The 57,671-nt window shown below is 60.8% G+C and carries 43 protein-coding genes, 1 other RNA gene and 1 pseudogene (2 of these 45 cut by a window edge); 22 read left to right on the top strand and 23 right to left on the bottom strand.

Annotated features, from left to right (window positions below):
* From FHL16_RS10785 to FHL16_RS10760, 6 genes are all read left to right on the top strand, one after another.
* Positions 1 to 2,225 carry the 3' portion of a heavy metal translocating P-type ATPase gene (locus FHL16_RS10785; RefSeq protein WP_077748212.1) on the top strand. Its footprint begins 226 nt before the window's first position, so only the last 2,225 of its 2,451 coding nucleotides appear in the window; its start codon lies beyond the left edge, outside the window; the stop codon is at positions 2,223 to 2,225.
* Positions 2,226 to 2,247: 22 nt separating this feature from the next.
* Positions 2,248 to 2,466, top strand: a complete 219-nt coding sequence (ccoS, locus tag FHL16_RS10780) for a cbb3-type cytochrome oxidase assembly protein CcoS (protein WP_042932684.1) — start codon at positions 2,248 to 2,250, stop codon at positions 2,464 to 2,466.
* Entirely contained in the window at positions 2,459 to 3,142 is a 684-nt protein-coding gene (locus tag FHL16_RS10775) for a sulfite exporter TauE/SafE family protein (RefSeq protein WP_042932683.1), read from the top strand. The genes ccoS and FHL16_RS10775 overlap by 8 nt, the downstream gene beginning before the upstream one ends.
* 179 nt (positions 3,143 to 3,321) lie before the next feature.
* Entirely contained in the window at positions 3,322 to 4,704 is a 1,383-nt protein-coding gene (gene hemN, locus FHL16_RS10770; RefSeq protein ID WP_010456429.1) for an oxygen-independent coproporphyrinogen III oxidase, read from the top strand.
* 129 nt (positions 4,705 to 4,833) lie between these two features.
* Positions 4,834 to 5,568 (top strand): fumarate/nitrate reduction transcriptional regulator Fnr, encoded by a 735-nt coding sequence (fnr, locus tag FHL16_RS10765; RefSeq protein ID WP_010456431.1) that lies wholly within the window; start codon positions 4,834 to 4,836, stop codon positions 5,566 to 5,568.
* A 79-nt stretch (positions 5,569 to 5,647) separates the two neighbouring features.
* Positions 5,648 to 6,196 (top strand): adenine phosphoribosyltransferase, encoded by a 549-nt coding sequence (locus tag FHL16_RS10760; protein ID WP_077748211.1) that lies wholly within the window; start codon positions 5,648 to 5,650, stop codon positions 6,194 to 6,196.
* A gap of 136 nt (positions 6,197 to 6,332) precedes the next feature.
* Here the strand turns inward: FHL16_RS10760 and FHL16_RS10755 are convergent, their stop codons facing one another.
* From FHL16_RS10755 to dnaX, 5 genes are all read right to left on the bottom strand, one after another.
* Complete coding sequence (locus FHL16_RS10755) at positions 6,333 to 7,481, bottom strand: acyl-CoA dehydrogenase family protein (protein ID WP_010456435.1); 1,149 nt, start codon at positions 7,479 to 7,481, stop codon at positions 6,333 to 6,335.
* A 121-nt stretch (positions 7,482 to 7,602) separates the two neighbouring features.
* Positions 7,603 to 8,205 carry a recombination mediator RecR gene (gene recR, locus FHL16_RS10750; protein ID WP_010456436.1) on the bottom strand — a complete coding sequence of 201 codons (603 nt, stop codon included), beginning with the start codon at positions 8,203 to 8,205 and terminating at the stop codon, positions 7,603 to 7,605.
* 65 nt (positions 8,206 to 8,270) lie between these two features.
* Entirely contained in the window at positions 8,271 to 9,305 is a 1,035-nt protein-coding gene (locus FHL16_RS10745) for an NADP-dependent oxidoreductase (protein WP_077748210.1), read from the bottom strand.
* Between the two features lie 255 nt (positions 9,306 to 9,560).
* The gene (locus FHL16_RS10740; RefSeq protein ID WP_007933349.1) at positions 9,561 to 9,899 is read right to left on the bottom strand and encodes a YbaB/EbfC family nucleoid-associated protein; all 339 of its coding nucleotides are present in this window, start codon (positions 9,897 to 9,899) and stop codon (positions 9,561 to 9,563) included.
* A 67-nt stretch (positions 9,900 to 9,966) separates the two neighbouring features.
* Positions 9,967 to 12,048 carry a DNA polymerase III subunit gamma/tau gene (gene dnaX / locus FHL16_RS10735; protein ID WP_077748209.1) on the bottom strand — a complete coding sequence of 694 codons (2,082 nt, stop codon included), beginning with the start codon at positions 12,046 to 12,048 and terminating at the stop codon, positions 9,967 to 9,969.
* A gap of 144 nt (positions 12,049 to 12,192) precedes the next feature.
* Between dnaX and FHL16_RS10730 the strand changes: the two genes are divergently transcribed.
* Positions 12,193 to 12,942: a substrate-binding periplasmic protein gene (locus tag FHL16_RS10730; RefSeq protein WP_077748208.1), complete on the top strand. Its 750-nt coding sequence runs from the start codon at positions 12,193 to 12,195 to the stop codon at positions 12,940 to 12,942.
* A 141-nt stretch (positions 12,943 to 13,083) separates the two neighbouring features.
* On the opposite strand, the gene FHL16_RS10720 is transcribed toward FHL16_RS10730, so the two are convergent.
* The gene (locus FHL16_RS10720; RefSeq protein ID WP_077748207.1) at positions 13,084 to 14,784 is read right to left on the bottom strand and encodes a putative bifunctional diguanylate cyclase/phosphodiesterase; all 1,701 of its coding nucleotides are present in this window, start codon (positions 14,782 to 14,784) and stop codon (positions 13,084 to 13,086) included.
* A 303-nt stretch (positions 14,785 to 15,087) separates the two neighbouring features.
* Between FHL16_RS10720 and FHL16_RS10715 the strand changes: the two genes are divergently transcribed.
* Positions 15,088 to 15,402: a helix-turn-helix domain-containing protein gene (locus FHL16_RS10715; RefSeq protein WP_010456454.1), complete on the top strand. Its 315-nt coding sequence runs from the start codon at positions 15,088 to 15,090 to the stop codon at positions 15,400 to 15,402.
* Between the two features lie 182 nt (positions 15,403 to 15,584).
* Here the strand turns inward: FHL16_RS10715 and ffs are convergent.
* From ffs to FHL16_RS10685, 6 genes are all read right to left on the bottom strand, one after another.
* Positions 15,585 to 15,681, bottom strand: an RNA gene (ffs, locus tag FHL16_RS10710) — signal recognition particle sRNA small type.
* A 184-nt stretch (positions 15,682 to 15,865) separates the two neighbouring features.
* The gene (locus FHL16_RS10705; RefSeq protein WP_077748206.1) at positions 15,866 to 17,032 is read right to left on the bottom strand and encodes a zinc-binding metallopeptidase family protein; all 1,167 of its coding nucleotides are present in this window, start codon (positions 17,030 to 17,032) and stop codon (positions 15,866 to 15,868) included.
* 168 nt (positions 17,033 to 17,200) lie between these two features.
* On the bottom strand, positions 17,201 to 19,558 hold the full coding sequence (gene ligA, locus FHL16_RS10700; RefSeq protein WP_077748205.1) for an NAD-dependent DNA ligase LigA: 2,358 nt from the start codon (positions 19,556 to 19,558) through the stop codon (positions 17,201 to 17,203).
* Between the two features lie 91 nt (positions 19,559 to 19,649).
* Positions 19,650 to 20,504, bottom strand: coding sequence for a cell division protein ZipA (gene zipA, locus FHL16_RS10695; protein WP_010456461.1), 855 nt, complete (start codon positions 20,502 to 20,504; stop codon positions 19,650 to 19,652).
* Between the two features lie 258 nt (positions 20,505 to 20,762).
* Entirely contained in the window at positions 20,763 to 24,251 is a 3,489-nt protein-coding gene (gene smc / locus FHL16_RS10690) for a chromosome segregation protein SMC (RefSeq protein ID WP_010456463.1), read from the bottom strand.
* Positions 24,252 to 24,253: 2 nt separating this feature from the next.
* Positions 24,254 to 24,913: a GntR family transcriptional regulator gene (locus tag FHL16_RS10685; protein WP_010456464.1), complete on the bottom strand. Its 660-nt coding sequence runs from the start codon at positions 24,911 to 24,913 to the stop codon at positions 24,254 to 24,256.
* Between the two features lie 266 nt (positions 24,914 to 25,179).
* On the opposite strand from FHL16_RS10685, the gene xdhA reads away from it, so the two are divergent.
* From xdhA to guaD, 4 genes are all read left to right on the top strand, one after another.
* Positions 25,180 to 26,634, top strand: coding sequence for a xanthine dehydrogenase small subunit (gene xdhA, locus FHL16_RS10680; protein WP_010456467.1), 1,455 nt, complete (start codon positions 25,180 to 25,182; stop codon positions 26,632 to 26,634).
* Positions 26,627 to 29,026, top strand: a complete 2,400-nt coding sequence (gene xdhB, locus FHL16_RS10675) for a xanthine dehydrogenase molybdopterin binding subunit (protein ID WP_077748204.1) — start codon at positions 26,627 to 26,629, stop codon at positions 29,024 to 29,026. The genes xdhA and xdhB overlap by 8 nt, the downstream gene beginning before the upstream one ends.
* 115 nt (positions 29,027 to 29,141) lie before the next feature.
* A complete protein-coding gene (gene xdhC / locus FHL16_RS10670; protein ID WP_077748203.1) occupies positions 29,142 to 29,987 on the top strand; it encodes a xanthine dehydrogenase accessory protein XdhC in 846 nt (281 codons plus the stop codon).
* Positions 29,988 to 29,995: 8 nt separating this feature from the next.
* Positions 29,996 to 31,300 (top strand): guanine deaminase, encoded by a 1,305-nt coding sequence (gene guaD, locus FHL16_RS10665; protein WP_010456473.1) that lies wholly within the window; start codon positions 29,996 to 29,998, stop codon positions 31,298 to 31,300.
* Positions 31,301 to 31,457: 157 nt separating this feature from the next.
* Here guaD and FHL16_RS10660 read toward each other — a convergent pair whose 3' ends face one another.
* Entirely contained in the window at positions 31,458 to 32,222 is a 765-nt protein-coding gene (locus FHL16_RS10660; RefSeq protein ID WP_010456474.1) for a GntR family transcriptional regulator, read from the bottom strand.
* Between the two features lie 392 nt (positions 32,223 to 32,614).
* On the opposite strand from FHL16_RS10660, the gene FHL16_RS10655 reads away from it, so the two are divergent.
* Positions 32,615 to 33,805: a benzoate/H(+) symporter BenE family transporter gene (locus FHL16_RS10655; protein WP_077748202.1), complete on the top strand. Its 1,191-nt coding sequence runs from the start codon at positions 32,615 to 32,617 to the stop codon at positions 33,803 to 33,805.
* A gap of 93 nt (positions 33,806 to 33,898) precedes the next feature.
* Here the strand turns inward: FHL16_RS10655 and FHL16_RS10650 are convergent, their stop codons facing one another.
* The gene (locus tag FHL16_RS10650) at positions 33,899 to 34,243 is read right to left on the bottom strand and encodes a YggL family protein (protein ID WP_007896965.1); all 345 of its coding nucleotides are present in this window, start codon (positions 34,241 to 34,243) and stop codon (positions 33,899 to 33,901) included.
* A 234-nt stretch (positions 34,244 to 34,477) separates the two neighbouring features.
* Between FHL16_RS10650 and dacB the strand changes: the two genes are divergently transcribed.
* A complete protein-coding gene (gene dacB, locus FHL16_RS10645; RefSeq protein WP_010456483.1) occupies positions 34,478 to 35,938 on the top strand; it encodes a D-alanyl-D-alanine carboxypeptidase/D-alanyl-D-alanine endopeptidase in 1,461 nt (486 codons plus the stop codon).
* A gap of 134 nt (positions 35,939 to 36,072) precedes the next feature.
* On the opposite strand, the gene FHL16_RS10640 is transcribed toward dacB, so the two are convergent.
* A complete protein-coding gene (locus FHL16_RS10640; protein WP_077748201.1) occupies positions 36,073 to 38,475 on the bottom strand; it encodes a sensor domain-containing diguanylate cyclase in 2,403 nt (800 codons plus the stop codon).
* 141 nt (positions 38,476 to 38,616) lie between these two features.
* Positions 38,617 to 40,893, bottom strand: coding sequence for a bifunctional 23S rRNA (guanine(2069)-N(7))-methyltransferase RlmK/23S rRNA (guanine(2445)-N(2))-methyltransferase RlmL (gene rlmKL / locus FHL16_RS10635; RefSeq protein WP_010456487.1), 2,277 nt, complete (start codon positions 40,891 to 40,893; stop codon positions 38,617 to 38,619).
* A 531-nt stretch (positions 40,894 to 41,424) separates the two neighbouring features.
* Here rlmKL and rmf point away from each other — a divergent pair.
* Positions 41,425 to 41,640: a ribosome modulation factor gene (gene rmf / locus FHL16_RS10630; RefSeq protein ID WP_003223300.1), complete on the top strand. Its 216-nt coding sequence runs from the start codon at positions 41,425 to 41,427 to the stop codon at positions 41,638 to 41,640.
* Between the two features lie 313 nt (positions 41,641 to 41,953).
* Here rmf and FHL16_RS10620 read toward each other — a convergent pair whose 3' ends face one another.
* Positions 41,954 to 42,973, bottom strand: a complete 1,020-nt coding sequence (locus FHL16_RS10620) for a quinone-dependent dihydroorotate dehydrogenase (protein WP_010456498.1) — start codon at positions 42,971 to 42,973, stop codon at positions 41,954 to 41,956.
* Positions 42,974 to 43,204: 231 nt separating this feature from the next.
* Between FHL16_RS10620 and FHL16_RS10615 the strand changes: the two genes are divergently transcribed.
* The 7 genes and pseudogenes from FHL16_RS10615 (at position 43,205) to cobA (ending at position 53,444) form a co-directional block, all read left to right on the top strand.
* Positions 43,205 to 44,416: a CmpA/NrtA family ABC transporter substrate-binding protein gene (locus FHL16_RS10615; protein WP_010456499.1), complete on the top strand. Its 1,212-nt coding sequence runs from the start codon at positions 43,205 to 43,207 to the stop codon at positions 44,414 to 44,416.
* Positions 44,417 to 44,431: 15 nt separating this feature from the next.
* The gene (locus FHL16_RS10610; protein WP_008146285.1) at positions 44,432 to 45,007 is read left to right on the top strand and encodes an ANTAR domain-containing response regulator; all 576 of its coding nucleotides are present in this window, start codon (positions 44,432 to 44,434) and stop codon (positions 45,005 to 45,007) included.
* 349 nt (positions 45,008 to 45,356) lie between these two features.
* Positions 45,357 to 46,568 carry a nitrate/nitrite transporter gene (locus FHL16_RS10600; protein ID WP_077748200.1) on the top strand — a complete coding sequence of 404 codons (1,212 nt, stop codon included), beginning with the start codon at positions 45,357 to 45,359 and terminating at the stop codon, positions 46,566 to 46,568.
* A gap of 7 nt (positions 46,569 to 46,575) precedes the next feature.
* Positions 46,576 to 48,246, top strand: a complete 1,671-nt coding sequence (locus FHL16_RS10595; RefSeq protein WP_077748199.1) for a bifunctional protein-serine/threonine kinase/phosphatase — start codon at positions 46,576 to 46,578, stop codon at positions 48,244 to 48,246.
* Positions 48,247 to 48,674: 428 nt separating this feature from the next.
* Positions 48,675 to 49,928 (top strand): annotated as a pseudogene (locus tag FHL16_RS10590) (NAD(P)/FAD-dependent oxidoreductase); the annotation flags it as partial.
* A gap of 2 nt (positions 49,929 to 49,930) precedes the next feature.
* Positions 49,931 to 52,648 (top strand): nitrate reductase, encoded by a 2,718-nt coding sequence (locus FHL16_RS10585; RefSeq protein ID WP_138739029.1) that lies wholly within the window; start codon positions 49,931 to 49,933, stop codon positions 52,646 to 52,648.
* Between the two features lie 10 nt (positions 52,649 to 52,658).
* Positions 52,659 to 53,444 carry a uroporphyrinogen-III C-methyltransferase gene (gene cobA / locus FHL16_RS10580; protein WP_077748197.1) on the top strand — a complete coding sequence of 262 codons (786 nt, stop codon included), beginning with the start codon at positions 52,659 to 52,661 and terminating at the stop codon, positions 53,442 to 53,444.
* Positions 53,445 to 53,519: 75 nt separating this feature from the next.
* On the opposite strand, the gene FHL16_RS10575 is transcribed toward cobA, so the two are convergent.
* The 6 genes from FHL16_RS10575 to rraA form a co-directional block, all read right to left on the bottom strand.
* A complete protein-coding gene (locus FHL16_RS10575) occupies positions 53,520 to 54,554 on the bottom strand; it encodes an OmpA family protein (protein ID WP_010456516.1) in 1,035 nt (344 codons plus the stop codon).
* Positions 54,555 to 54,661: 107 nt separating this feature from the next.
* Positions 54,662 to 55,252 (bottom strand): RNA polymerase sigma factor SigX, encoded by a 591-nt coding sequence (sigX, locus tag FHL16_RS10570; protein ID WP_010456518.1) that lies wholly within the window; start codon positions 55,250 to 55,252, stop codon positions 54,662 to 54,664.
* Between the two features lie 87 nt (positions 55,253 to 55,339).
* Positions 55,340 to 56,164 (bottom strand): mechanosensitive ion channel family protein, encoded by an 825-nt coding sequence (locus tag FHL16_RS10565; protein WP_008027407.1) that lies wholly within the window; start codon positions 56,162 to 56,164, stop codon positions 55,340 to 55,342.
* A gap of 2 nt (positions 56,165 to 56,166) precedes the next feature.
* On the bottom strand, positions 56,167 to 56,415 hold the full coding sequence (locus FHL16_RS10560; RefSeq protein WP_077748196.1) for a CrfX protein: 249 nt from the start codon (positions 56,413 to 56,415) through the stop codon (positions 56,167 to 56,169).
* A 63-nt stretch (positions 56,416 to 56,478) separates the two neighbouring features.
* The gene (locus FHL16_RS10555; RefSeq protein ID WP_010456526.1) at positions 56,479 to 57,474 is read right to left on the bottom strand and encodes a zinc transporter ZntB; all 996 of its coding nucleotides are present in this window, start codon (positions 57,472 to 57,474) and stop codon (positions 56,479 to 56,481) included.
* A 26-nt stretch (positions 57,475 to 57,500) separates the two neighbouring features.
* On the bottom strand, positions 57,501 to 57,671 hold the final stretch of the coding sequence (gene rraA, locus FHL16_RS10550; RefSeq protein WP_077748195.1) for a ribonuclease E activity regulator RraA. 321 nt of this gene lie beyond the right edge of the window; only the last 171 of its 492 coding nucleotides appear in the window; its start codon lies off the right edge, out of view; its stop codon occupies positions 57,501 to 57,503.

Below are 57,671 nucleotides of genomic sequence, written 5' to 3'. Positions count from 1 at the left end.
ACGACCGCGCCGATGTGCAGAAGCCTTTCGTGCGCCACGACGGCGAACTCGCCGAAACCACCCTGTTGATGGAAGGCATCAGCTGCGCCGCCTGCGGCTGGCTGATCGAAAAACACCTGCGCGCCTTGCCGGCGGTGGCAGAGGCGCGACTGAACCTGTCCAACCATCGTCTTCACGTGCGCTGGGCCGACGCGCAATTGCCATTGAGTCAGGTGCTCAGCGAACTGCGCCACATCGGCTACGCCGCGCACCCGTACCAAGCCGACCGCGCCAGCGAACAACTGGCCAGCGAAAACCGCCTGGCCTTGCGCCAACTGGGCGTCGCCGGGTTGCTGTGGTTCCAGGCGATGATGGCGACCATGGCCACTTGGCCGGAATTCAACATCGACTTGAGTCCCGAGCTGCACACCATCCTGCGCTGGGTCGCACTGTTCCTCACCACGCCGATTGTGTTCTACAGCTGTGCGCCGTTCTTCAAAGGGGCGATGCGCGATTTGCGCACCCGACATCTGACCATGGACGTTTCGGTATCGCTGGCCATCGGCAGTGCCTACATCGCCGGAATCTGGACCTCGATCACCGGCGTCGGCGAGTTGTATTTCGACGCGGTGGGAATGTTCGCGCTGTTCCTGCTGGCCGGTCGATACCTGGAACGCCGCGCCCGGGAGCGCACCGCCGCCGCCACCGCACAGCTCGTCAACCTGTTGCCGGCCTCGTGCCTGCGCCTGAGTGCCGACGGCCAGAGCGAACGAATCCTGCTTAGCGAACTGCGTGTCGGCGATCAGGTGCTGGTGCATCCGGGCGCCATTCTGCCGGCCGACGGCAAGATCCTCGATGGCCAGTCGAGCATCGACGAATCGCTGCTGACCGGCGAGTACCTGCCGCAACCGCGCACCCAAGGCGACGCGGTCACCGCCGGCACCCTGAACGTCGAAGGCGCGTTGACCGTGCAAGTGCTGGCGCTGGGTCAGGACACGCGGCTGTCGGCCATCGTCCGCCTGCTGGACCGCGCCCAGGCCGAAAAGCCGCGACTGGCGGAAATCGCTGACCGCGCTGCGCAATGGTTCCTGTTGCTGTCATTGATCGCAGCAGCGGCAATCGGCCTGTTGTGGTGGGAGCTGGATGCGTCGCGAGCCTTCTGGATTGTCCTGGCGATGCTGGTTGCGACGTGCCCGTGCGCCTTGTCGCTGGCCACGCCCACCGCCCTCACGGCCGCCACCGGCACGTTGCACAAACTCGGTTTACTGCTGACCCGTGGCCATGTGCTGGAAGGCCTGAACCAGATCGACACGGTGATTTTCGACAAGACCGGCACGTTGACCGAGGGTCGATTGGCCTTGCGTTCGATCCGCCCGCTCGGCGCGCTCGACAGCGATCAATGCCTGAGTCTCGCCGCCGCCCTGGAAAACCGTTCCGAACACCCGATTGCCCGGGCATTTGGCCGAGCGCCGCTGGCGGCCGAAGAAGTCCTCAGCACGCCGGGGCTTGGCCTCGAGGGCCTGGTCGGCACGCAACGCCTGCGCATCGGCCAGCCGGGTTTCGTCTGCGAACTCAGTGGCGCGGCGACACCGGTCATGCCCGATGAAGCCGGGCAGTGGCTGCTACTCGGCGACAGCCAGGGGCCGCTGGCGTGGTTTGTCCTCGATGACCGTTTGCGTGCCGACGCCCCGGCACTATTGGAAGCCTGCAAGGCCCGTGGCTGGCGCACCTTGCTGCTGTCGGGCGATACCTCACCGATGGTCGCCAGCGTGGCCGCCGAACTGGGCATCGACGAAGCCCGGGGCGGTTTGCGTCCGGATGACAAATTGCAGGTCCTGCAACAGTTGCACAAGGAAGGCCGCAAGGTGTTGATGCTCGGTGACGGCGTCAATGACGTGCCAGTGCTGGCCGCAGCCGACATCAGCGTGGCGATGGGTTCAGCCACCGACCTGGCGAAAACCAGCGCCGATGCGGTGTTGCTGTCCAACCGCCTCGATGCGCTGGTGCAGGCCTTCAGCCTGGCGCGGCGCACCCGTCGGGTAATCATCGAGAACCTGCTGTGGGCCGGGCTGTACAATGGCCTCATGTTGCCGTTCGCCGCCCTCGGCTGGATCACACCGGTATGGGCCGCGGTCGGCATGTCCATCAGTTCGTTGACCGTGGTGCTGAACGCCCTGCGCCTGACTCGCCTGCCGAGCGCGCCTGGCGCCCGGCCCACGCCAGAAACCCGCCCGCTGCCGGCCTGAGCCGCGCGGGCATGGAGTCCAGATGCCAGCTCTCTACGTGATGATCCCGGCCGCGCTGCTGATCGTGGCCATCGCTATCTATATCTTCTTCTGGGCGGTCGACAGCGGTCAGTACGACGACCTCGACGGCCCGGCCCACAGCATTCTGTTCGACGACCAGGATCCGAACCACCAAGCCGCAGTCGACGAAGCCAGCGGCCATCCGGCCAAACCGGACGACAAGGCGCCTCCGCATGCTTGAGTTGGCGCCACTGCTGGTGTCTGCGGTGATTCTCGGCCTGCTCGGCGGTGGGCATTGCCTGGGCATGTGCGGCGGCTTGATGGGCGCGCTCACCCTGGCGATTCCCAAGGAACAGCGCAGCCGCCGTTTTCGCCTGCTGCTGGCGTACAACCTGGGGCGAATTCTCAGCTATGCAACGGCCGGTCTTTTGATCGGCCTGGCGGGTTGGGCAGTGGCCAACAGCCCGGCCGCCATGTTCATGCGCGTGATCGCCGGATTGTTGCTGATCGCCATGGGGCTGTACCTCGCCGGCTGGTGGAGCGGCCTGACCCGCATCGAGAGCCTTGGCCGCGGCCTGTGGCGGCATATCCAGCCGGTTGCCAACAAACTGCTGCCGGTGTCGAGCCTGCCCCGCGCCTTATTGCTGGGCGCGCTGTGGGGCTGGTTGCCGTGCGGGTTGGTTTACAGCACGTTGCTGTGGGCGGCGAGCCAGGGCAATGCGCTGGACAGTGCGCTGCTGATGCTCGCGTTCGGGCTCGGCACCTGGCCGGTGCTGCTGGCCACGGGGTTGGCGGCTGAGCGGGTCACGGCGTTGTTGCGCAAGCGCAGTGTGCGCATGACCGGTGGGTTGCTGGTGATCCTGTTTGGCATCTGGACTTTGCCGGGGCCGCATCAGCATTGGCTCATGGGGCATTAGATCGGTGGTGCGGCCTTCGCGGGCAAGCCTCGCTCCTACATTGAAATGCATTCCCCTGCTCGCGAAGAGGCCCTGACTGGCCACACATATCCTGACCGTTGATGCAAATCAAGATGCCCCGGCGTCGCCCCCCATAGACTTGCGAACACTGCCAGCCTATCCGGGGGAATGCCCGCATGATGCTCGACGCCATTCGTTGGGATACCGATCTGATCCGCCGTTACGACCTGGCGGGGCCGCGCTACACCTCTTACCCCACTGCCGTGCAATTCGACGGGCAGGTCGGCACGTTTGACCTGTTCCACGCCCTGCGCGACAGCCGTAAGGCCCAGCGCCCATTGTCGCTGTACGTGCATGTGCCGTTCTGCGCGAACATTTGTTACTACTGCGCGTGCAACAAAGTCATCACCAAGGACCGAGGCCGCGCCCTGCCCTATTTGCAGCGTCTTGAGCAGGAAATCCAGCTGATCGCCTGCCACCTCGACCCGGCGCAAAAAGTCGAACAACTGCACTTTGGCGGCGGCACCCCGACCTTTCTCAGCCACGACGAACTGCGCCAGTTGATGGCTCAGTTGCGCAAGCACTTCAACCTGCTGGACGACGATTCCGGCGACTATGGCATCGAGATCGACCCTCGCGAAGCCGACTGGTCGACCATGGGACTGCTGCGTGAACTGGGTTTCAACCGGGTCAGCATTGGCCTGCAAGACCTCGACCCGGCAGTGCAACGGGCGGTCAATCGCCTGCAAAGCCTGGAAGAAACCCGCGCCGTGATCGACGCCGCCCGAACCCTGCAATTCCGCTCGATCAACATCGACCTGATCTACGGCTTGCCGAAGCAGACCCCGGAAAACTTCGCGCGCACGGTCGACGAAGTCATTGCGCTGCAACCGGATCGGCTTTCGGTGTTCAACTACGCGCACCTGCCGGAACGCTTTATGCCGCAGCGGCGAATCAACAGCAACGAGTTGCCGACGCCGGCGCAGAAGCTGGAAATGCTGCAGCGCACCATCGAACAACTGACCGCTGCCGGCTACCGCTACATCGGCATGGACCACTTCGCCTTGCCCGACGATGAGCTGGCGATTGCCCAGGAAGAATCGACCCTGCAGCGTAACTTTCAGGGCTACACCACTCACGGTCATTGCGACCTGATCGGGCTGGGGGTCTCGGCCATCAGTCAGATCGGCGACCTCTACTGCCAGAACAACAGCGATTTGAACCAGTACCAGAACACCTTGGCCACCGCTCAACTGGCAACCAGCCGGGGCCTGATATGCAATGCTGATGACCGCGTGCGACGGGCGGTAATTCAGCAGTTGATCTGCACGTTCAATCTGGAGTTCGCGCAGATCGAACAGGCCTTCAACATCGATTTTCGCGGTTACTTCGGTGACCTGTGGCCTCAGCTACAGACCATGGCCGAGGACGGCTTGATCAGCCTCGATAATGAGCGGATCAGCGTACTGCCCGCCGGTCGCTTGCTGGTGCGCTCGGTGTGCATGGTGTTCGATGCCTATTTGCAACAGCACAATCACCAGCGATTTTCGCGAGTGATTTAGTCATCCGTTCACTTGTCGGTTAACAAAATGCTGGCTTTATGACCCTGCGGCAAAATCGCCGCGTGCCTGAATGTCCTCCCGTGAGTTACCCTTACGGCTTATGTGTGTTTTCCCACAAGGATTGAAGAAATGTCCGAGCCAGTAAAACTGCGCGCTAACGGCCAGGCCCATTGCAAGGATTGCAGCCTGGCCCCCCTCTGCTTGCCACTTTCTCTGAATCTGGAAGACATGGAAGCGTTGGACGAGATCGTCAAACGGGGTCGCCCGTTGAAAAAAGGCGAGTTCCTGTTCCGCCAAGGCGATACTTTCGATTCCGTTTATGCAGTGCGCTCCGGCGCCCTCAAGACCTTCAGCCTCAGCGATGGCGGTGAAGAACAGCTCACCGGCTTCCACTTGCCGAGCGAACTGGTTGGCCTGTCGGGCATGGACACTGAAAAGCACCCGGTTTCGGCGCAAGCCCTGGAAACCACGTCGGTGTGTGAAATCCCCTTCGAACGCCTCGACGAACTGGCCCTGCAACTGCCACAACTGCGCCGTCAGTTGATGCGGGTGATGAGCCGCGAGATTCGCGACGATCAGCAAATGATGTTGCTGCTGTCGAAAAAAACCGCCGACGAGCGCATCGCCACGTTCCTGGTCAACCTCTCGGCACGTTTCCGCGCCCGGGGCTTCTCGGCCAACCAGTTCCGCCTGAGCATGTCGCGTAACGAAATCGGCAATTACCTGGGCCTGGCGGTGGAAACCGTGTCCCGGGTGTTCACACGCTTCCAGCAAAACGAACTGATCGCCGCCGAGGGCAAGGAAATCCACATCCTCGACCCGATCCAGCTCTGCGCCCTGGCCGGTGGCTCGCTCGAAGGCTGACGGAGATAATTGCGGCTGAGCGAAACGGTTCAGCCGCCGTTATACTGCGACGTTTGCAGCCTGCCAGGACACCTCGACGATGCTCATCGAATCCTTCGACATCAAATCCCTGATCCGCCCCGTGATCGACTTCCCCAAGCCGGGCGTGATCTTTCGTGACATCACCCCGTTGTTCCAGTCGCCTACGGCCCTGCGCCTGGTGATGGACAGCTTTGCCCACCGTTATGTCGAGGCGGACTTCACGCACATCGGTGCGATGGATGCGCGCGGCTTCCTGATCGGCTCGGTCCTGGCCTATCAGCTGAACAAGCCGTTGGTGCTGTTCCGCAAGCAAGGCAAACTGCCGGCCGACGTGTTGGCCGAAGGTTATGCGACCGAATACGGCGAAGCCTTTCTCGAAGTGCACGCCGACAGCTTGTGCGAAGGCGACTCGGTGGTGATGTTTGATGATTTGATCGCCACCGGCGGTACGCTGATTGCGGCGGCGAACCTGATTCGGCGCATGGGCGCGCGGATTCATGAAGCGGCGGCAATCATTGACCTGCCGGAGCTGGGTGGGTCGCAGCGGCTGGAAGAGCAGGGAATTCCTACGTTTTGCCTGACGCAGTTTGCGTTGAGCGAGAAGTAAAGCGGCGTTCTCACTGACGCCTTCGCGGGCAAGCCTCGCTCCTACGAGATCAGAGTCGTGTCGGAAACTCGGCTTCGACCGAAAACCGTAGGAGCGAGGCTTGCCCGCGAAGGCGCAAGCCGACACACCGCAACATTCAAAGCCCCATCTGCTTGCTGATGATCTCGTTCATCACTTCCCGCGTCCCGCCGCCGATCGACAGAATCCGGTTATCCCGATACAGCCGCTCCACCAGGCTCTCGCGCATATACCCCAAACCGCCCAAAATCTGCACCGCATCCGTGGTAATCCGGTCTGCCGTGTCGGTCGCGAAGTTCTTGGCCATGGAAATCTCCTTGATCACGCTCTGCCCCGCTGCCATCTTCGCCGCCTGACGGTAAGTGAACTCGCGCGACACCTCCAACGCCGTGGCCATTTCCGCAAGGCGATGCTTGAGTACCTGGAACTTGCCGATGGGTTTGCCAAAGGCTTCGCGCTGACGCGCCCATTTCAGGCTTTCCTCCAGCGCCAGCTGCGCCGTCATGTTGGCCATCAGCGCCAAGGCCAGGCGTTCGCTCTGGAAGTTGCCCATGATGCAGGCGAAGCCCATGTTCTCGGCGCCAATCAGATTTCCCACAGGCACCCGGCAATCATCGAAGAACAATTCGGCCGTGTCCGACGCCCACCAGCCCATCTTCTTCAACTGCCGGCCGACGGTGAAACCGGGTGTACCTTTTTCGATCAGCAGCAGACTGATGCCACCAAAACCCGGCTCACCGGTGCGCACCGCCACGGTGTAGAAATCCGCGCGCACACCACTGGTGATAAAGGTCTTGCTGCCGCTGACCCGGTAAAAGTCGCCGTCACGCACAGCGCGGGTTTGCAGGTTGGCCACATCGGAGCCGCCGCTGGGCTCGGTGACCGCCAGCGCGCTGATCTTCTCGCCGGCCAGCACTTGCGGCACCACACGATCACGAATTTCGGGGCGGGCCCACTTGAGAATCGGCGGCAGTCCGATGTCCAGCGAACCGAGGCCGGCCACCAGACCGCCGGAGCCACAACGCATCAACTCTTCGCTGGCGGCGACCTTGGCAAACAGATCGCCTTCGTGACTGCCGCCCAGGGAGTCGGGATAGCCGATCCCGAGGATGCCCGCCGCACCGGCCTTGAGATAGAGCTCGCGGGGAAAGCTTTCCGCTTCTTCCCACTGATCGATGTCCGGAAGAATCTCGCGCTCGACGAAACGTCTGACGCTGTCGCGAACCAATTGGTGGCTGGGATCGAAGTATTCCTGAAAGGCAGGCATCGGCGAACTCCACTGAAGGTTCAGCGAAGTTAACCGAGCGCTTGCTTGGTTTTCAACTGGATTATTGTGAATCTGATGGACCGAGGCGCTTGGCTTGCTGGCGATGGCGTCGGTCCAGACGCTACAAAGCGATCGGCTTACGCCCGGCAAACGAATGCGCCAACGTCCCGCCATCCACCAGCTCCAGCTCACCCCCCAACGGCACGCCGTGGGCAATACGCGAAGCGACCAGGCCTTTGTTACTCAACAACTGCGCGATGTAATGCGCCGTCGCCTCACCTTCCACGGTCGGGTTGGTGGCCAGGATGACTTCAGTAAAGGAGCCCGCCTCTTCAATCCGCGCCAACAGCTGCGGAATGCCAATGGCCTCCGGCCCCAGGCCGTCGAGCGGCGAGAGATGGCCCTTGAGCACAAAGTAGCGACCCCGGAACCCGGTCTGCTCCACGGCGTAGACGTCCATCGGACCCTCCACCACGCAGAGCAAGGTGTCGTCACGGCGCGTATCGGCACATTGCGGGCACAGGTCGTCTTCGGTCAGCGTGCGGCATAACCGGCAATGGCCCACCCCTTCCATGGCCTGGCTCAGTGCCGACGCCAGTCGCGAACCCCCGCTGCGATCACGCTCAAGCAGTTGCAGCGCCATGCGCTGAGCGGTTTTCTGACCGACGCCCGGCAAAATGCGCAGGGCGTCGATCAGTTGGCGAATCAAAGGGCTGAAGCTCATGGGGAAACGTCCGACAAAACAACGAGACGCGGTTTATACCCGCGCCTCTGATTAGCGTCAATTATTCAGTCCTGGGCGACGCGCACCACCAGTTTGCCGAAGTTGCGTCCTTCCAGCAGACCGATGAAGGCCTCAGGCGCATTCTCAAGGCCATCGACCACGTCTTCGCGGAACTTGACCTTGCCGTCACGCACCCACGGCGCCATGGCACTGACGAACTCCGGCTGACGATCACCGTAGTCGTCGAATACGATAAAGCCCTGAATGCGCACGCGTTTGGTCAGCAAGGTGCGTTGCAATTGCGGCAGGCGATCCGGGCCGGTCGGCGCTTCGTGGGCGTTGTAGGAAGCGATGAGGCCGCACAGTGGAATCCGCGCCTTGGCATTGAGCAACGGCACCACCGCGTCGAACACCTTGCCACCGACGTTCTCGTAGTAAATATCGATACCCTCGGGGCACGCCTGGGCCAGTTCATCGGCGAAGTTCGGGCTCTTGTGGTCAACGCAAGCGTCGAACCCCAATTCCTCCACCACGTAGCGGCATTTTTCCGCACCGCCCGCCACGCCCACGACGCGCAGGCCTTTGATCTTCGCCACCTGGCCGACCACCGAACCCACCGCGCCCGAGGCAGCCGCGACCACCAGGGTTTCGCCGGCCTTGGGCTGACCGATGTCCATCAGACCCATGTACGCGGTCATGCCCGGCATGCCCAGCACTCCCAGGGCCATGGACGGGGACGGCAAACCGCTTGGCACCGGAATGATGTTGCGACCGTCGCTGATGCTGTGGCTCTGCCAGCCGGTGGCGCCCACCACCAGATCGCCTTCGTGGAATTTCGGATTCAGCGAGCGCTCGACGCGGCTGACAGCGCCTCCGGTCATCACCTCGCCGATTTCCACCGGTGCGGCGTAGGAAGGCGCGTCACTCATGCGGCCGCGCATGTAGGGGTCCAGCGAGAGGTATTGAGTCTTGAGCAGGACCTGGCCTTCGGCAAGTTCCGGCAGTGCTTCCCGTTCCAGGCGGAAATTCTCCGGTGTCGGCGCGCCTACGGGGCGGGACGCCAGGACGATACGTTGGTTGAGGGTCAATGCGTCTGGCATGTGAGCGTCTCCTGTGATCGATGAATTTCGGCGGTATAGGGAGCAGACCGTTGTGGAGGTGTGGCGTTCGATGTTTCGTCCGTTGGACCGAGGTGACTTCTTCGCGGCACCTACAAGGTCAGCGATGCTTCTGTAGGAACGAGGCTTGCCCGCGAAGGCTGCCTCACAGGCACCGCGTTTCCAACGGGCAGAAACAAAAATGCCAGGCGCGATGCCTGGCATTTTTTTGTAGCTCATCCGACGCGCTTTGGCGAATCAGAACGGCAGTTTCATACCCGGTGGCAGTTGCATGCCAGCGGTCATGCTGCCCATTTTGTCCTGGCTGTTGGCTTCGATCTTGCGCACGGCGTCGTTGACGGCGGCGGCGAACACGGCTTCGAGCATCTCTTTGTCGTCTTCGCTCAGGCCTTCAACCAGGCTCGGGTCGATGGTCACGCGCTTGACGTCGTGACGACCGGTCATCACCACGGTGACCATATCGCCGCCGGCTTTACCGGTGACTTCAGCGTTGGCCAGTTCTTCCTGCATCTTGGCCATTTTTTCCTGCATCTGCTGTGCCTGCTTCATCAGGCCGGCCATGCCACCTTTCATCATGGGAATCACCTCAAAAGTACTTGGATTTAAACAGCGCCCGGCCCTTGGGGCCAAACGCCTTCAGTTATTAGCCCTGACTGACCAGGGCTTCGACAGGTTCAATAGTATCGTTGCGAACCACCGCACCGAACTGCTGCATCATTTGCTGGATGAACGGATCACCGTGAATCGACTCCTCGGCCTCGCGCTGACGGTTCGCACGACGACGGGAAGCGGCCTGGGCCGGGGTTTCCTGCTCCGGCTTGATCAGTTCCATGCTCAGGGTCAGGGTGCGCCCGTGAAACTGGTTCAACGCATCGTTGAGACGCCGTTGCTGGGTCGCGTTGAACAAGGCGCTGTGGGCCGGGTCCAGGTGCATCAGCCAGTGGTCACCATCGACGGCGATCAGCGTGCAGTTGGCGGCGATGCTGCCGGTCATGCCAGAGATCGGCAGTTTCGGGAACAGCTCCAGCCATTGCAGGGCCAGGCCGGTGGCGGGCATGGCGGCCGGCTCAGGCTCGGGTTCCGGTGCTGGCTCGGCAGCGTGTTCACTGGCCAGTTCATCGAGGTAGCTGTAGGCCGAATCCATGTCCGGCTCGATATAGTCTTCGTCCAGCGGCGGCTCGTCATCCAGGTCCACGCCCGGGGTGGCGGCATCGACGTCGGCCACCGACGGTTCCGGGATCGGCGCTGCGGCCCACTCCGGCGCGTCCGGCACCACGCTGTCCGGCGTCGGCAACGGCATGGGCGGCAGATCAGGTTGTTCGCTGGCGGTTTCCAGGACCGGCTCGACGGCGGGTTGCTGGACGGGTTCCGGTTCGACCGGGTCATTCCACGGCAAGTCGACCGCCGCCTCGACCGCGACCGGCTCAACCACAGGCTCGGCCACCACAACGGGCGCCACCGGTTCAGGCGCTGGGGCAGGAATCGCCGCCGCGACGGGCTCAGGCGCCGGCGCAACGGGTGCAACTGCCGCAGCGACTACCGGTGCCACCACCGGCGCGGCAGCCACTGAATTTGCGGAATCAACTGTGGCCTGGCTGATCCCCACTGGCTTTAGCGGTTGCCTCGGGGCGTCCGCGGTGTCCGCCGGTCGGAACGCGAGCATTCGCAGCAGGACCATTTCGAAGCCACCACGAGGGTCCGGCGCCAGCGGCAAGTCGCGGCGGCCGATCAGACCCATCTGGTAATAGAACTGCACGTCTTCGGCCGGCAAGGCCTGGGCCAGTGCCAGCACCCGATCGCGGTCGCCATGACCGTTGTCGACGCCTTCAGGCAACGCCTGGGCGATGGCGACACGGTGCAGAACGTTGAGAATTTCCGAGAGCACGCCATTCCAGTCCGGGCCTTGTTCCGCCAGATGGCGGACACCTTCGAGCAAGGCCTTGGCGTCGCCTTCGATCAGCGCATGCAGAACGTCGTAGACCTGACCATGATCGAGCGTGCCCAGCATCGCCCGCACGTCGGCAGCCATGACCTTGCCTTCACCGAAGGCGATGGCCTGGTCGGTCAGACTCATGGCGTCACGCATCGAGCCGTCGGCGGCGCGGCCCAGCAGCCACAGTGCGTCGTCTTCGAACGGCACGTTCTCGACGCCCAGGACGTGGGTCAAATGCTCGACCACACGCTCCGGCGTCATGTTCTTGAGGGAGAACTGCAGGCACCGCGACAGAATGGTTGCAGGAAGTTTCTGCGGGTCGGTCGTCGCCAGGATGAACTTGACGTAGGGTGGCGGCTCTTCAAGGGTTTTCAACAGCGCATTGAAGGAATGGCTGGAGAGCATGTGCACTTCGTCGATCAGGTAGACCTTGAAGCGGCCACGGCTCGGCGCGTATTGCACGTTATCGAGCAACTCGCGGGTGTCCTCGACCTTGGTCCGGCTCGCGGCGTCGATCTCGATCAGGTCGACAAAGCGGCCCTCATCGATTTCGCGGCACACCGAACACTCGCCGCACGGCGTCGAAGTGATTCCTGTTTCACAGTTCAGGCATTTGGCGATGATCCGTGCGATGGTGGTCTTGCCGACCCCGCGCGTACCGGTGAACAGGTAGGCGTGGTGCAGCCGCTGGCTGTCCAAGGCATTGATCAGAGCCTTGAGCACATGGGTCTGGCCGACCATTTCGCGGAACGAGCGCGGACGCCATTTACGTGCAAGAACCTGATAACTCATCGAAAACCGTCGCAACGAAGGAACAGAAGCGGCTAATGCTAGCGGAGCAAGGCCAAAATTGCATCCGGTGCGCTCGTCTAATCTGGCTAAGATGCACTTTGGGGGGCTTTTATCGGCTCAGGTTTGCGACGTACCGGAGCGTTTATGCGTTTTGCCTTGGGGGCACTGCTGTGGATAAGTGTGAGCGTCGCCGCCGCCGAAGCGCCGCTGCGTTTTGTGGTGCCCGACAGTTGGGCGATGCCGATGGTGCAACTGGAACGCGGACAAGTGACCCAGGGCATCCTGTATGACGTGATGCTCAGCCTGGCGACCCAGGTCGGCGTGCCGGCCGAATTTCATGTGTTGCCCCGGGCGCGGGTGCAAAGCGCCATGGAACATGGCGAGGTCGATATACGCTGCTATGCCGCGCAGTCCTGGCTGCCGAATCAGTCCGGCGACTACCTCTGGAGCATTCCCCTCTGGTTTCAGCGCGACATGCTGATCAGCCGGCAGGATCCGCTGCCTTTGGTGGTGCCTGCGAACTTGTCGCGGCAAGCCATCGGTACCGTGCTCGGCTACTCCTACCCCACCTTGCAACCGCTGTTCGATGCCGACCGTTTGCGCCGCGAAGACGCGCGCAACCAGGAACAAGTGCTGGAAAAACTCCACGCCGGGCGCTATCGCTACGCCGTGAGCAATCAATGGACACTGGACTGGTTCAATCAGCGCCTGTTACCCGACAAGCAACTCAAAGGCGTGGCGGTGCTGGAAGAACAGAGCGTCGGCTGCTACGTGCGCAATGACCCCAAGGTGCCGGTGCAACGCATACTGCGCACGTTGCTGCGGATGAAAATGTCGGGGGAGATTGATGACATTATCCGGCTTTATATCGGTTCGGGTCCTGGCACACTTTAAGCAAATCCTCTGATCAACACGAAACCTGTGGGAGCGAGCCTGCTCGCTATAGCGGTTTGCCATTCAACACTGATGGCGACTGCCAGATTGCTATCGCGAGCAGGCTCGCTCCTACAGGGGATAAGTGTCGATTACAGAACTTCAGCCAACCTGATCCAGCGCTTGCCATTGCGGCGGCGCGACGAACCCCGCGACCCAACCCGGCACGTCGGCGGGGGGCATTGGCCGGGCGATGAAATAGCCTTGAGCCACTTCACACCCCAGTCGCAACAGCAACTCACCGTGCTCGATACTTTGCAGTCCTTCAGCAATCACCTGCCGGCCAAACGCCCGGGCCAGACCGATCACCGCCGTGGCCAGCGCCAGATCATCGCGATCGTCCAGAATGTCACGCACAAACGACTTATCGATCTTGATGGTTTGGGTGCGCAATCGCTTGAGGTAGCTCAGCGACGAATAGCCAGTGCCGAAGTCGCCCAGTGAAAACTGCACCCCCAGCGCCTGACAGGCCTGCAAACAGTCGCTCACGTGCTGGATGTTCTCGACCGCCACCGACTCGACGATTTCCAGGTCGAGCATCTGCGGCGCAATGTCGGCATGCCGGGCGAGGACGTGCCTGAGCCGGTCGACGAAATCCGCGCGCTGAAAATGCCGTGCCGCGATATTAATGCTGATCGGCCAGCCCTGCCCCGCCTGCTGCCAGTGGTGCAACTGCGTCAGCACCTGATCCATCACCCATTCACCGATGTCGACGATCAGGTCCGTCTCTTCCACAAACGGCAAAAACTCCCGGGCCGGCACCATGCCGTTTTGCGGGTGCTCCCAGCGCAACAGCGCCTCGAAGCCGACCACCACGCCAAGGCGCATGTTGACCTTGGGCTGGAAATGCAGACGCAACTCATCGGCGGCCAGCGCCTGGCGCACGCGTTCGACCGTCTGGTGAGTGGCCTTGACCTCCTGATCCCTGGACACGTCGAACAGATGGAATCGGTTGCGCCCGCGCTGCTTGGCCACGTACATGGCTTGATCGGCGTGACGCAGCAGGGTTTCAGCATCTTCATGGTCGAGTGGGAACAGCGTAACGCCGATGCTGGCGAACACATTGATGTCCTTGCCGTGCAAGGTATACGGCGCCGAAATCGCCCCCAGCACCCGGTTCAGCGCCGCGCGCAACTCCGGCAGATCCCGCACGTAACGCAACACCAGCACGAACTCGTCGCCGGCCAACCGCGCCACGACATCTTCGCCGCGCACGATGTGGCGCAAACGCTTGGCCACTTCAACCAATAATTGATCGCCACTGGCGTGACCGTAGCCGTCGTTGACCGCCTTGAACCCGTCAAGGTCGAGCATGCACACGGCGAGCGGGATGTTTTCCTTTCGGGAGAACTCCAGCGCCTGATCCAGCAGATCCGAGAGGAACGCGCGATTGGGCAGCCCGGTCAGCACGTCGTGCCCGACCCGCCATTGCAGGGAATGCAACAACTGGCGTTTTTCGCTGATATCGAAACGAATCGACAGGTATCGGTCGACCCGTCCGGTGTCGTCATTGAGCACGGGCACCATGGTGCTTTCGACCCAGTACAGGCTGCCATCCTTGGCGCGATTGCAGATTTCGCCCTTCCAGACCTTGCCCAGCGCGATGGTGCGCCACATACCGGCGAAGAAATCAGCGGTGTGCACGCCGGAGTTGAGGAGACGGTGGTTCTGCCCGAGCAACTCGTCGCGGCTATAACCGGACACGGCGCAGAACTGATCATTGACGTGGGTGATCCGGCCGCTCAGGTCCGTCTCGGAAAAAATGGCGGCGGCATCCACGGCCCTGCGGTATTTCTCATCCATGAATCAGGCTCGCTGTCGCTAGCGGTGGGACTGCGCAAACACGTGTTCACTCCATGACCCGCATTTGATGACCGCGCAGAACCGAAGATCGGCTAGTCTCAAAAACCTCGTGCAAGGCCGGCAAAGGAGCGCAATGCTGGCGGTTTGGCGTTGCCCATTTTCTGGAAACAGATCACCAATCACCCCTTATTGGCGGCGATTCTACGAAACGCATCACATTTTGCAAAGCAAGGTGATGGATCATGCGGTTGTCTAATGCGAAAATCTATCGTTAAGTTCTTGATTCTAAATGGGAATTGAGCGATGCAAATTTCAAGTTTGGGTCCGGCCATCCGACGCTACCGCAAGGTCGCGGGGCTTACTCAGGCTGAACTCGGCGAAAAAACCGGTTTTGACCCCAAAACCATCAGCCGCTTTGAAACCGGAACCTATACCCCCAGCGTCGAAGCCTTGTTCTTGCTTGCCGACGTGCTGGACGTAAAGCTGAAAGCCTTTTTCGCCGATATGGGTGATGAAGATGAACAGCGGGCGTATCTGTTCGGTGTCATCCATAAAGCCACCCCGAAGGATCTGGGAAAGCTGATCGCAGCGGTTGACCAGGCCTTGTCCAAGCCTTAGTGGTGGAAATGAAAAAGGAGGCCGACGTGTCTGATACGACACATCGGCCTCCTTTTTTATATTCATTCTAAAAATCAGGAACGACAAAAAACCGCCTGGATCAAGGGCCATGGCAGCAACACACACTAAGTATTTTCAGACAGAAAACGCGAGAGAGGGCTCGCGGTGCGTTATGGAGGCAACCCCACCAGCCACACCCCGGCACACAATGTTCCCGCTGTGGCTGCTTCCTTCCGGATCTGACCAGGTTCACGGGTAATCGTTGCGGGGGGACCGATGGGGTCACCATAACGACGCTCACCTGACGGCGAGCCGCGCCATTGTACCTATCTGGGACGAAGTTACAACCGTTCGGGGGGATTAAAAAATATGTGCTGGTTCAAGGACATGCAAAGTCTGCAGAACACCGTAGTCATGTAGCAGCTGTCGAGCTTGCGAGGCTGCTGCAAGTGAATGCAGGCGGCTACAGGTCTTGCAACACCTCATCCGCCCTGCCGCCCTCCTGCTGGATCACCAGATGGATGAAGTGCAGTTTGGCGATAACCGCGGGCGGCAGCACAAACGGATAGAAATCCGGCTGCCCCATGCTCCGCGACAGCTCGTTGAGCATGCCGGCCAGTTCGATCCATGCGTTGACGAACGACAGGAACGCCGCGCCGCCGGGATGCTGTGGATCGTAGAGCGTGTCGAGCGGGAATGGCTGGTAGTCGAAATCCATCTCGCGCGCGCTCATGCCAAACCCCAGCGCCGTGTCCACCGCGTCCATCATGTGCAGGTAATGCGCCCAGGTTTCCGCCCAATCTTCCCATGGATGCATGGTGGCGTAGGCGCTGACACATTGCTGCTGCCAGTCGAGCGGTGCGCCTTGCTGATAATGGCGTTCGAGGGCGTCGGCGTAGCTGAGACGCTCGTCGCCGAACAGGTTGCGGAACGGTTCCAGCCAATGACTGTTGGCGATCAGCCGGTCCCAGTAGTAATGCCCGACTTCATGACGAAAATGCCCGAGCAGCGTGCGATAAGGCTCGTGCATTTGCACCCGGACCTTTTCGCGGTGGGCGTCATCGGCTTCCTTGATATCGAGGGTGATCAGGCCATTGGCGTGCCCCGTGGTCGGCGGTTTGCCTTCCAGGTCAACACCGATGAAATCGAAGGCGAGACCGGTCTGTTCGTCGACGCTTTTGGGAATCACCTGCAATCCCAGGCTGATCAACTGCGCGACCAGACGCCGCTTGGCGGTTTCGACCTGACGCCAGCGTTCGTGGTTTTCGGCAATTGAGAGGTCAGGGATGGTGCGATTCAGGCTACAGGCGATGCACAGCGCATCATGGTCATTGGCGGCCAGCAGCCAATTACACGCAGCCGGGGAATCGAGGTTGGCGCAGCGCCGGAACAGGCCGGCTTCGGGGTCGGCGTCAAGCAACCAGGTATCCGCCAGCACACCCGGCTGCAGCGAGGACAGGCGACTCTGCTCCGGCTGATAGCCCAAGGCTGCCGAACAGGCCAGGCACTGGCTGTTGCGAAAGAAAAGCGACTGCCCGCAGCGGCACTGCCAGACCTTGCTGTTGCGCGAACTTCCACCCATGAAGGGCGCGGCGATGCGTGAGCTGAGCTGTTCGAAGAAGCGGTACATGGCGATCTCTCCCTGGGGCTTGCCAAGACTAGATCATTCCCCAGCGAGGATCGTTCCGTTTTCTGTGGCGAGGGAGCTTGCTCCCGCTCGGCTGCGAAGCGCTGCCCGAAGTCTTGGCGACTGCTGCGCAGTCGAACGGGAGCAAGCTCCCTCGCCACAGGTTGGGTGTCAGACAGAGATGCCGTGTTTTTTCAGGAAATCGACAAACGCCTCTTCATCTAGCACTTTCAGTCCCAATTCATTGGCCTTGGCCAACTTCGAACCGGCACCCGGCCCGGCCACCACGCAATGGGTCTTGGCCGACACCGAACCGGCCACCTTGGCCCCGAGGCTTTCGAGTTTGTCCTTGGCGATATCACGGCTCATCAATTCCAGCGAACCGGTCAGCACCCAGGTCTGCCCAGCCAGCGGCAGGCCTTCGACGACTTTTTTCTCGCTCTTCCAATGCATGCCGAAATCACGCAACTGCTGTTCAGCCGCCTCAGCTATCTGACGGTTTTCAGCAACCGCGAAAAACGCTCGAACCGAATTCGCCTGCTTCTCCGGCAAGGCCTGGCGCATGTCCAGCCAATCGGCGTTCATGACCGATTCCAGCGAACCAAACTTGTCCGCCAGCTTCTGCGCCCCGCCCGGCCCGACCGACGGAATGTTCAGCTTGTCGAGGAAACCGCCCAGCGTCGTGCTGGCAGCAAATTCGGCCCCCAACTCGCCCTGATCCTGAATCTGCAGGCCGTGCTCGAGCAACTTCGCAATAACCTGCTGGTTATGCGCATCTTCAAAGAAGCTGTGAATCTCGTGAGCCACTTCCAGGCCGACATCCGGCAAGTACGTGAGCACTTGCGGCAACGCCTGCTGAACCCGCTCCAGCGAGCCGAGAGAGCGCGCCAGGACCTTGGCCGTCTCTTCGCCGACGTCAGGGATCCCGAGGGCATAGATGAACCGTGCCAGGCTCGGTGTCTTGCTGTCCTTGATCGCGGCGAGCAGTTTATTGCTCGACAGCTCGGCAAAGCCTTCGAGATCGACAATGTCCTCGAACTTCAAGGCATACAGATCGGCGGGAGAACTCACCAGCCCCTCATCGACCAATTGCTCGACGCTCTTGTCGCCCAGGCCTTCAATGTCCATCGCACGACGGGAGACGAAGTGGATGATCGCCTGCTTGAGTTGCGCACCGCAGGCCAGACGACCGACACAGCGGTAAACCGCCCCTTCGCTGACGGTCTCGCGACCCTTGCTGCGCTTGACCAGCTGCGTGCGCTCGACATGCGAGCCGCACACCGGGCACTGCTGCGGAATCTGTACCGGACGCGCGTCGTCCGGGCGGCGATCCATGATCACTTGCACCACTTGCGGAATCACGTCGCCCGCGCGGCGGATGATCACGGTGTCGCCGATCATCAGGCCCAGGCGAGCCACTTCGTCCATGTTGTGCAACGTCGCATTGGCCACGGTGACACCGGCGACCTTGACCGGCCTCAAGCGCGCCACGGGCGTAACGGCACCGGTGCGGCCGACCTGGAATTCGACGTCGAGCAGTTCGGTGAGCTCTTCCATGGCCGGGAATTTGTGGGCAATTGCCCAACGCGGTTCGCGCGCGCGAAAACCGAGCTCACGCTGGGACGCGATGCTGTTGACCTTGAACACCACGCCATCGATTTCATAGGCCAGGCCGTTGCGGCGCTCACCGATGTCGCGGTAGTAATCCAGGCATTCATCAATGCCGTGCGCCAGTTTCAGCTCGCGACTGATCGGCAGGCCCCAGGTCTGCAGCTGCTTGAGATTACCGATGTGCGTATCGGCGATGTCCGCCGAAATCTGGCCGATACCGTAGCAGCAGAACTCCAGCGGACGGTTGGCGGTGATCTTCGAATCCAGCTGCCGCAAGCTGCCCGCCGCCGCGTTGCGCGGGTTGGCGAAGGTCTTGCCGCCGACCTCCAGCTGCGTGGCGTTCAGGCGCTCGAAACCGGCCTTGGACATGAACACTTCGCCGCGCACTTCCAGGGTCGCCGGCCAGCCGGTTCCCTGTAGCTTCAGCGGGATGTTGCGCACGGTGCGCACGTTGACGCTGATGTCTTCGCCGGTGGTGCCGTCGCCGCGCGTCGCACCGCGCACCAACATACCATCCTGATAAAGCAGGCTGACCGCCAGGCCATCGAGCTTGGGTTCGCAGCTGTATTCCACCGCCGCGCCGCCGCCAAACAGGTCGCCGGCCGGCAAGTCGAGACCTTCCGTTACCCGGCGATCGAACTCGCGCATGTCGCTTTCTTCGAAGGCGTTGCCGAGGCTGAGCATCGGCACTTCGTGGCGTACCTGGGTGAACGCCGACAGCGCCGCGCTGCCGACGCGCTGGGTCGGCGAGTCGCTGGTGACCAGCTCGGGATGGGCGGCTTCAAGGGCCTTGAGTTCATGGAACAAACGATCGTATTCGACGTCCGGAACGCTTGGCTCGTCTAGTACGTGGTAACGGTAGTTGTGCTGATCCAGCTCAGCGCGCAGCTCGAGAATGCGGGTTTTGGCGGCGGTCATGGGTGTTCTCTCATAAAGCAAAAGAGCAGCCGAGGCTGCTCAATCTATTTTGCTGATCGTCCCGCGCACGGCGCGGGGACAACCTTTTGAATCAACGCTTCTGGGTCAGGGCGCGACGTTCGAATTCGACGATGCGCTGACGGTAATGCTCGATCGTCTGGGCGGTCAGCACGCTGCGCTGGTCGTCTTTCAGTTCGCCGTTCAGCTCCTGGGACAATTTGCGCGCCGCGGCCACCATCACGTCGAAGGCTTGCTTCGGATGACGCGGGCCTGGCAGGCCGAGGAAGAAGCTCACCGCCGGCGTGCTGAAGTGGTCGATGTCGTCCAGATCGAAGACGCCCGGCTTGACCGCATTGGCCATGGAGAACAACACCTCACCGTTGCCGGCCATGCTCTCGTGACGGTGGAAAATATCCATTTCGCCGAAACGCAGACCGCTCTCCAGAATATTCTGCAACAACGCCGGGCCCTTGAAGCCGGCAGCGTCACGGCAGATCACGCTGATCACCAGCACTTCTTCGGCTTGCGGTTGTTCCTTGTCGCTGACCGACGGCGAGGACTTGGTGTCATCCGGGAAGTCGTCGTCACGGCTGCTGAAGCTCGGGCCGCCGTCCAGGTCCAGGCTGAGGTTCATGTCGCCCTGGGAAGGCTCGCCATGGCCACGCTTGCCGCGCTTGGAACCCGATTCACGCGGTTCACGGGCAGGCATGCTCACCGACGGCAGATCATGCTCGTCCAGTTGCGGTTCCTTATGCGTGTCCAGCACGCGGGGCGGGCCCAACAGCTCGGCGCTGGTGTCCTCGTCCGGCAGGTTGGACAAACTTCGGTCAAGACGGAATTTCAGTTTTCCCTTGCCGCCGCGCATGCGACGCCAGCCATCGAAAAGAATACCGGCAATGACAATAATGCCGATGACGATCAGCCACTCGCGCAGACCGATTTCCATGTAATCCCGTGCCTCTATAAAAAATGCTGAAAAATAAGGGGTTTACAACTCGTAAACCGCTTTAAAACGTGGCGCCAACTCTATGTTCTGACAGGCGTTTTGCCCACGTATACGAAAAATTGACATTAAACTAGCACGACCAAAGGCAACTTTACACCGTCTGTCACAATGGCTCGCGCGAATATGTCGATTGGCCAGCAAGTCAAGACAGGTAAAAAAGTCCTACAGACCAAAAATACTTGCCCTACAAGCACCGGCTCAGGCCTCCACCATCGCCATCGCCTCCTCGACATCCACTGCCACCAGACGCGAACAACCCGGTTCGTGCATCGTTACCCCCATCAGTTGATCGGCCATTTCCATGGCGATCTTGTTGTGGGTGATGTAGATGAACTGAACCGTCTGCGACATCTCTTTGACCAACCGTGCGTAGCGTCCAACGTTCGCGTCGTCCAGCGGCGCGTCAACTTCATCGAGCATGCAGAACGGTGCCGGATTCAACTTGAAGATCGCAAAAACCAGGGCCAATGCGGTCAGGGCTTTTTCGCCACCGGAGAGCAAATGGATGGTGCTGTTCTTCTTTCCTGGCGGCTGCGCCATGATCGTTACCCCTGTATCGAGTAGATCTTCGCCCGTCAGTTCCAAATACGCGCGCCCTCCACCGAAAACTTTTGGGAAAAGGGCCTGTAATCCGCCATTGATCTGATCAAAGGTATCTTTGAAGCGGTTTCGGGTTTCCTTGTCGATCTTGCGAATCACGTTTTCCAGAGTGTCCAGCGCTTCCACCAGATCGTCGTTCTGCGCATCCAGATAACGTTTACGCTCGGATTGTTGCTGGTATTCGTCGATGGCCGCCAGGTTGATCGCACCGAGGCGCTGAATGCGCGCGGCAATGCGTTCGAGTTCTTCTTCAGCGTCTTTCTCGCTGGCCTCGGCGGTCAGCGTGGCGAGCACGCCATGCAGGTCGTAGCCATCCTCAAGCAACTGATCTTCGAGGGTCTTGCGTCGCACGGTCAGGGCTTGCCATTCCATGCGCTGGGTTTCCATCTGGCCACGGATCAACTGCGATTGCTGCTCGGCCTGGCTGCGTCGTTTTTCCGCATCGCGCAATTCACGGTCAGCGTCTTCCAGAGCGATCTGAGCCGACTTCATTTCTTCGTCGACCGTCATGCGCTTATCGAGCAACTCTTCGAGTTTCAGGCGCAGCTCTTCCAGCGGTGCCTCGCCCTCCTCCAGATTAAGGCTCAGCTGTTCGCGTTTCTCGGTCAGGCGCTCGGACTGCATCTCCAGGCGTTCCAGCGCCTGACGCGTCGAGTCATGTTGCGCCTTGAGCGAGCCGAGGCGTACCGCCAACTGATGGGCGTGATCCTTGTGTTGCCGGGCTTCCTGACGCACGCGATCAAGTCGCTCGCGCAAGCTGTCGCGCTGGGCCAGCAGCAACTCGCGCTGCTCGGTGTCCAGCGCCATGGCGTCGAGGGCTTCCTGCAATTGCAGGCGCGCTTCGCCGATGTTTTCGTGCTCCAGCGCCCGTTGCTCAGCCAGCTCGGTGAGTTCTTCATCAAGGCGGGTTCGACGCAACGTCAGCTGCTCAACCTTGGCCTTGCCGGCCGACAACTGAGCTTTCAATTCACCTTGCTGACGCGCTTCGTCTTGCAGCAAACGGCGCAAATGTTCGCGACCGTTTTCCTGCTGGCGCTGCTGCGCCCTGAGCGTCTGAAGTTGGGTTTCCAGGGTTTCGACCGTGGCCTCGCGCTCTTCGCGCTCGATGCTCAGACGCTGGATTTCCTGCCCACGGGCGAGCACGCCGCTTTCCGCTTCGCTGGCCCGGCGAACACGTAGAAAGTGTCGGCCAACCCAATAGCCGTCGCGACTGATCAAGCTCTGGCCGACACTTAGCTGACTGCGCAGGGCCAACGCTTGCTCAAGATTCTCAACCGGCTTGACCTGTCCCAGCCAGGGCGACAGATCGATCTGCGCTTCAACCTTGTCAAGCAGGCTGCCCGGTACGCGCACGCCATCACTGGCCGGGCTGAGCAAACGCAAATCGCCTTGGGCAAAACCGGCCAGATCGAAATCGCCGAAGTCGTCCACCAGCACCGCCTGGAGGTCGGCACCGAGCACGGTTTCCACCGCCAGCTCCCAACCCGCCTCGACTTTCAGTCCTTCGGCCAGACGCGGGCGGTCCGCCAGGTGCTGTTCGCGCAGCCATTGCGCGGTGCCGGTGCCCGGATCGAGCGCGGCTTGCTGCAAGGCTTCAAGGGACGCAAGGCGACCGTTGAGGCGCTGCAAATCACCCTGAGCCTGCTGCTGATTTTGCAGCGCTAATTGCAATTCCTGACGCAGTTGCTCAAGGCGTTCGACCTGGGCCTCTTCGCTGGCCTGTAAATCTTCAAGCGTCGCCTCGCTCGCGGCCAGTTGCTCACTGAGCTCCATGATCGCCGCATCTTCCGGGTCCGCCGAGAGCAATGCGCGCTCTTCGCCAAGTCGCTTCTGGCGATCGGCCAGACGCTCCATGCTGGTTTCGAGTTGCTGAATGCGTGACTGCTGGACCTCGGACTGGCGACGCGGCTCGGCGGCCGTGAGGTTGAAGGTGTCCCACTGCTCCTGCCAGCCGTGCATGGTGGTTTCGGATTCTTCCAGCGCAGCGGCGGCTTCTTCGGCGGCGGCGCTGGTGACTTCCTGCTCCGGCGTGAGCATGTCCAGCTCTTCACCGAGGGTCAGCAGCAAGGTGCGGTCGTGGCCGAGGTGAGATTCGGTTTCCAGTCGCGCACGCTCGGCTTCTTTAAGATCATCCTGCAACTGCCGCAAACGCTGCTGACCATGCTGGATGCTCTGCTCGACCCGGGCGATGTCGCCGCCGACCGAATAGAAGCGTCCCTGCACCAGATTGAAGCGCTCGGACAGATCATGGTGCCCGTCACGCAAGCGCTCGATGGCCGCATCGGCGTTGCGCTGTTCAGCGACCAACGCTTCGAACGTGACTTCCTGATTGCCAATGACTGCTTCGCGCTGCCCGACCTGTTCGTTCAAAGCCTGCCAGCGCAGGGCCGACAGCTGGGCCTTGAGCTGACGCTCCTCGCCTTTGTATTCCTGATACTTCTTGGCGGCCTCGGCCTGGCGATGCAAACGCTCAAGCTGACGCTCGAGTTCTTCACGCAAATCGGTCAGGCGGGCCAGGTTTTCATGGGTGCGACGGATACGGTTTTCGGTCTCGCGCCGACGCTCCTTGTACTTGGAGATGCCCGCCGCTTCTTCGATGAAGTTGCGCAGGTCTTCGGGCTTGGACTCGATCAGCTTGGAGATCATCCCCTGCTCGATGATCGAATAGCTGCGCGGGCCCAGGCCTGTGCCCAGAAAGATGTCGGTGATATCTCGACGACGGCATTTGGTGCCGTTGAGGTAGTAGGTGGTCTGGCTGTCGCGGGTCACTTTGCGGCGAATGGAAATTTCCGCATAGGCGGCGTATTCGCCAAGCAGCGTGCCGTCGGAGTTATCGAACACCAGCTCGATACTCGCCTGACTCACGGGCTTACGGCTGGTCGAACCGTTGAAGATGACGTCGGTCATCGACTCGCCACGGAGGTTCTTCGCCGAACTTTCGCCCATCACCCAGCGAACGGCGTCGATGATGTTCGACTTGCCGCAGCCATTGGGCCCTACCACGGCCGCCATGTTGCTGGGGAAGTTCACGGTGGTCGGATCGACGAAGGATTTGAACCCGGCCAGTTTTATGCACTTGAGCCGCACGCTTAAGCGTCCGTCAGGGCAGAAACCACCAGATCGCAACTGCGCTGGGCATAGGCCGTCAGCACTTCGCGGATCAGCGGAAAGTCACGGGCCAGCACGGCGGCCAGCAAACGTTCGAACAACTCCAGGAACTCGCTCATCGACGCCTTGCGCTGGTCCAGGGCGAGGAAGTACGCACGGCTCATCGCCGGTTGCAGATTCTCGACGGTTTCCTGCAAGTACGGATTGTTGGCAAACGGGTACGCGGCGCGCATCACATTGAAACTGTCGTCGACGAAGGTGCGGATGTCCTGACGCTCATAGCTGGCGGCCAGGCGCTGCTGGATCTGCACGAACGGCGCCATGTCAGACTGGACCTGCCAGCCTTTGGCGACGGCGTTGCCGAGCAAGATGTACAGCTCGCTCATCAGCGTGCACAGGCTCTGCACCTTGTGTGCGGTGAGTTCGGTAACGTGGGCACCGCGGCGCGGCAGGATCGCGATCAGGTGGCGGCGCTCGAGGATCAGCAAGGCTTCGCGGACCGAACCGCGGCTGACATTGAGGGCCAGCGTGACCTTCTGTTCCTGGATGCGCTCCCCGGGCTTCATTTCGCCACGAATGATGCGTTCGGCGAGGTGGTGAGCAATTTGCTCGGCGAGGCTGTCCGGCGCCTTGAACGTCATGGTTGTCCTTCAAACTCTTCGATCTGCACAAGCGGCGCAGTGTAGCGCACATGAAGGGTCATGGCGGAGTGCCCACTCAGCGGTTTTTGGCACGAATCAAGCAAAAAGCAGGCTAACCCGCGAGGGTCAATAATGAAGGAACGAGTCGTTGATCGACAAAATGGCGTTTCCTGACCTTTAAGTCAGAAAATCATTGACCGCAAAGTCAGACCTGATAAATTCGGTCCAAGTCGGTTAACAACAATAATGAGTCTGCGAGGCCTTCCGTGATCCAGTTTTTACTTAACCAGGAACTCCGTAGCGAGCACGCCCTGGACCCAAACCTGACCGTGCTCAATTATCTGCGCGACCATGTGGGCAAACCCGGCACCAAAGAAGGCTGCGCCAGTGGTGACTGCGGCGCCTGTACCGTGGTGGTCGGCGAGCTGCAAACGGATGACGATGGCCGCGAATACATTCGCTATCGCAGCCTCAACTCGTGCCTGACGTTCGTGTCGTCATTGCACGGTAAACAACTGATCAGCGTCGAAGACCTCAAGCACCAGGGCGAGCTGCACAGCGTGCAGAAAGCCATGGTCGAGTGCCACGGCTCGCAATGCGGCTTCTGCACCCCGGGCTTCGTGATGTCGCTGTTCGCGCTGCAAAAGAACAGCGATCAGCCCGACGCCCACAAGGCCCACGAAGCGCTGGCCGGCAACCTCTGCCGCTGCACCGGCTATCGGCCGATTCTGGCCGCCGCCGAACAATCCTGCTGCGGCAAGCAAGCGGATCAGTTCGATGCGCGCGAAGCCGATACCATCGCCCGCCTGAAAGCCATCGCCCCTACCGACATCGGCGAACTCAACAGTGGCGACAAGCGCTGCCTGGTGCCGCTGACCGTGGCCGATCTGGCTGACCTCTACGACGCTTATCCACAGGCCCGGCTGCTGGCCGGCGGTACGGATCTGGCATTGGAAGTCACCCAATTCCATCGCACGTTGCCAGTGATGATCTACGTCGGCAACGTCGCCGAAATGAAGCGCATCGAGCGCTTCGATGATCGTCTGGAAATCGGCGCCGCCACCGCCCTCTCCGATTGCTACGAAGCCTTGAAAGCCGAATACCCGGACTTCGGCGAATTGCTGCAACGCTTCGCCTCCTTGCAGATCCGCAACCAGGGCACCCTCGGCGGCAACATCGGCAACGCCTCGCCGATTGGAGACTCGCCACCGCTGCTGATTGCCTTGGGCGCGCAGATCGTTTTGTGCAAAGGCGAAACCCGTCGCACCCTGGCGCTGGAAGATTACTTCATCGATTACCGCGTCACCGCGCGCCAGGAAAGCGAGTTCATCGAGAAGATCATCGTGCCGCGTGCCAGCGCCGAACAATTGTTCCGCGCCTACAAAGTGTCGAAACGTCTGGACGATGATATTTCCGCCGTTTGCGCCGCGTTCAACCTGCGCATCGACAACGGCGTGATCGCCGACGCCCGCGTAGCGTTCGGCGGCATGGCCGCGATTCCGAAACGTGCGAATAACTGCGAAACCGTATTGCTCGGCGCGCCGTTCAATCACGCCACCGTCGAACGCGCCTGCGCCGCATTGGCCGAAGATTTCACGCCGCTCTCGGACTTCCGCGCCAGCAAGGAATATCGCCTGCTCAGCGCGCAAAACCTGCTGCGTAAATACTTCATCGAACTGCAAACACCGCACATCGAGACTCGGGTGACCGCTTATGTCTAACCATCACGCCGTAGAGAAGACCCAGGCCGAACTGGCTGAACTGTTCGCCAAGGACCTGACCACCGGTGTCGGCCGCAGCGTCAAGCACGACAGCGCCGCCAAACATGTGTCCGGGGAAGCGCAGTACATCGACGACCGTCTGGAATTTCCGAACCAGCTGCACGTTTACGCACGCCTCTCGGACCGCGCCCACGCGAAAATCATCAGCATCGACACCAAGCCCTGCTACGCCTTCGAAGGCGTGCGCATCGCCATCACCCACAAAGATGTGCCAGGCCTGAAAGACATCGGCCCATTGCTGCCGGGCGATCCATTGCTGGCCATCGACGATGTGCAATTCGTCGGTCAACCCGTACTGGCCGTTGCCGCAAAAGACCTGGAAACCGCACGCAAAGCCGCCATGGCGGCGATCATCGAATACGAAGATCTCGAGCCGGTGCTGGACGTGGTCGAAGCCCTGCGCAAACGCCACTTTGTGCTCGACAGCCACACCCATCAGCGCGGCGATTCGGCCGGCGCATTGGCGACTGCCGAACACCGCATTCAAGGCACGCTGCACATCGGCGGCCAGGAACACTTCTACCTCGAAACCCAGATCTCGTCGGTGATGCCGACCGAAGACGGCGGGATGATCGTCTACTGCTCGACCCAGAACCCCACCGAAGTGCAGAAACTGGTGGCTGAAGTGCTGGATGTGTCGATGAACAAAATCGTCGTCGACATGCGCCGCATGGGCGGTGGTTTCGGCGGCAAGGAAACCCAGGCTGCGAGCCCGGCGTGCCTGTGCGCAGTCATCGCCCACCTCACCGGCCAGCCGACCAAGATGCGCCTGCCGCGGGTCGAAGACATGTTGATGACCGGCAAGCGTCACCCGTTCTACGTCGAGTACGACGTCGGCTTCGACAGCACCGGTCGCCTGCACGGCATCGCCCTGGAACTGGCCGGCAACTGCGGTTGCTCGCCGGACCTCTCGGCGTCGATTGTCGACCGCGCGATGTTCCATGCCGACAACTCGTACTACCTGGGCGATGCGACCATCAACGGTCACCGCTGCAAAACCAACACCGCGTCGAACACCGCATACCGTGGCTTCGGTGGCCCGCAAGGCATGGTCGCCATCGAAGAAGTGATGGACGCGATTGCCCGCCATCTCGGCCTCGATCCGCTGGCGGTGCGCAAGGCCAACTACTACGGCAAGACTGAGCGCAACGTCACCCATTACTACCAGACCGTCGAGCACAACATGCTCGAGGAAATGACCGCCGAACTGGAAGAAAGCAGCCAGTACGCCGAACGCCGCGAAGCGATTCGTCGCTACAACGCCAACAGCCCGATTCTGAAAAAAGGCCTGGCGCTGACCCCGGTGAAATTCGGTATTTCCTTCACCGCCAGCTTCCTCAACCAGGCCGGTGCGCTGATCCACGTCTACACCGATGGCAGCATCCACCTGAACCATGGCGGCACGGAAATGGGCCAGGGTTTGAACACCAAGGTGGCGCAAGTCGTAGCCGAAGTGTTCCAGGTGGAAATGGACCGCGTGCAGATCACCGCGACCAACACCGACAAGGTGCCGAACACCTCGCCGACCGCTGCTTCCAGCGGTGCCGACCTCAACGGTAAAGCTGCACAGAACGCCGCGGAAATCATCAAGAAACGCCTGATCGAATTTGCCGCCCGGCAGTACAAGGTCAGCGAAGAAGACGTGGAGTTCCACAACGGTCACGTGCGGGTTCGTGATCACATCCTGACCTTCGAAGCGCTGATCCAGCAGGCGTATTTCGCCCAGGTGTCGCTGTCGAGCACCGGCTTCTACAAGACCCCGAAAATCTTCTACGACCGCAGTCAGGCCCGTGGTCGACCGTTCTATTACTACGCCTTCGGTGCAGCCTGTTGCGAGGTGATCATCGACACCCTGACCGGCGAGTACAAAATGCTGCGCACCGACATCCTCCACGACGTCGGCGACTCGCTGAACCCGGCCATCGACATCGGCCAGGTCGAGGGCGGTTTCATCCAGGGCATGGGCTGGCTGACCATGGAAGAACTGGTGTGGAACAACAAAGGCAAACTGATGACCAACGGCCCGGCCAGCTACAAGATCCCGGCCGTGGCGGACATGCCGCTGGACCTTCGGGTGAAGCTGGTGGAAAACCGCAAGAACCCGGAAGACACGGTGTTCCATTCCAAGGCTGTGGGTGAGCCGCCGTTCATGTTGGGTATCGCATCGTGGTGTGCGATCAAGGACGCCGTGGCCAGTCTGGGCGACTACAAGCATCAACCGAAAATCGACGCACCGGCGACTCCGGAGCGGGTGTTGTGGGGCTGTGAACAGATGCGGCAGCTGAAGGCGGCGAAGGCCGTCGAGGCAGAGCCGGCGTTGGCTTCGCTCTAGACCGAGGCGCGCCCTTCGCGAGCAGGCTCGCTCCCACAGTTGATCGCATTCCCCTGTGGGAGCGGGCTTGCCCGCGAAGAGTCCCGAACAGACAACAAAGATGTCGAGGTGAAACATGTACAACTGGATCGACGCCCTCGCCGACCTGCAATCCCAGGGTGAACCCTGCGTGCTGGTGACCATCATCGAAGAGCTCGGCTCGACGCCGCGCAATGCCGGATCGAAAATGGTCATCAGCGCCACCCAGGCCTACGACACCATCGGTGGCGGGCACCTGGAATACAAGGCCATGCAGATCGGCCGCGAGATGCTGGCCAGCGGCAAGCAGGACACGCACCTGGAGCGCTTCAGCCTCGGCGCCAGCCTCGGCCAGTGCTGCGGCGGCGTGACCGTGCTGCTGTTCGAACCGATGGGCCAGGTCCAGGCGCAAATCGCTGTGTTCGGCGCCGGCCATGTCGGCCGGGCGCTGGTGCCGCTGCTCGCCAGCCTGCCCTGCCGGGTGCGGTGGATCGATTCGCGGGAAGCGGAATTCCCCGAGCAGATCCCCCACGGCGTGCGCAAAATCGTCGCCGAAGAACCGGTGGATGAAATCGACAATCTGCCCGCCGGCAGCTACTGCATCGTCATGACCCACAACCACCAGCTCGATCTCGAACTCACCGCCGCGATCCTCAAGCGCAACGACTTCGCCTACTTCGGCCTGATCGGTTCGAAGACCAAACGGGTGAAGTTCGAACACCGCCTGCGGGACCGTGGTTTCGACAGCGCCGTGCTGCAACGCATGCGCTGCCCGATGGGCATCGGCGAAGTCAAAGGCAAGTTGCCTGTGGAAATCGCCATCTCCATCGCCGGCGAAATCATCGCCACTTATAACGCCAGTTTCGGCCAGCAAACTGCCAGCGCCGGATCATCGATCGCCAAACTGCTGCCTGCATCACGCCGCAGCCAAGCCTCCCACTGAGAAAGCTCATGCCTCTGACTCGCAAAGCCTACCGCGCCGCCATCCTGCACAGCATCGCCGACCCCGCCGAAGTGGGCATCGAAGCCTCGTATGAGTATTTCGAAGACGGCCTGCTGGTGGTCGATAACGGCCAGATAAGCGCCCTTGGTCACGCCAGCGACTTGCTGCCGACCCTGCCCGCCGATATCGAGATCACTCATTACCAGGACGCGCTGATCACCCCGGGTTTCATCGACACTCACATTCATTTACCGCAAACCGGCATGGTCGGCGCTTACGGCGAGCAGCTGCTGGACTGGCTCAACACCTACACCTTCCCGTGTGAAAGCCAGTTTGCTGACAAGACTCACGCTGATGAAGTCGCGGACATTTTCATCAAGGAACTGCTGCGTAACGGCACCACCACGGCGCTGGTGTTCGGCAGCGTTCACCCGCAATCGGTGAACTCGTTTTTTGAAGCCGCCGAGCAGCTGGACCTGCGGATGATCGCCGGCAAGGTGATGATGGACCGCAACGCCCCGGACTACCTGACCGATACCGCCGAATCCAGCTACGTGGAAAGCAAGGCGCTGATTGAGCGCTGGCATGGCAAGGGCCGCCTGCATTACGCGGTGACCCCGCGCTTCGCCCCCACCAGCACCCCGGAACAACTGACCCTCGCCGGCCAGTTGCTCAGCGAGTACCCCGACCTGTACATGCAGACCCACATCAGCGAAAACCTCAAGGAAATCGAGTGGGTCAAGGAACTGTTCCCCGAGCGCAAGGGCTACCTCGACGTTTACGACCACTACCAATTGCTCGGCGAGCGCTCGGTATTCGCCCACGGCGTGCACCTGTGCGATGACGAGTGCGCGCGGCTGGCGCAGACGGGTTCGGCGATTGCTTTCTGCCCGACCTCGAACTTCTTCCTCGGCAGCGGCCTGTTCAATTTGCCGATGGCCGAGAAGCACAAACTCAATGTCGGCCTGGGCACCGACGTGGGCGGCGGCACCAGTTTCTCGCTGCTGCAAACGTTGAACGAAGCCTACAAGGTCATGCAGCTGCAAGGTGCGCGCCTGAGTCCGTTCAAATCGCTGTACCTGGCGACCCTGGGCGGTGCGCGTGCGCTGCGCCTGGAAGACAAGATCGGCACGCTGAATCCGGGCACCGACGCGGACTTCCTGGTGCTGGACTACAACGCCACGCCGCTGCTGAGCTATCGCTTGAAGCAGGCCAATAACATTGCCGAGACGTTGTTTGTATTGATGACGCTGGGGGATGACCGGACTGTGCTGCAGACCTATGCGGCGGGGAATCAGGTGCATCAGCGCTAAGCTATTCCGGGCATAAAAAATCCCCCGCAATCGATGGTTGCGGGGGATTTTTTTATTGCTTTTGAAGCCGCCTTCGCGGGCAAGCCTCGCTCCTACAAGGGCTTCGCGTTAAACCTGTAGGAGCGAGGCTTGCCCGCGAAGGCCGCACCTCGATCTTTCAAAGCTTGACCGCTGGCCGCCCTGGCTTTTTGGTCTGCAATAAATGCGAGAACACCGCATGCAAATCATCCGACGCGCTTTCCTCGTCGAGGTTGAGTTTGCTGTCGATGTGATCCATGTGATGCATCATCAGGTTCACCGCCAACTCGCCGTTGCGCGCTTCGATGGCGTCGATCAGTTGGGTGTGCTCGTCGTAAGAACAGTGGGAGCGGTTGCCGCTTTCGTACTGGGCAATGATCAACGACGTCTGGGACACCAGGCTGCGCTGGAAGCTGATCAGCGGCGCATTCTTCGCCGCTTCCGCCAGCTTCAGGTGAAATTCGCCCGACAGGCGGATGCCGGCACCGCGATCGCCACGGGAGAAGCTGTCGCGCTCATCGTTGACCATTTGCCGCAACTCGGCAATCTGCTCGGCAGTCGCGTGTTGAACCGCCAGTTCAGTGATCGCCCGCTCCACCAGACGCCGCGCCAGGAACACCTGACGGGCCTCTTCAACACTGGGGCTGGCAACCACGGCGCCACGGTTCGGACGCAGCAGCACGACGCCTTCATGAGCCAGGCGCGACAGTGCACGGCGAATGATGGTGCGACTGACCCCGAAAATTTCCCCCAGCGCTTCTTCGCTCAACTTGGTGCCGGGCGCCAGACGCTGTTCGAGGATGGCCTCGAAGATATGCGCGTAGACAATATCGTCCTGGGTACCGCTGCGGCCGGCTTTGCCTGCTCGCGGTTGTTTCTTTAGGGGCTGCAACTGTTCGTTCATGGGCACTCGAGTCGGGAGAACTGCGGCGAATTGACCGTGACTGTAATACGGCACAGTGGGTCGCTGGCAAGTATCGCGTAATAAACAGCGCGATTGTACACAATGGATGGTGGCAACACGACTGTACGGCTGTTTGTCGCTTCTGCTGTATCGCAACGGTTGGTTACTTTTGAGTTTAGGCTTGAATCCATAAATTTGAGATCCGTACAAACTCAGTGGCAAGGGAGCTTGCTCCCGCTGGGCTGCGAAGCGGCCCCAAAACCAACCTGATCGCAGCTTCAATCAAAACGTGTCAGCAGGGTTTACGACGGCTTCGCCGCCGAGCGGGAGCAAGCTCCCTCGCCACAAAAGCCACGCTGAAGTCACCGTTAGCCATAAGGAACACCGCTGTCATGAACGACGCCACGCACACGCAGCTTCGCCCCTTGGCCGATACGTCACCGTCGGCGATTGTCGCCGGCTTCATCGCGATGATGACCGGCTACACCAGCTCCCTGGTCCTGATGTTTCAAGCCGGACAAGCGGCGGGCCTGACCAGCGGGCAGATTTCGTCGTGGATCTGGGCGATCTCGATTGGCATGGCGGTGTGCTCGATCGGCCTGTCCCTGCGTTATCGCACGCCGATCACCATCGCCTGGTCGACCCCCGGCGCGGCGTTGCTGATCACCAGCCTGGGCGGCGTGAGTTACGGCGAGGCCATCGGTGCCTACATCACCTGCGCGGTGCTGGTGACGATTTGCGGCCTGACCGGCAGCTTCGAACGGCTGGTGAGAAAGATTCCGGCATCATTGGCCGCCGCCCTGCTGGCGGGGATTCTGTTCAAGATTGGCAGTGAAATCTTCGTCGCCGCGCAGCATCGCACCGGGCTGGTGCTGGGAATGTTCTTCACTTATCTGCTGGTCAAGCGCCTGTCGCCTCGCTACGCGGTGCTCGCAGCGTTGCTGATCGGCACGGCGCTGTCCGGGTTCATGGGGCTGCTGGACTTCAGCGGTTTCCATCTGGAAGTGGCGACGCCGGTCTGGACCACGCCGCACTTCTCCCTGGCCGCGACCATCAGCATCGGTATTCCGTTATTTGTGGTGGCGATGACTTCGCAGAACATGCCCGGCATCGCGGTATTGCGCGCCGACGGCTACACCGTGCCCGCCTCGCCATTGATCACCACCACCGGCATCGCCTCGCTGCTGCTGGCGCCTTTCGGCTCCCACGGGATCAACCTGGCAGCCATCAGCGCGGCGATCTGCACCGGGCCGCATGCCCATGAGGATCGCAACAAGCGCTACACGGCTGCGGTCTGGTGCGGGATTTTCTACGGGATTGCCGGGGTGTTCGGCGCAACGCTGGCAGCGTTGTTCGCGGCGCTGCCTAAAGAGCTGGTGCTGTCGATTGCGGCGCTGGCACTGTTCGGCTCGATCATCAATGGCCTGAGCATTGCCATGACCGAAGTGAAAGAGCGGGAGGCGGCGTTGATTACCTTTATGGTCACGGCGTCGGGGCTGACGCTGTTTTCCATTGGGTCGGCGTTCTGGGGGATTGTCGCGGGGGTGTTGACGCTGGTGATTCTGAATTGGCGCAAGGGCTGAGGGACCCGACATCGACATCGCAGGCCAAGCCATGCACCTGCAAAAAGCAGGCATAAAAAAACGGCGACCCTTGGGTCGCCGTTTTTCATGACATCAAGCTACCGGATTGATCGGCTTTTCCGGGTACCAGACGTCGATCAGCGGGCTGACGGTTGCTTCGGTCAGTTCGCTGCGGCCCTTGAGCCAGGCTTCAACAGCAGCGCGCTGCTCTTCGGACACCGAGCCACGCTTCTGCAGGCAAACCAGACCGAAGTCGTCGCCGCCAACATAACCCAGACCGTTGGCTTCCATGGCTTCTTTCAGGAACGCGTCGAGGAAAGCATCAATGGCTTCATCAGCCAAATCTTCTTTGAAATCCAGGTTCAGTTCGAAACCCAGCTCTTGAAATTCATCGACGCACAGTTTTTTGCGCAGACGCTGGGAACGGTTAGTCGCCATTGGAACAATCCTCATAAGTAATAACGGGCGGCACTTTAGCAGTTTAAGCCGCTAATTGCCCGACTCTCTGGGGCGCGTCGCTGACCGTCGGTAAAAAAATTGCGGATTAGAAGGCCACGGCAAGGCACAAGCCGTTGCACCTTGGGGCATAATGCCGACACTTTCATGACCACTGAGGGAATTTATCTTCATGCCCTCGCCTTTTTTCCCCTCGAATGCAGGGTTCAATTTCACATGATCAAATCTTTGCGTCCCTTGTTACTGGCCGGCTTCCTTCTTCCTCTGGCCTTCTCCGTTTCCGCCGCCACCATCAACACCGGTCTGTCACCCAACGTAGAAAAGGCCCTGAAGGCCAGCAAGCTTCCGGACAACGCCCTGTCGCTGGTGATGATCCCGCTGAACGGCCCGGGTACACCGACCATTTACAACGCTGACGTTTCGGTCAACCCGGCTTCGACCATGAAGCTGGTAACCACCTATGCGGCGCTGGAAATGCTCGGCCCGAACCATCAGTGGAAAACCGAGTTCTACACCGACGGCACCCTCAGCGGCGGCATCCTCAACGGCAACCTCTACCTCAAGGGTGGCGGCGATCCGAAACTGAACATGGAAAAGCTCTGGCTGCTGATGCGTGATTTGCGCGCCAACGGCGTGACGCAAATCACCGGCGACCTGGTGTTGGATCGTGGCTTCTTCGTGCAACCGCAACTGCCTGAGTTCAACGACGATGGCAATGACGACAACAAGCCGTTCCTGGTCAAGCCTGATTCGCTGATGGTCAACCTCAAGGCCTTGCGCTTCGTGGCACGCAACGACAATGGCCGGGTCCTGGTGTCGGTGGAACCGCCGATTGCCAGCATCAAAGTTGAAAACCAGGTCAAAGCAGTCAATTCCAAGCAATGTACCGGTGGCGTGCGTTACAACCCGGTGACCCAGGCCGATGGCAGCGTGACTGTGACGGTCGGCGGTCAGTTGGGCGAAGGCTGCAGCTCGCAGACTTATCTGTCGCTGCTTGACCACGCCACCTATACCGCGGGTGCCGTGCGGGCGATCTGGAAAGAACTGGGTGGCAGCATCCAGGGCAGGGACCGTCTGGCGCCAACGCCGAGCAACGCCAAGGTGCTGGCCCGGGCCTACTCGCCGGATCTGGCGGAAATCATTCGCGACATCAACAAATACAGCAACAACACCATGGCTCAGCAGTTGTTCCTGAGCCTGGGCCAGAAATTCCGCACCGACGCCGACGGTGACGACGCCAGGGCTGCCCAGCGTGTGGTGCGTCAGTGGCTGGCGAAGAAAGGCATCACCGCACCGCACCTGGTGATGGAGAACGGCTCCGGCCTGTCTCGCGCCGAACGCGTGAGCGCTCGTGAAATGGCGGCGATGCTGCAAGCCGCGTGGCGCAGTCCCTACTCCGCCGAGTTCATCAGCTCGATGCCGATTGCTGGCACCGACGGCACCATGCGTAAACGCCTGAAAACCACGGCGATGCGCGGCGAAGCTCACGTCAAGACCGGCACCCTGAACACCGTGCGCGCGATCTCCGGTTACAGCCGTGACGTCAACGGCAACACCTGGGCGGTGGTGGCGATCCTCAACGACAAGGCCCCGTTTGGCGCATCGTCGGTGCTGGATCAGGTGCTGCTGGACCTGTATCGCCAGCCGAAAGTGCCGGAAACGGCTTCGGTGCTCTGACCCGATCTACACGACACCACAGATCCAATGCAGGAACGAGCCTGCTCGCGATGACGGCGGCACATCCAGCAATGATGTGACTGACAGACCGCCATCTCGAGCAGGCTCACGCCCACAGGGGTCAGCATGAAGGCTTAGTTCATCTCTGCTTCAACGCGATCCCGTCCCGCCTGCTTCGCCGCATAAACCCCAGAATCCGCCCGCAGCAACAGCGCATCCGCGCCCTCCCCGACTCGCCAACTGGCGATCCCGAAACTCGCGGTCACGACCCCGACGCCTTCGATCGGTGAACTGCGCAAGGCTTGCCACAGTTGCAAGGCCAGCACGTGGGCCTGTTCGCCGCCGATGTCCGGGCACAGCACCATGAATTCCTCGCCACCCAGGCGGCAGAACACGTCGGTACGTCGCAGACGATGGCCGATGCGCTCGCACACGGCCTGCAACACCCGATCACCCACGGCGTGGCCATGCTGGTCATTGATGCGCTTGAAGTGGTCGATGTCGAGCATGATCACCGACAACTCGCCACCCCCGCGCTCGACCCGGGCCATTTCGGTGGTCAGGCGCTCTTGAAAGTAACGGCGGTTGTGAATTCCGGTCAGGGAGTCGGTGATCGACAGCGCCCGCAGTTCTTCTTCCACCCGTTTCAGGTCGGAAATGTCCGAGATATAGCCATGCCAGAGCACGCCGCCGCCCGGCAGTTCCTCCGGGGTCGCCTCGCCGCGAACCCAGCGCAGACCGCGCTGAGGCAGTTGTACCCGGTACTCCTCGCGCCACGGGCTGAGCGTATTCGCCGATGCGCGTATCGAGTCGCGAACGCGGGTTGTGTCCTGGGGATGAATCCGCGTGAAAATCGCTTCGGCGTTGAGCAGCAAAACGTCCGGCTCGAGTTCATAGATCTCGCGAATCCCGTCGCTGGCGTAGATCACACTGAATCGGCCGTCGAATTCCATCTTGAATTGATAAATGCCACCGGGCACATGGGCGCTGAGCTTTTTCAGCAACAGGTCTCGGGCGGCCAGGGCCTCGTGGACACGCTTGCGTTCGGTGATGTCGATGCAGATCGCCAGATGCCCGACCCACAGGCCTTGCTCGTCGAGCACCGGGGTCGCGAGCATGTTCACGGTCAAATGGCTGCTGTCCTGACGGACCAGCGTCCACTCCCGAGCTTCATGACCGCCTTCTTCTCCACCTTCGACCAACATCGCCTGGCAGGTCGGAATCGGCTTGCCATAGCGCGCACTCAATTCCGCCGAGCGTGCGACCAGCTCTCGGGGAAAGTGCAGGTTTTCCAGGGTCATGCGCCCCACCACTTCAGCGCTGGAGTACCCCAGCATTTGCTCGGCCCCGGCGTTGAAGGTGTTGATGACACCTCGCAGGTCGGTGGCGATGATCGCCACTTGCGTCGCAGCATCCAGCACGCCGCGCAACTGGCCGTGAGTGCCACGCAATTCCTGCTCGCGGGCGTGCAGCTCCTGGGTGCGCTGCTCGACCATTTTCAGTGCGCGCTGGCGTTGGCTGACCAGCACGTAGAGCAACGCACTGAGCAGCACACTGAGCAAGCCACCGAGCACCACCAGGCTGGTCACCGAGGAATGGTTGGCTTTCAGAAAGGCTTCGCTGGGCAGGATATCGACTTGATAATCGTGGTCGGCCATACGCAACAGGCGTGTCGCGGACAATTCACTGGGCGCAGGCGGGTTAGAGGACTCGTAAAGCACTTCGTGCTGATCCTCGGTGGACAGATCGAGGATGCGTACCGAGAGATAGTCATAACTGGCCTCCGGCAACCCGTCCGCCAGCAACTGGCGCATGCTGATCACGGCCATGACATATCCGTAGGGTTTCATGTCCGCCGTCGCCGCATCACGCTGACGCTTCACCGGCGCCACCAGCAGCACGCCACGCGCATACGCCGGCTCGATGCCGACCAGATGCATCGGCTGCGAGACGGCCATGCTGCCCAGTTTGTCCGCCCGATCAAGGGTGGCGCGGCGTAACGGCTGGGCAAACAAGTCGTACCCCAGCGGCGAGCCGAGTCGGCTTCGGGTCTGGCTGTAGCGCACCGCCACGTATTCATTCCGCTCGGCGGCCAATTGCAGCTGGCCCTCGGCATTGAGCTCACACAGAGTGAAGTCGCTCAAACCGTCTTCTTCACGCACCTTGCGCTCGAACGCCGCCCGCTCGGCACGGGTGACCCGCGCCGCGAATGAATACGCCTGCGTGCGGTGCAGCAGCGGTTGGGTGTAACCGTCGAACTCCGCGCGGGAGACTGACTCGGAATTGGCGAAGAACCGGCGCAGGCCGTCGAGGCGCTGCTCCTGATCTTCGAAACGTTCTTCGATGCGGCTGTAACGTTCGCTGGCGAGCAGCTGGAAACGTTGCCGTAATTGATGGTGATACAGATTCAGCGTCGACCAGGCCAGCAATCCAGTGAGAATCCCACCGACGAGCAATACCAGCAGCGCGACCAACCAGGCCGAGACATCTTCACTGATAAAACCCAGGATCTTGGGGCGCACGGCGTGCAACGACATAAACGCAACTCAAAACGCCAGGTGCGGGAAAGCCCATTGGCCATGCGTTGAGTTATAGCTATTAGCCATCAATTTGACCAGCACAGAAAGAAGCCAAGAGCCTTTAAAATCAAGGCTCTGTGGATCCAATCCCTGTAAGTGTCAACGAGCCGTGATTTTCCAGGCACGGTGGATCTTGCCATTACGGGCGAAATCCGGATCGATGGTCTGGGCGGTGATTTCTTCAACGGCATAACGCGCGCTGAGGTTTTCCTCGAGCGTGAACTTGCGGAAGTTGTTGGAGAAGTACAACACGCCGCCCGGCGCCAGGCGCGCCATGGCCAGGTCGATCAACTGCACCTGGTCGCGCTGCACGTCGAAGATCCCTTCCATGCGCTTGGAGTTGGAGAACGTCGGCGGGTCGATGAAGATCAGGTCGTACTCGTCTCGGCAGGCATCGAGCCACGCCATCACGTCACCCTGCTCCAGACGGTTCTTGTCGGAGAAACCGTTCAGTGACAGGTTGCGACGCGCCCAGTCCAGGTAGGTTTTCGACAGGTCGACGCTGGTAGTGCTGCGCGCGCCGCCCTTGGCCGCGTGAACGCTGGCGGTCGCGGTGTAGCAATACAGGTTGAGGAAGCGCTTGCCGGCCGCCTCTTTCTGGATGCGCATACGCATTGGGCGGTGGTCGAGGAACAGTCCGGTGTCGAGGTAGTCGGTGAGGTTGACCAGCAGCTTCACGCCGCCTTCGTTAACCTCGACAAACTTGCCCTGGGCCGCTTGGCGTTCGTATTGCTTGGTGCCGCTCTGACGCTCGCGGCGCTTGACCACCACGCGGCTCTTGTCGATGTTCAAGGCCTGCGGAATCGCCGCCAGGGCATCGAACATGCGCGCCGAGGCTTTTTCCGGGTCGATGGACTTCGGTGCGGCGTATTCCTGGACGTGGACCCAATCGTGATACAGGTCGATGGCCATGGAATATTCCGGCATGTCGGCATCGTAGACGCGGTAGCAATCAATGCCCTCGCGCTTGACCCACTTGCCCAACGCCTTGAGGTTCTTTTGCAGGCGGTTGGCGAACATCTGCCCGCCTTCGCTCAAGCGCGGTTGCTCGATCACTACCGGGGCCGGTTTGATCGGGTTGCCGTTCTTGTTGTACTTCTCGTATTTGCCCGGCGCTACGTCGTTGTCGGCGACTTCGACTTCGGCTTGAACTTGTTCACGCTCGACCTGACGCTGTTCCGGGGTGCGACGCTCGCCGGTGACGAACTGGTCCGGCGTGACTTTGATCAGCAGCAACTTGCACGGCAAGGCGCCGTTCCAGAACGAATACTGTTTGTGGCTGCGGATGCCCATGCGCTTGCCCAGGTCCGGCGCGCCGGTGAACACCGCCGCTTCCCAGTTCAGGCAGGCCTGACGCAGACGCTCGCCAAGGTTCTGGTAGAGGTAGAGCAGGCTCGCCTCGTCGCCCAGACGCTCGCCGTATGGCGGGTTGCAGATCACCAGACCTTTCTGGTTCTGGTCCGGACGTGGCTCGAACGTGCCGACTTCGCCCTGGTAGATCTTGATCCACTCGCTAAGGCCCGCACGTTCGACGTTGTTGCGGCCCGGTTGAATCAGGCGCGGATCGGCTTCGTAACCGCGAATCCACAACGGTGGCTTGGCCAGGCCGGCGGCGGCGCGTTCGGTGGCTTCTTCGTGGAGCTTTTTCCACAGCGCCGGCACGTGGCCGAGCCAGGCGGTGAAGCCCCACTGTTCGCGACGCAGGTTCGGCGCCATGTCGGCGGCGATCATCGCCGCTTCGACGAGGAACGTACCAACACCGCACATCGGGTCAGCCAGTGCGCCGCCTTCGGCCGCAATGCGTGGCCAGCCGGAACGGATCAGGATCGCGGCCGCGAGGTTTTCCTTCAGCGGCGCCGCGCCCTGCTGCAAACGATAACCGCGCTGGTGCAGGCTGTGACCGGAGAGGTCGAGGGAGAGAATCGCTTCGCCACGGTCCAGGCGCAGGTGAATGCGCAGGTCCGGGTTGAGCTTGTCGATGGACGGACGATCGCCCTGCGGAGTGCGCAGTTTGTCGACGATGGCGTCTTTGACTTTCAGGGCGCCGAAGTGCGTATTGTCGATGCCCGAGCCGTGGCCGCTGAACTCGACGGCCAGGGTGCCGTCATTGAGCATGTGGTCTTGCCACTCGATGTCGAGTACGCCGTGGTACAGGTCTTCGGCGTCCTTCATCGGGAAACGCTTGAGCACCAGCAGCACCCGGTTCGCCAGACGCGACCACAGGCACAGGCGATAAGCGGTTTCCATGGTGGCCATGCCGCGCACGGCAGAGGTGTGCTCACGTGCTTCTTCAAGGCCAAGCCCGACGGCTTCCTCGATCAGCAGGCCTTCAAGGCCTTTGGGACAAGTGAGGAAGATTTCGAATTGATCGGACATTGGAATCTCAGAGCCTTTAGCTAAGTGAACCGGCAACGCATTGCCGGCCCGGTTTTCAATCAGGCGCTTTTCTAAAAGAGCGCCCGCGTGGCACGAAGGTGTGCCGTCCCACCTGTGCTGCTCAGGTTAGAAGAGCTTAGATGCACAGGCAGATAAAAAAGTTGATGCAACAAAATGTCATAAGTCGACCCTTCGTCGAATAATCGTCCTGCTTAACAGGAGCCATTCTCACAAAGGATTAACTCCATCATTCTGTGGGGGGCCGATCATACAGGGCTTTGACCAAGAAACACGGGACAAACATCGAGTTACTTATGGCCGTTGCATCTTTATGGTTACGTTCTTATGACAAAACGATCATTCCCTCGATGTGACGCATTGGTTAGAACTCAACACAGGTTGACGCCGCAACGACGTCAACACCTTGGCTCGCGACGCCGGCAGCGAGCCCCAACGGCAGGAGTTTTTTTCTGCCAGACCTCAATTGAGGTCGACGCGATAAATACAGTCAACAAGTGAGGGCAACACCCTATGAGAAGACTTAAGCGTGATCCGTTGGAAAGAGCATTTTTGCGCGGATATCAATATGGCGTTGGTGGCAAATCCCGTGAGCTTTGCCCATTTACTCTACCGTCGGTACGCCAAGCCTGGATTAACGGCTGGCGAGAAGGACGCGGCGACAACTGGGACGGTATGACCGGCACTGCGGGAATCCACAGACTCAACGAACTTCACGCCGTCGGCTAACACAGGGCACAACACTCCGACACGACAATCTGATTACGTAACGACTTACCACGCACGCCCCATCCGGGCGGCGGGCTCCGGCCCAGGGGCTCCTTCGAGGAGCCCTTTTTTATGCCCGCCAATTACCTGGAATCTGAACACTGCTTTTGTGGCGAGGGAGCTTGCTCCCGCTGGGCTGCGAAGCGGCCCCAGAACCAGTCACAACTCGGAGTGTCAGGTAAAACGCGGTTGCGGGGTTTACGACTGCTTCGCAGCCGAGCGGGAGCAAGCTCCCTCGCCACAAAAGCCCCCACCATGAGGCCCCAATCAGGCTTCAGCGCAGCGCCGCGATGGCGTCGACGGACTCGCGAATCAGCGCCGGGCCTTTGTAGATGAAGCCGGAATAGAGCTGCACCAGGCTAGCACCCGCAGTGATTTTCTCAGCCGCATGCTTGCCTTCGGTGATGCCGCCCACGGCGATGATTGGCAAGCGACCCGCCAGTTCCGCCGCCAGTACCTTCACGGTGTGGGTGCTCTTGTCGCGAACCGGTGCGCCGGACAGACCGCCCGCCTCATCACCATGCTCCATGCCTTCAACGCCCACACGGCTCAGGGTGGTGTTGGTGGCAATCACTGCGTCCATCCCGGTTTCGATCAGCGCTTGCGCGACCTGAGCGGTTTCTTCATCGGTCATGTCCGGCGCGATCTTGATCGCCAGCGGTACATGTTTGCCGTGGCGCAGGGCCAGTTCCGCGCGACGGGTCGCCAGATCAGCCAGCAATTGCTTGAGCGAATCGCCGAATTGCAGGCTGCGCAGGCCCGGGGTGTTCGGCGAGCTGACGTTGACCGTCACGTAGCTGGCGTGGGCATAGACCTTGTCCAGGCAGATCAGGTAATCGTCGACCGCGCGCTCAACCGGCGTATCGAAGTTCTTGCCGATGTTGATGCCCAGCACGCCCTTGTACTTGGCCGCCGCCACGCGTGCCAGCAGGTGATCGACGCCGAGGTTGTTGAACCCCATGCGGTTGATGATCGCCTCGGCCTCCGGCAGACGGAAAATCCGTGGCTTGGGGTTACCCGGCTGCGGACGCGGGGTGATGGTACCGATTTCGACAAAGCCGAAACCCAGCTGGGCAAACCCGTCGATGGCCGCACCGTTCTTGTCCAGACCGGCCGCCAAACCGACCGGGTTCGGAAACTCCAGGCCCATGACGCTGACCGGCATTTTCGCCGGCGCCTTGCACAGCAGACTGTTGAGGCCCAAACGCCCGCCCGCGCCGATCAGGTCCAGGGACAGATCGTGGGAGGTTTCCGGGGAAAGTTTGAACAACAGCTGACGGGCCAGGGTGTACATGGGCGGTTTTGACTCGAATGGCGGCGAAATGAGGCGGCGATTATAGCCGGGCATCGGTGCCGCAAGCGAGGCGCGCAACAAAATCAGCGGACGATGGCATATGCCTTGCACCCTCACTGACATCAGCACTCATGCCAACGGCGGGATGAGTCGAAAGACAAAGGCGTCGTCACTTGGCCTTGCCCTGGCAAGCAGCCCGGTACGACGCTTTTTTTTGGAAGGTGTTTAACCATGAATGAAACCACAGCGGGCCCACTGGCCTGGGTCAATGGCAGCGATGCCCCGGAAAAGACTGAGATCAACCTCGGCTTCATGGCCCTGAGTGACTGCGCCTCGGTGGTGGTCGCGGCCACGCAGGGTTTCGCGCAGCCTTACGGCCTGACCCTGAACCTCAAGCGCCAGTCGTCCTGGGCCAACCTGCGGGACAAACTGGTCAGCGGCGAACTCGACGCCGCCCACAGCCTGTACGGCCTGATCTACGCCGTGCACCTGGGCATCGGCGGCGTGGCGCCGACCGACATGGCGGTGCTCATGGGCCTGAACCAGAACGGCCAGAGCATCAACCTTTCTCATGGCTTGCAGGCCTTGGGGGTGACCAGTCCTGAAGCACTGGACCGGCACGTGCACCAAAGTCGCCCAAAACTGACCTTCGCCCAGACATTTCCGACAGGCACCCACGCCATGTGGCTGTATTACTGGCTCGCGAGTCAGGGCATTCATCCGTTGCAGGACGTCGACAGCGTGGTGGTGCCACCGCCACAGATGGTCGCGCACCTGCAAGCCGGACGCATCGACGGCTTCTGCGTCGGCGAACCGTGGTCCGCCAGCGCGGTGAAGCAGAATCTGGGGTTCACTATGGCAACGACCCAGACCATCTGGCCCGATCACCCGGAAAAAGTCCTCGGCTGCACTCGCGCCTTTGTCGAGCAGTACCCCAACACCGCCCGGGCGTTGGTGATGGCGATCCTCGAAGCCAGCCGCTTCATTGAAGACGGCAGCGAGAACCGCCGCAGCACCGCGAAGCTGTTGAGCGCGCCCGAATACCTTGATGCACCGCTCGATTGCATCGAACCGCGCTTGCTTGGCGACTACGCCGATGGCCTCGGCAATCGCTGGCAGGACCCGCACGCGCTGCGTTTCCATGCGGGCGGTGAGGTCAATGTGCCGTACTTGTCCGATGGCATGTGGTTCATGACCCAGTTCCGCCGCTGGGGCTTGTTGCGCGACGACCCGGATTACCTCGGCGTGGCCCGTGAGGTCCAGCAACTAGACTTGTATCGTGAGGCCGCCAGCGCAGTCGGTGTTGCCGCCGAGGGTGAGGACATGCGCAGCAGCCAATTGATCGACGGCAAAGTCTGGGATGGCTCCGACCCGACCGGCTATGCCCGCAGTTTCAAGCTGCACGCCATGAGCGAAAGCTCGCACCGAATCGCCAGCCGCTGACAGGAGACTGCGAATATGTTGCGTATCCTGCTGATCAACGACACCGCGAAGAAAGTCGGTCGCCTGAAAGCAGCCCTGACCGAAGCCGGGTTCGAGGTGATCGACGAATCCGGCCTGACCATCGACCTGCCCGCGCGCGTCGAAACGGTGCGTCCGGATGTGATTTTGATCGATACCGAGTCACCCAGCCGCGATGTGATGGAGCAAGTGGTGCTCGTGAGCCGCGACCAACCGCGACCGATTGTGATGTTTACCGATGAACATGACCCCGATGTGATGCGCCAGGCAATCAAGTCCGGGGTCAGTGCCTACATCGTCGAAGGCATTCACGCACAACGCTTGCAGCCGATTCTCGACGTGGCCATGGCGCGCTTTGAAAGCGACCAGGCCCTGCGCGCCCAGCTCAACGCCCGCGACCAGCAACTGGCCGAGCGCAAGCGCATCGAGCTGGCCAAGGGGCTGTTGATGAAGATGAAGGACTGCAACGAGGAAGAGGCTTACACCCTCATGCGCCGCCAGGCCATGAGCCGGCAGCAGAAACTGATTCAGGTGGCGGAGCAGATTATTGCCATGAGTGAACTGCTCGGCTGAAGCCTTGCGAAGTCTGTGAAGACGCCTTCGCGGGCAAGCCTCGCTCCTACAGGTGCCCACGACATCTGAACTCACCACAAAACCTGTAGGAGCGAGGCTTGCCCGTGAATGGCCGCAACGCGTCATCAAGGTGTTGGCACAGATCTGGCTAAGTAATCCATACAGGTAACCAACGGCGGTTGCCCCACCTACGACAAAGACGTCGCTCACCTCATTTGCCCACGGCGAATCGGGTGGCGGCGTTTTTTCGTTTTGGCCCCAGAGATCGGGGCCGGTGGTGCGGCCGAGGCGGCGCCCCACCTGCAAGCTTCTGACTCCTTCTCGAGACTCCCTACAGCTGAGGTGCGCGATGAATTCAAGCTTCTGGAAATCTGGCCATACCCCGACATTGTTCGCGGCGTTCCTCTATTTCGACCTGAGTTTCATGGTCTGGTACCTGCTCGGCCCACTGGCGGTGCAGATCGCCACCGACCTGCAACTGACCACCCAGCAACGCGGGCTGGTGGTGGCCACGCCGATTCTCGCCGGGGCCATACTGCGCTTTTTGATGGGCTTGCTGGCTGATCGCCTGTCGCCCAAGACCGCTGGCCTGATCGGCCAAGTGATCGTCATCTGCGCCCTGTTCGTTGCCTGGAAACACGGCATCCACAGTTACGAACAAGCGCTGCTATTGGGCTTGTTTCTCGGTGTGGCCGGCGCATCCTTCGCCGTCGCCCTGCCGCTGGCCTCGCAATGGTATCCGCCGCAACACCAAGGCAAGGCCATGGGCATCGCCGGTGCCGGCAACTCGGGCACCGTGCTTGCCGCATTGATCGCCCCGGTGCTGGCGGCCGCCTTCGGCTGGAGCAACGTGTTCGGCTTCGCCCTGATCCCGCTGATCCTGACCATCATCGTGTTCGCCTGGCTGGCCAAAAACGCCCCTGAACGGCCGAAAGCCAAGTCCATGTCCGACTACTTCAAGGCCTTGGGCGACCGCGACAGTTGGTGGTTCATGTTTTTCTACAGCGTGACCTTCGGTGGCTTCATCGGCCTGGCCAGCGCCCTGCCCGGCTATTTCAACGACCAATACGGCCTGAGCCCGGTCACTGCCGGCTACTACACCGCAGCCTGCGTGTTCGGTGGCAGCCTGATGCGCCCATTAGGCGGCGCGCTGGCCGACCGATTCGGCGGGATTCGCACGTTGCTGGGGATGTACACAGTCGCAGCGATCTGCATCGCGGCGGTGGGTTTCAACCTGCCGAGTTCCTATGCAGCGCTGGCACTTTTCGTCTGCACCATGCTCGGTTTGGGTGCGGGTAACGGCGCGGTCTTCCAATTGGTCCCGCAACGTTTTCGTCGGGAAATCGGTGTAATGACCGGCTTGATCGGCATGGCCGGCGGCATCGGCGGTTTCGCACTGGCGGCGGGCATGGGCGCGATCAAGCAAAGCACTGGCAGTTATCAAATGGCCCTGTGGTTGTTCGCCAGCCTTGGCGTGCTCGCCTGGTTCGGCCTGCACGGGGTGAAACGTCGCTGGAGAACCACCTGGGGTTCGGCCGCTGTGACCGCTGCCCGGGTCTGAGACCGCAATGAGCCTGCAATTGAGTTTTGCCGAAGCGAGCGCCATCGGCCCTCGCGAGGAAAACCAGGACGCCCTGCGCCTGGTCACTCCGGCCCCGGCGCTGGCGGCAAGCAAGGGTTACCTGTTCGCCATCGCCGACGGGGTCAGCCAGTGCGCCGACGGCGGTCTCGCCGCCCGTTCGACCTTGCAGGCCCTGGCGCTGGACTATTACGCCACCCCGGAAACCTGGGGTGTCGCGCAAGCGCTGGATCGCCTGCTGCTGGCGCAAAATCGCTGGTTGCAGGCCAATGGCGGTGGGCAACCATTGCTCACGACTGTCAGTGCTTTGGTCATGCGCGGCAGGCGTTTTACCTTGGCCCATGTCGGCGATTGCCGGGTGTATCGCTGGCACGCCGACACCTTGCAGCGGGTCAGCGAAGATCACGTCTGGGACCAGCCGGGCATGCAGCATGTGCTCAAGCGAGCGCTGGGGCTCGATCAGCATCTGGTCCTGGATTTTCTTGACGGTGAACTTCGCCTCGATGAGAGCTTTGTGCTGCTCAGCGACGGCATCTGGGCGGTGCTGGGCGACACCGCCATTGCGGCGATTCTGCGCGACCAACCGGACCTGCACAGCGCGGCGCAAACCCTGGTCAGCGCAGCGCACCTGGCGGGCAGTCAGGACAATGCCAGCGCCCTGTTGGTGCGAGTCGATGCCCTCGGTGAGACGAGCATTGGCGATGCGCTGATTCATCTGCAGCAATGGCCACTGCCACCCGCATTGAAACCGGGCCAGATGTTCGAGGGCTGGCAGGTCGAAGGGATGCTCGGCCAGAGCCAGCAGTCGCTGCTTTATCGGGTTCGCGACAGCCAACAACACCCCTGGCTGCTGAAAACCTTGCCCGGCGCACTGCGCGACGATCACCTCGCCGGTCAGGCTTTGCTGTCGGAGGAATGGTTTCTCAAGCGCGTGGCCGGACGGCATTTCCCTGAAGTTCATGCCGCCAGCCAGCGTCAGCATTTGTATTACGTGATGCGCGAGTATTCCGGTTCCACTCTGGCGCAGTTGCACGAACGGGTTGCCGCGCTGCCGCTGGCGCAATGGCAGGATCTGGCCGAGCGTCTGCTCAAGGCCGTCGGCATGCTGCATCGCCGGCAGATTCTTCATCGCGACATCAAACCGGAGAACCTGTTGCTGGGCGACGACGGTGAATTGCGCTTGCTGGATTTCGGCCTCGCCTACTGCCCCGGTCTGTCAGAAGATCAACCCACGACCTTGCCCGGCACGCCGAGCTATATCGCGCCGGAAGCCTTTGCCGGTGAGGCACCGACACCGCAACAGGATCTGTACGCAGTCGGTGTCACCCTGTATTTCCTGCTGACCGGGCATTATCCCTACGGCGAAATCGAAGCCTTCCAGCGTCCACGCTTTGGCGTGCCCGTCAGCCCCAGCCGTTACCGCCCAGACCTGCCGGACTGGATCGCGCAAAGCCTGGAGCGCGCGGTCGCGGCGGATCCGGGTCAACGGTTTGAAACGGCGGAAGAGTGGTTGCTGTTGCTGGAGCAGGGAGAGCGACGCAGTTTGAGTGTGCGGCCCAGACCGCTGCTGGAGCGCGAGCCGTTGAAGGTCTGGCGGACACTGGCGCTGGTGATGTTGGTGGTGAATCTGGTGCTGCTGGTTTTGCTGTTTCATGGCTGATTCCGCGTCGCGCCCATCGCGAGCAGGCTCGCTCCCACAGGGGATCTCCAGTGTCCGGGAGACCATTGTGGGAGCGAGCCTGCTCGCGATGGCGGACTGACAGCCCCGCCTGCCCCATCAGCAACTCGCTCCATTAATGGGCAACGCGCTTTGATTCGGTGCAATAAATCGGACGCTTTGACTCAAAACTGTTATTTCCCGCTCTAAACCCGGGTTCTGACAACTTGGCACAACCACTGCATTACCTCTCCCAACAGACATAAAGCCCAGCCTTCAACGATGAAGGGTGTGCTTCCCGAGAGAACGGGACCAGGACAAAGGCGTCCTCGCTAGGCAACTAGCGGGACGCCTTTTTTTGTTTGCGCAAAATATGTCGAGCAAGACCTGACAGCCCTGATGAGGCGGGTCCGAGCTCCCCGGAGAACCTGATGAAAAAACTAAAACTGGTGATGATCGGCAACGGCATGGCCGGGGTTCGTACCCTGGAAGAACTGCTCAAGTTGAGCAACGAGCTGTACGACATCACGGTCTTCGGCGCCGAACCCCATACCAACTACAACCGCATCCTGCTGTCACCGGTACTGGCCGGTGAACAGACCTTCGACGAGATCGTACTGAACGATCTCGACTGGTACCTGGACAACAGCATCAAGTTGCTGCTCAACCGCAAAGTAGTGGAGATAGACCGGGTCAAACGCCGCGTGATCGCCGACGACGGCACCGAGGCGGAATACGATCGCCTGCTGATCGCGACCGGCTCGACCCCGTTCATCCTGCCGATCCCCGGCAACGCTTTGCAGGGTGTGATCGGCTATCGCGACATCGCCGACACCCAGGCCATGATCAACACCGCGAAAACCCACAAGCACGCCGTGGTGATCGGTGGCGGTCTGCTCGGCCTGGAAGCTGCAAACGGTCTGATGCTGCGCGGCATGCACGTCACCGTGGTGCACATCGGCGAGTGGCTGCTGGAGCGGCAGCTGGACAAAACCAGTGGCCAACTCCTGCAAACCGCCCTGGAAGCCCGCGGCCTGCATTTTCGTCTGAGCGAACAGACCCAGGCCCTGCACGATGCCGGCAACGGCCGGGTCGGCTCGGTTGAATTCAAGAATGGCGACATCATCCCCGCCGACCTGGTGGTCATGGCCGCCGGCATCCGCCCAAGCACCGAACTGGCGGAAAAATCCGGCATCCCCTGCCATCGCGGGATTCTGGTCAATGACACCCTGCAAACCTATGACCCACGGATCTACGCCATCGGCGAATGCGCCAGCCACCGCGGAACCGCCTACGGCCTGGTCGCGCCGCTGTTCGAGCAAGCCAAGGTCTGCGCCAACCACCTCGCGCAACTGGGCTTCGCCACCTACAAAGGCTCGGTGACCTCGACCAAATTGAAAGTCACAGGCATCGACCTGTTCTCCGCCGGCGACTTCATGGGCGGCGAAGGTACCGAAACCATCACCCTCTCCGACCCGATCGGTGGGGTCTACAAAAAACTGGTGATCAAGGATGACGTGCTGGTCGGCGCCTGTCTGTACGGCGACACGGCCGATGGCGGGTGGTATTTCCGACAGATTCGTGAAAATCACGACATCGACGAGATCCGCGATCACCTGATGTTCGGCGACGCTTCGTTCATGGAGCAGGCCATCGGCGACGCAGGACACTCCGGCAGGGAAGCACGCTGATGAACCAGATTACCGCTTCCACCTGTTGCTACTGTGGGGTCGGCTGCGGCGTGCTGATCGAGCATGACGGCGAGCGCATTCTCGGCGTCAGCGGCGATCCGAGCCACCCGGCGAACTTCGGCAAGCTGTGCAGCAAGGGTTCGACCTTGCACCTGACGGGCGACTTGACTGCGCGAGCGTTGTACCCCGAACTGCGCCTGGGCAAAGGCCTGGCCCGCAGCCGCACCGACTGGGACACCGCCCTCGACCACGCGGCCAATGTCTTTGCCCGATCCATCGCCGAACACGGCCCGGACAGCGTGGCGTTCTACATTTCCGGGCAGTTGCTGACCGAGGACTATTACGCTTTCAACAAACTGGCGCGAGCGCTGGTGGGCACCAACAACATCGACAGCAATTCGCGGCTTTGCATGTCATCCGCAGTGGTCGGCTATAAGCGCAGCCTCGGGGCCGATGCGCCGCCATGCAGCTACGAAGACCTGGAACTGAGCGACTGCGTGATGATCGTCGGCAGCAACATGGCCTACGCCCACCCGGTACTGTTTCGTCGCCTGGAAGAAGCCCGGTCCCGCCGCCCGCAGATGAAAGTCATCGTCATTGACCCCCGTCGTACCGACACCTGCGATTTGGCCGACCTGCACCTGGCGATTCTTCCCGGGACCGATGTCGCCTTGTTCCATGGGATTTTGCACCTGCTGCTGTGCGAAGACTGGGTCGACCGCGATTTCATCCAGGCTCATACCGAAGGTTTGGCCGAACTGACCAATCTTGTACGCGATTACACGCCGTCAATGGTGTCGCAGCTGTGTGGGATCGAGGTCGAGCAATTACAGGAATGCGCCAGATGGGTCGGCACCTCCACGAGTTTTCTGTCGCTGTGGTGCATGGGATTGAACCAGTCCACCGCCGGTAGCGCCAAAAACAGCGCACTGATCAATCTGCACCTGGCCACCGGGCAAATCGGCCTTCCCGGCGCAGGACCGTTCTCCCTGACCGGTCAGCCAAATGCCATGGGTGGACGGGAAACCGGCAGCCTGTCGAACCTGCTGCCGGGCCATCGCGAAGCGGCCAATGCCGAGCATCGCGCGGAAGTGGCGGCCTATTGGGGCGTTGATCAACTTCCGGAAAATGCCGGGCTTACCGCAATCGAGTTGTTTGAGCAGGTTCGCAGCGGAAAAATCAAAGCCCTGTGGATCGCCTGCACCAACCCGGCCCAATCGTTGCCGGACCAGACCGCCGTGCGCGCTGCCCTGGAGGCCTGCCCGTTCGTGGTGTTGCAGGAAGCCTTTCGCACCACCGAAACCGCCGCGTTCGCCGACCTGCTGTTGCCTGCCGCCAGTTGGGGCGAAAAGGACGGTACGGTGACCAACTCCGAACGGCGCATTTCCCACGTTCGCCGGGCCATCGTCGCACCGGGTGAAGCGCGTTCCGACTGGGCGATCACGGTGGATTTCGCACAACGCCTGGAAAAACAGCTGCGCCCCGGGCAAAACAGCCTGTTTGCCTTTGAAACGCCGGCGCAGGTCTTCGACGAATACAAACACCTGACCCGCGGGCGTGATCTGGACTTGTCCGGCATCAGTCATGAGCTGATCGACCGCCTCGGCCCACAACAATGGCCCTTCCCCACTGGCGCCAGCGAAGGCACTGCACGCCTGTATCTCGACGGTATTTTCCCGACCGCCAGCGGACGTGCTCAGTTTGTGGCCGATCCGTATCGCGCGGCCAGGGAACAACGCGACGCACACTTCCCGCTGACGCTGATCACCGGTCGCTTGCGCGATCAATGGCACGGCATGAGCCGCACCGGCACCGCCGCGCAGCTGTTCGGGCATGTCAGCGAGGCCGTGTTGAGCCTGCATCCGGATGAAATGCGTCGGCATCGTCTGCAACCCGGCGATCTGATCAGCCTGAAAAGTCGGCGCGGCGCGGTGATCGTGCCGGTCGCCAGCGACGACAGCGTGCGGCCTGGCCAGGCCTTTCTGCCCATGCATTTTGGTGACCGTTTCCTCAAGGGCGGCGTGAACACCCTCACCCTGCCCGCTTTTGATCCGCTGTCAAAACAACCGGAACTCAAACACAGCGGCGTGCGACTTGAGCCGGTGCAGTTGCCGTGGCAGCTGTTCGCCCTGGTCGAAGGCAATGTTCAACAACATTTTGAGACGCTACGACCGCTCTGCGAGGCGTTTTCCTACGCCAGCCTCAGCCTGGTCGGCCGTGAACGCCCTGCGCTGCTGATACGCGCTGCCAGCGCCACCGCGCCTGATCCGCAACTGCTGCGTGACATCGATCAGTGCCTGGCGCTCAACGACGGTCCCGTACTGGCCTACGACGACCCACGACGCTCCATCGGCAAACGCGTGCGGATCGAGAACGGTCGGATCACCGCGATTCGCCTGGCCGGCGAAACACTCGCCCAACACTGGCTGCAAAACCTCTGGCTTGAGGGACGCGTCGACGAACAACTGCGCCGTTGGCTGCTGGCACCACTGAGCGCGCAGCCGGGTAACGCGGGCACGGCGGCAGCGGGCACCAAAACCCTTTGCAACTGCAAGAACGTCAGTCAACGCGCGGTCTGCGCCGGCATCAGCCGTGGCCTGGACTTGCAGGGCCTGAAACAAGAATTGGGCTGCGGCACGCAATGCGGCTCCTGTGTACCTGAAATCAAGCGTCTGCTGGCTGCCGCTGCGCAGCCGATCGCCGTTATCGCGTGAGGAAAATACGATGAGCGCAAAAGTCTGGCTGGTGGGTGCAGGTCCCGGCGACCCTGAATTGCTGACCCTCAAAGCTGTTCGGGCATTGAGAGAAGCAGATGTGGTGCTGATCGACGATCTGGTCAATGACGCGGTGCTGGAGCATTGCCCCGGCGCGCGGATCATTCCTGTGGGCAAACGCGGCGGCTGTCGTTCCACGCCTCAAGCCTTCATTCATCGCCTGATGCTGCGTTATGCCCGCCACGGCAAATGCGTGGTACGGCTCAAGGGCGGCGATCCGTGCATCTTCGGTCGCGGCGGTGAAGAGGCACAGTGGTTGCGCGAGCACGGCGTTGAAGTCGAACTGGTCAACGGCATCACTGCCGGGCTGGCGGGTGCGACGCAATGCGATATTCCGCTGACCCTCAGAGGCGTTGCCCGTGGCGTGACGCTGGTCACCGCCCACACTCAGGACGGCAGCAGCCTGAACTGGCAGGCCCTGGCCCAGGGCGGCACGACGCTGGTGATTTATATGGGCGTGGCGAAGCTGAGCGAGATCCGCGAGCAGCTGCTGGCCGGGGGGATGGCGGCGGATATGCCGGTGGCGATGATTGAAAACGCGTCCCTGCCGCACCAACGGGAATGTCGGAGCAATTTGACGGCCATGGAACAGGATGCCTCAGCATTCGAATTGAAAAGCCCGGCGATCCTGGTCATTGGCGCGGTAGCAGCCCGCTCTGCGCTTTACTGTGGGAACGAGTCTGCTCGCGAAGCGGACTTGTCCGTCGACATCAATGCTGGATATCAACGCGCCTGACGGCTCGCCCCTCACCAAATCGCAGACAAAGAAAAGCCCGGCCTAAGCCGGGCTTTTCTCAGAGCTGCGGGCTAATTACTTAGCTTGAGCTTCAACCTGCGCTTCTACGCGACGGTTTACAGCGCGGCCAGCTTCAGTTTTGTTGTCAGCAACTGGGCGGGATTCGCCGTAGCCAACAGACTGAACGCGGGTCGATTCAACACCGTACTGGTTGGTCAGAACTTGCTTAACGGCGTTTGCACGACGCTCGGACAGTTTCTGGTTGTAAGCGTCAGGACCGACGGAGTCAGTGTGACCTTCAACAGTAGTGGTGGTGGATGGGTACTGTTTCATGAAATCAGCGAGGTTTTTGATGTCGCCGTAGCTGTTAGGCTTGACTACCGACTTGTCGAAGTCGAATTTCACGTCCAGTTCAACACGAACAACTTCAGCAACTGCTGGGCAGCCATCAGCGTCAACAGTTACGTTGGCTGGGGTGTCCGGGCACTTGTCAACGTTGTCGCAAACGCCATCGTTGTCGCTGTCGGAGCAGACTTCAGCTGGTGCTGGAACTGGAGCAGCAGCAGGCTTGGAGCCGCCACCGAAGTTCACACCGATACCGACGCTTGGAGCCCACTCGGTGTCGCCTTGGTCGATGTTGTACTGAGCTTCAACGCCAGCACGGGCATAGAAGTTGTCAGTGAAGTACAGCTTGGCACCGCCGCCAACGTTGGCGAAGGTCGAACGGTTGCGGCCGTTGCTGCCATTCTGGTCGATGCTCTGGTCCGAGAAACCGGCAGAGACGTAAGGACGCAGCATGTCACCTGGGTTGTTGAAGTGGTACAGAGCGTCCAGAGCGGTGTTAGCGCCCTTGATGTTACGACCGTCGTCGGAACGAACGTTGTGCACTTCGTCGTAGCCCAGACGCAGTTCAACGTCGTCGGTCAAGAAGTAACCGATCGAGCCGCCGAACAGGTTGCCGTTGTTCTTGAAGTTACGAGCGCTGTCGAATTGTTCTTTCTTAGCGAAGCCTTCGATTTCAACTGCGCCTTGGCCTTGTGCCAGAGCGCCGAACGAAGTGGCGGCAATCAAAGAACCAATGGCCAAGCCCAAGGTGTTTTTCAGTTTCATCCGTTAAATCCCCATCTGGTGATTGTGAAGCAGTCCCGCAAACCGGGGGACAACTCGGCGGCAAGTCTATCAGAACTTGCCTACACGTAAGAGATATTTGCGCCGAACTAAGTTTCAGCAATGCCTGCAAATTTCTCACGCAATTTGTCTAGAGCGCGTTTGTACCGCATTTTTGTTGCACTCAAACCCATGTGCATGATGTCTGCGATCTCCTGAAACTCCAGCTCTGCGACAAATCGTAGCACCAGAATTTCACGGTCAATCGGGTTCACATACACCAGCCAGCGATCAAGTCCACCCTTATCCTCGGGTTTCGGCGTCTTTTCTTCAGACGCTTCCTCGAGGGGGTCCAGACTCAAAGCGTCCATCAAGCGACGCTTTCGCCGTTCCTTCCGATACTGTGTGATGCATTCGTTGTACGTGATGCTGTAGAGCCACGTTTTGAACTTCGATTTTCCCTCGAAGTTCTTCAGGCCATACAACACCTTCAACATCACTTCCTGACAGACATCGTCCGCGTCGCGATCGTTCCCCAGATATCGTGCACAGACGTTAAATAATGTTCGTTGGTAACGCCGCATCAGTTCTTCATAGGCGCGTGTTACGTGAAACAGCTCGGTATGCGAGCGCGCGACCAACTCCTCATCAGAGAGCTCGCGGGGGTCGTAGCGCGTGGAGAGCGATTGAGCTTTATTCAAAACAAGTCGGGCCGACAGTCAGGTCAATGTCCGCCGCAGCCCTTACAGGGCACTTTGCGGCGGCATACATTAGCAGGGTTTGCCGGGTTAGCGGCTACTCACATGCTGCTCCAGGAGGATCCGATTGGAGAGAGAGACTAGCTCACCCTCATCGGTCAGCAATGTGGTTTTAACCGTGCCGATCTCTTCGATCTGACCTTCGACCTCGCCAACACGCACTTGTTGCCCAACCTGATACAACTCACGCACATAGATTCCCGCAAGAATCTGACCGGCAATTTCCCGGCTTCCCAATCCCATGGCCAGCGCAACTGCCAGACCAACGGTAATCAAAACGATCACAATCACGTGGTTGAGCAGGTCAGTCTTGACCTCCAACTGGCTGATCGCGACCGAAATACTGATGATAATTACCAGCCCCTGGGCAATTCGCCCAAGTCCCGCAGCGTAATCCAGCCCTACGCCCTCTGCGGCACCACGCACCAGCCCATTGGCCAGTTGCGCCAGCAACACACCCACCAGCAGCACCAGCGCGGCGCCAAATACTTTCGGCAAATACAGCGCAAGCATGTCAAGCGTAGCCGAAACTCGCTCAAGTCCAAGGGACTCTGCGGCAGAAACCAGAAAAATCAGCAGAACGAACCAATAGACAATCTTTCCGATCAGGGTCGAGATCGGCACTTGCAAGCCGGCCCGGGACAGCAATTTGGTCAGACCGGTGCCGCCCATCAGGCGATCAAGGCCCAGCTTGGCGAGCAACTTCGACAGCAAAGTATCCAAAAGTTTCGCAACGACGAAACCCAACAGCAGCACAACCAGCGCGCCGAACAGGTTCGGGATGAAATTGGCCACCTTGGTCCATAACGCAGTCATTGCAGTGACGAGGCTCTGTGTCCAGAGATCAAGTTCCATATTCAATCAGCCTTATCAGCGGTGCGAGCGGTAGGTTTACGGTGGCGGGATACCGGCGAGACGTGGGCCGAGCCGTTATTGAGGGCAATCATCAGCGCGGGCAACCAGCGGCCCAGCAGGCTGAACAGATCGCCAGCGCCGACCTGGCGGTTGGCGGTTTTCAGGACACGCCCAAGGCACGCATCGTCGTCACGGGTGGACGGCGAGGCGTTCAGCATGTCGCGCAAAGACTGTTCAAACGGATCGTGCATACGCACCTCTCGTGATGTCTGTGAAAGACGCGGTCAAATTTGCCCGGGTCACATGGCTCATCGTCACACCCAGCGCAAACGTCTAAATAACCACCACTGTCCGAGCGCTACCGAAACCATCATCAGGCACGCGATCAGGAACCCATAAGGGCTGGCGGAGAATGGAATTCCACCGACGTTGATGCCCAGAAGACCGGTCAGAAAACTCATCGGCAAAAAGATCCCGGTGATGATCCCGAAGCGGTACATCGTGCGATTCATGCGCACGCTCAAACGTCGGTCTTCAGCCTCGAGGACCAGCCCCACCCGCTCCCGGGTCAATTCCAGCTCCTCAAGATATCGGGTCAGGCTGTTGTTCAATTCGTTCCAGTAATCGCCATCGTCTTCGACGAACCAGGGCAGTTTTATCCGCGTCAGCTGTCCGAAAATTTCCCGCTGCGGAGCAAGGAAACGTTTCAGTGCAGCAGCCCGTCGACGGATCTGCAAAATGGCGCCGTGCTCGGGTGTATACCGTTCGTCGGCATCCAGTTTTTCTTCTTCCTCATCGACCACTTCCGAGAGGCAACTGACCAGATCCTGCACCTTATGGGTGAGGTACTGAGCCATATAAAGGATGAGTTCGGAGGCGGTTCTCGGCCCTTTGCCTTCGGCAAGAGTGACCAGCAACTCATCAGTGGCGCGCAATGGACGCAGGCGAAGGGAAATCACACGCTGGGCTGAGGCGAAGATACGCACCGAGACCATGTCTTCCGGTTCTGCGCCCGGGTTCAGGTTGACCCCGCGCAGAAACAGCAGGAGTTCGGAGTCCGGCAGCGGCAGAAGGCGCGGACGGGTGTTCTCTTCGAGCAGCAGGTCACAGCTGAATTCACTCAGACCGCTGGATTTGCGCAGCCAGGTCTGGGTTTGCGGGTGACTGCGATCCCAGTGCAGCCACAGGCTTTCATGGGCCTGTAGCTGCAAGTCATCGAGTTCAGTCCGGGCTATCGAACGCGCACCGCCTTTACCATCCAGCACCAGGGCATGCACCAGCCCCCACTGCGCGTTTTCTTCCTCGAACATCCTCACCCCTTTGTTGGTCTTGCGCTTTATTCAGGCATCTTCAGCGGGCTTGGCGAGATGATCACGCCGTTGTTGTCCGCGTAGATGTAATGGCCTGGATGGAAGGTCACGCCCGCAAAGGTCACCGCCACGTTGAGATCGCCGACACCACGCTTGTCGGTCTTCATGGGATGGCTCGCCAGTGCCTGAACCCCCAG

This window comes from Pseudomonas sp. FSL W5-0299, assembly GCF_005930655.1.
In the GTDB taxonomy this organism is placed as follows: domain Bacteria; phylum Pseudomonadota; class Gammaproteobacteria; order Pseudomonadales; family Pseudomonadaceae; genus Aquipseudomonas; species Aquipseudomonas mandelii.
The sequence above is the reverse complement of the archived record's forward strand: the minus strand, read 5'-3'. Positions and strand labels throughout refer to the sequence as shown.

Bases quoted from the DNA above. Each gene is read 5' to 3' on its own strand.
- ccoS (WP_042932684.1), top strand. From the start codon at position 2,248: ATGCCAGCTCTCTACGTGATGATCCCGGCCGCGCTGCTGATCGTGGCC.
- FHL16_RS10775 (WP_042932683.1), top strand. From the start codon at position 2,459: ATGCTTGAGTTGGCGCCACTGCTGGTGTCTGCGGTGATTCTCGGCCTG.
- hemN (WP_010456429.1), top strand. From the start codon at position 3,322: ATGCTCGACGCCATTCGTTGGGATACCGATCTGATCCGCCGTTACGAC.
- fnr (WP_010456431.1), top strand. From the start codon at position 4,834: ATGTCCGAGCCAGTAAAACTGCGCGCTAACGGCCAGGCCCATTGCAAG.
- FHL16_RS10760 (WP_077748211.1), top strand. From the start codon at position 5,648: ATGCTCATCGAATCCTTCGACATCAAATCCCTGATCCGCCCCGTGATC.
- FHL16_RS10755 (WP_010456435.1), bottom strand. From the start codon at position 7,481: ATGCCTGCCTTTCAGGAATACTTCGATCCCAGCCACCAATTGGTTCGC.
- recR (WP_010456436.1), bottom strand. From the start codon at position 8,205: ATGAGCTTCAGCCCTTTGATTCGCCAACTGATCGACGCCCTGCGCATT.
- FHL16_RS10745 (WP_077748210.1), bottom strand. From the start codon at position 9,305: ATGCCAGACGCATTGACCCTCAACCAACGTATCGTCCTGGCGTCCCGC.
- FHL16_RS10740 (WP_007933349.1), bottom strand. From the start codon at position 9,899: ATGATGAAAGGTGGCATGGCCGGCCTGATGAAGCAGGCACAGCAGATG.
- dnaX (WP_077748209.1), bottom strand. From the start codon at position 12,048: ATGAGTTATCAGGTTCTTGCACGTAAATGGCGTCCGCGCTCGTTCCGC.
- FHL16_RS10730 (WP_077748208.1), top strand. From the start codon at position 12,193: ATGCGTTTTGCCTTGGGGGCACTGCTGTGGATAAGTGTGAGCGTCGCC.
- FHL16_RS10720 (WP_077748207.1), bottom strand. From the start codon at position 14,784: ATGGATGAGAAATACCGCAGGGCCGTGGATGCCGCCGCCATTTTTTCC.
- FHL16_RS10715 (WP_010456454.1), top strand. From the start codon at position 15,088: ATGCAAATTTCAAGTTTGGGTCCGGCCATCCGACGCTACCGCAAGGTC.
- FHL16_RS10705 (WP_077748206.1), bottom strand. From the start codon at position 17,032: ATGTACCGCTTCTTCGAACAGCTCAGCTCACGCATCGCCGCGCCCTTC.
- ligA (WP_077748205.1), bottom strand. From the start codon at position 19,558: ATGACCGCCGCCAAAACCCGCATTCTCGAGCTGCGCGCTGAGCTGGAT.
- zipA (WP_010456461.1), bottom strand. From the start codon at position 20,504: ATGGAAATCGGTCTGCGCGAGTGGCTGATCGTCATCGGCATTATTGTC.
- FHL16_RS10685 (WP_010456464.1), bottom strand. From the start codon at position 24,913: ATGACGTTCAAGGCGCCGGACAGCCTCGCCGAGCAAATTGCTCACCAC.
- xdhB (WP_077748204.1), top strand. From the start codon at position 26,627: ATGTCTAACCATCACGCCGTAGAGAAGACCCAGGCCGAACTGGCTGAA.
- xdhC (WP_077748203.1), top strand. From the start codon at position 29,142: ATGTACAACTGGATCGACGCCCTCGCCGACCTGCAATCCCAGGGTGAA.
- guaD (WP_010456473.1), top strand. From the start codon at position 29,996: ATGCCTCTGACTCGCAAAGCCTACCGCGCCGCCATCCTGCACAGCATC.
- FHL16_RS10660 (WP_010456474.1), bottom strand. From the start codon at position 32,222: ATGAACGAACAGTTGCAGCCCCTAAAGAAACAACCGCGAGCAGGCAAA.
- FHL16_RS10655 (WP_077748202.1), top strand. From the start codon at position 32,615: ATGAACGACGCCACGCACACGCAGCTTCGCCCCTTGGCCGATACGTCA.
- FHL16_RS10650 (WP_007896965.1), bottom strand. From the start codon at position 34,243: ATGGCGACTAACCGTTCCCAGCGTCTGCGCAAAAAACTGTGCGTCGAT.
- dacB (WP_010456483.1), top strand. From the start codon at position 34,478: ATGATCAAATCTTTGCGTCCCTTGTTACTGGCCGGCTTCCTTCTTCCT.
- FHL16_RS10640 (WP_077748201.1), bottom strand. From the start codon at position 38,475: ATGTCGTTGCACGCCGTGCGCCCCAAGATCCTGGGTTTTATCAGTGAA.
- rlmKL (WP_010456487.1), bottom strand. From the start codon at position 40,893: ATGTCCGATCAATTCGAAATCTTCCTCACTTGTCCCAAAGGCCTTGAA.
- rmf (WP_003223300.1), top strand. From the start codon at position 41,425: ATGAGAAGACTTAAGCGTGATCCGTTGGAAAGAGCATTTTTGCGCGGA.
- FHL16_RS10620 (WP_010456498.1), bottom strand. From the start codon at position 42,973: ATGTACACCCTGGCCCGTCAGCTGTTGTTCAAACTTTCCCCGGAAACC.
- FHL16_RS10615 (WP_010456499.1), top strand. From the start codon at position 43,205: ATGAATGAAACCACAGCGGGCCCACTGGCCTGGGTCAATGGCAGCGAT.
- FHL16_RS10610 (WP_008146285.1), top strand. From the start codon at position 44,432: ATGTTGCGTATCCTGCTGATCAACGACACCGCGAAGAAAGTCGGTCGC.
- FHL16_RS10600 (WP_077748200.1), top strand. From the start codon at position 45,357: ATGAATTCAAGCTTCTGGAAATCTGGCCATACCCCGACATTGTTCGCG.
- FHL16_RS10595 (WP_077748199.1), top strand. From the start codon at position 46,576: ATGAGCCTGCAATTGAGTTTTGCCGAAGCGAGCGCCATCGGCCCTCGC.
- cobA (WP_077748197.1), top strand. From the start codon at position 52,659: ATGAGCGCAAAAGTCTGGCTGGTGGGTGCAGGTCCCGGCGACCCTGAA.
- FHL16_RS10575 (WP_010456516.1), bottom strand. From the start codon at position 54,554: ATGAAACTGAAAAACACCTTGGGCTTGGCCATTGGTTCTTTGATTGCC.
- FHL16_RS10565 (WP_008027407.1), bottom strand. From the start codon at position 56,164: ATGGAACTTGATCTCTGGACACAGAGCCTCGTCACTGCAATGACTGCG.
- FHL16_RS10560 (WP_077748196.1), bottom strand. From the start codon at position 56,415: ATGCACGATCCGTTTGAACAGTCTTTGCGCGACATGCTGAACGCCTCG.
- FHL16_RS10555 (WP_010456526.1), bottom strand. From the start codon at position 57,474: ATGTTCGAGGAAGAAAACGCGCAGTGGGGGCTGGTGCATGCCCTGGTG.